This is a genomic window from Achromobacter sp. EG18, assembly GCF_059759395.1.
Genome location: NZ_CM186213.1, coordinates 948,743 through 1,004,241, shown reverse-complemented (window position 1 = coordinate 1,004,241; position 55,499 = coordinate 948,743). Strand labels below are relative to the sequence as shown.

Below are 55,499 nucleotides of genomic sequence, written 5' to 3'. Positions count from 1 at the left end.
GACCATTTCGCGCACATTGGCCTCGTCCTCAACCACCATGACCACCGCCTGCCGCGCTCCGCCGGCCAGGGGGCCGGCCGTGGGCGCCGACGCGGCCGGCGCGATCGTGACGCCTTCGAAGCGCGGCAGGAAAATGCTGACCGAGGTGCCGGCGCCCACCTCGCTTTCCAGCGTCACGATGCCCCCCGCCTGCTTGGCGAAGCCGTAGATCATCGACAGGCCCAGGCCCGTGCCCTGCCCCAGCGGCTTGGTGGTGAAGAAGGGATCGAAGGCATGCGCCAGCACGTCTGGCGTCATGCCGCAGCCGACGTCGGTCACCCGCAGCTCGACGAACGCCCCGGGCGGTATGCCCGGATAGGGCAGCAGGAAGCTTTCGTCCAGCTGTGTGTTCGAGCCCGACACCGTCAGCGTGCCGCCGTCAGGCATCGCGTCGCAGGCGTTGATCACCAGGTTCAGCACCGCGCTCTCGAACTGGTTGCGATCGCAGCGTACCGGCCACAGGCCGGGTTCCAGATCGAAGACCAGTGACACGGCCTCGCCGGTATAGCGATGGAACAGGTCCACCATCGATTGCAGCGTGGCGGCCACCGCGAATGGCTGGGGATCGATCGGCTGGCGCCGCGAAAACGCCAGCAGGCGCTGGGTCAGATGGGCCGCGCGGTTGGCCGAGTCCATCGCCACGCCGACAAACCGCGTCGCCTGCTCCGGCGTGCCCGCCGCCAGCTTGCGCTGGATCAGATAGAGCGCGCCGGTGATTCCCTGCAGCATGTTATTGAAATCATGCGCAATGCCGCCGGTGAGCCGGCCCACCGCCTCCATCTTCTGCGCCTGGCGCAACGCATTCTCGGTTTCCAACAGCGTCTTGGCCTGCAATTTCAGGTCCGTGTCGTCACGGCCCGCCATGTACAGACTGTCCTGCGCCCATGACATGCTCCAGGTGATCCAGGCGTAGCTGCCGTCGCGCTTGAGGATGCGATTCTCCAGGTGCCGCACTCCCTGCGATGCCGGCGCGTGCCGGGCCTGCGCCAGCGCCGCGCGCGTGGCTTCGTAGTCGTCCGGATGGATCTGCTGGCGCAATCCCATCGCCAGGAATTGCTCCGGGGTCCACCCCAGGATCGATCGCACCGCGGGATTCACGCTGGCATAGCGTCCCTGGCTGTCGATCACCGCGAGCAATTCCGGCGACAGGCGCCAGATGCGATCGCGTTCGGCGATGGCATGCTCGACCCGCTGCTCCAGCATGCGAGCGTACTGCGACCGCTCGACCGCGCCGCAGAGCCGCTCGGCCACCTCCTCGATGCAGGTGATATCGCCGCGCCGCAGATGGGCGCCGGGCGCCGGCCGGGCCACCAGCGCGCCGCCCTGGCGCCCCCAGCGGCCCATCGGTACCACGATGGCGGACGGCACGATATCTCCATCGGCCTGCGCCAGCAACGGCTCCATGAAAGCGGTGCGCCCGCCGCGCAGCGCCTCGCACAAGCGCTCGTCCAGGAGCGTGGGGTCCGCGCCCGCCTGCATCGCGTCACCGGCCGCCCCCGGCCGCCATTGGGTCGAGAGCACCGGTTCGGCCCCCTCCCCCGGCCAGTCCACCACCGCCACCAGGCCAAGCGCAAGGTGCTGGCCCAGACTTTCGCAGGCAAGCTGCTCGATCGCGGACTGCTGCTGCAGTTCGCGCATGCGGTCGCCCAGCCCCAGCATGAAATTCTTGCGGTGCTGGCCTTCCCACAACTCCGCCTCGGCTGCCTTGCGCGCGGTGACATCCAGGAACAGCGCCATCATCTGGTTATCGCCCTGGCGCCGCGCGCGCGCCTCGTACCAGGCCTGGCGCGGCGCCGGCACGGCGAACTCGAACTGCGCGGGCACGCCACTTTCGACCACCTGCGCAAACGTGTCCAGGATCTGGTCCGGCACGCCGGGTATCATCTCGCGCAACGTATGGCCGAGCGTATCGCCTTCCTTCATGCCGCTTTGGCGCTCGAATGCCGGGTTGACCTCGATAAAACGGAAATCGACGATACGCCCTTGCGCATCGCGCAGCGCCTCGCTCAGGAAGAACGCCTCCTGCATGCCTTCGAACATGGCGCGCCAGCGCTCGCCGCTGCGGCGCAGCGCGGTCTCGGTCACGTGTCGTTCGATCGCCAGCGCGGCGCTGCGCGTGATCACGGCGATGGCGTCGATATCGTCGGCCGTGGGAGAGCGCGGCGCCATGTAGTAGTTCGAAAACACGCCGAGCAGATGCCCATCCGCCGCCTTGATGGGCGTGGACCAGCACGCCCTCAGCCCGTGCGCCAGCGCCAGCGAGCGCCACCGCGCCCAGGCAGGGTCGGTGGCAATGTCCTCGACGTACACCGGACAGCCGCAATGCGCGGCCGCGCCCCACGAGGCCATCTGCGGCCCGATCGGCGCCGGATCGATCGCGGCATTGAACGCCGCTGGCAGGCTGGGCGCGGCGCCATGGCGCAGGAACGCGCCGGTTTCGTCGACCAGCGCGATCGAGGCGCGCAGTTCGACACTGGATTGGGCCTCGATGGCGTGCAGCATATGTCCCAGCACCTCGGCCAGCGGCACGCCGGCGGCAATGCGTTGCAGCATGACGCGCTCGTCCTCGAGCCGCGCGAGCGTGTCGGTCCAGGGATGGGGTACGCGGTCTCGCTGGGTCAGCATGGAATCTCCTGCAGGGTTTCCAGACTGTATTGCGAGCGCGCCGCAACAGCCGCAACCCAAGGTAACGCGGCATTACGGCGATATGGCACGACCCAGGAGGCTCAGCGCGGCGATTCGGCGCTTTCGCGCGCCAGCCCCAGCGCCGTCAGCGCCTCGGGCTTGTCGACCAGCACGCATTGCTTGCCGGTGCGGGTGCAGTGGTCCTTCACGCGCCAATAGGCGCCGTGGCTGACGCAACCTGTCTGGCAGATGACCAGGTCCGCCGCCACCAGGCTGGCTTCGAGGGTGTCGCCATTGGTGCTTTCACCGCCGCAATGGCCCAGGTAGCGCCCGCCAGCCATTTCCACCACCTTTCGCGTCAGCATCAGGGCCATGGCATCCTCGCCCACGCACAGCACGGATTTTTCGCGCAGCGTGGCCGCGGCGATGACCGCGGCAGGCACCGTCGGCTTCGCCGCGGAATCGAGCGGATGGGCGCGCGCCTGGGCGGCACGGTCCTGCCAGGCCAGGCGCTCGCGCATCAGGTTCTGCACCCGCTCCATCAATTGCGCCACGCGCCGCGCCAGCGCCACGCGCCGGGGCAGCCCGGGGATCGCGCCCTCGAGCGCGGCGCGATCTTCCCGCGCCCAGGCGAGCGCCGTATCGCGCTGGATCACCGCCGCGCGCAGCTTGAAGACCTCGGCCTCCAGGCATTGGATGCGCTGCGCCTGGGCGCTCAGCAGGCGGCTGCAGCGCGCCTGGGCCTGGCCATAGGCGACGAGCAAGGCCGCGTGTTCGCGGTGCAGCGAATTGGGCGCCTGGAAAGCTAGGGTCATCGGAGGCCTCTCGGAATGGCGGGCAACATGGCATCCGCGTGGGCGGCGCCGTCGACATGCGAGGCATTATAAATGAGAATGCGTCCGTTTACCGATATAGCGATATCCCCCGCCCTGCTGCGGGAAATCCATTACTGACGGCCCCGGACCGCTTAAATATGATCAACGGACCATACCGGCACACAAGCCCGCGACACGCAAGTCCGCCGGCTTGATCAGACGCCCCTCCAGGACGCTCGCGCCTTGTCTGTTCCCGGCTGCGGCCGCTGGCCGCGGATTCAATGAAGTGAGGGGCACCCGATGCCGAGATCCACCGAACTTCTGCGCGACATCCACGAAACCAATCTCATGTATCTGCTGCTGTTGCAGCGGATGGCGCGCAGCGGCAACCTGCCGGCGCTGGCGGGCATGCAGATATCGGCCCAGGCCTGCCAGTGGCTGGCCGCCCTGGCGCCGCAAGACCTGGCCCGCCTGTCCCGATGCAGCATGGTGCTCGCCCAGTTGAGCCTCGAACCGCACCTGCTACTGGCGGCCCTCAGCCAGGGCATGGACGCGACGCTGGCGGCCGAGGCGCCCCCTCTGCGGACGCCGGCCTGACAGCCGTTGCGGCCGCGGCATCCCCGGACGGAATCCGGACGTCGCGCCTGCCGTACCGAAACTGCGAAGACCGGCCGCGTCAGGCCGTATGGCACACCACGCACAGCTTGTTACCGTCGGGGTCGCGGAAATAGGCGCCGTAGTAATTCGCATGGTACTCAGGCCGCAGGCCCGGTGGCCCTTCGCAGCGCCCGCCGTGCGCCAGCGCCAGTGCGTGGCAACGATCCACGGTGGCGCGGTCTTCAGCCAGGAACGCTGTCATCTGCCCATTGCCCGGCGCGGCCGGCGCGCCATCGTAGGCCGTGCCGATCACCAGTAACGGGCGGCCGCCGCCGGCCGGCTGCCAGCCTGCCCACGGCCGCTCGCGCTCGAGAAAGCGCGGCGAGAGCCCGAGCGCCTGCGTGAGGACGGAATAGAAAGCATGGGCACGATCGAAATCGTTGACGCCAAGGCAAACATGCGAAAACATGCGCGGTCTCCAGGATGGGGGCATGCGATTATGACGCGCTCCCCCCGACCGCGGGCGCTTGCGGCAGACGCGCCGTGCGCCAGTACAGCGCCGCGCTGATGAGCAATGCCAACGCCAGCAGGCCGCCGGCCATCGCGGCCACGCCCGGCCAACGGCCATCGGTCCAGAAATGTCCGCCCAGCGAACCCAGCACACTGGAGCCGACGTAATACACCAGCAGGTACAGCGAAGCCGCCAAGGCCTTGTAGCCGCGCGACATCTGGCCGACCCAACCGCTGGCCACCGCATGCGCGGCGAAGAATCCGAAGGTGAACACCACGATGCCCGCGATCAGCAGCGGCAGGGCATCCGACAGGGTCAGCAGCAGGCCCGCCAGCGCCAGGCCGGTCGCGGCCGCCAGCATGGCGCCGCGTCCATGGCGATCGGCCAGGCGGCCGAAATAGGTGGAAGCGAAAATGCCGACCAGGTACACCACGAAAATGAAGCCGATGAACGTCTGGCTCAGCGAAAACGGCGGCGCCAGCAGGCGGAAGCCGACATAGTTGTAAACCGTGACGAACGCGCCCATCAACAGGCCGCCCATGGCGAACAGGCCGCACAGCGGGCCGTTGCGCAGATGCGCGCCGATGCCGGCTCGCACGTCGCCGGCCACGCCGGCCCAGCCGCGCGGGCGCCGCGGCGTGAAGCGCCGCGAGGCCGGCAGCAGCCAGATGAACAGCACGGCCGCCACCACGCCCAGCAGCCCCAGCGTGCCCAGGGCCGCGCGCCATCCGAAATGATCCGACACCAGGCCGGTGATGACGCGGCCGGAGAGCCCGCCGAAGGCGCTGCCGCTGATGTACAGCCCCATCGCGAAGCCCAGCGTGTCGGGTTCGACTTCCTCGGCCAGGTAGGCCATGGCCACCGCCGGCACCCCGCCCATCGCCACGCCTTGCAGGGCGCGCAACGCCAGCAGGCTGTGCCAGTCGGGCGCGATCGCCGCCGCCGTGCCCAGGATGGCCGAGGCCAGCAGCGACAGCGCCATGATCCGCTTGCGCGGCAACGCCTGGGAAAACAGGCCGACCAGGAAGATGGCGATGGCCAGCAGGCCGGTACAGAGCGACAGCACCAGGCTGCTCTCGGCCGGGGACACGCCAAAGGCCTGCGTGAACAGCGGCATCAGCGGCTGCACGCAATACAGCAGCGAAAAGGTCGAAAAACCGGCCGCGAACAGCGCCCATTGGGCGCGCCGCAGGGCCGGCGTGCCGCGCGCCAGGTAATCGGGCTGCGGCGCGGGGGACGCGGCGCCAGGGGTGGAGGCGGAAGCGGCGGAAGCAGTGGACATCGGGATTCTCGAAAAACACCGGGCAACGGCCCGTGTGACCAAAGTAGACTTTTCCCCTGCATATGTCCAATATATGAAACCGGCACTCGCTATATTTAATAACGATGGAACTGAGACACCTGCGCTATTTCACCGTGGTCGCCGACGAGCTGCACTTCACCCGCGCCGCCGCGCGGCTGGGTATCGGCCAGCCGCCGCTGAGCCAGCAGATCCAGCAGCTGGAGCGCGAGATCGGCACGCCGCTGTTCCTGCGCCTGCCGCGCGGCGTCGAACTGACCGAGGCCGGCGCCCAATTCCTGGAAGACGCGCGCGCCATCCTGGCCAGCGCCGACCGCGCCATCGACACGGCGCGCCGCCTCGGACGGGGCGAGCATGGCGCCATCACCGTCGGATTCACGGCCTCGGCCGTGTTCCATCCCTATCTGCCGCGCGCCATCCGGGCGTTCCGCGACCGCTATCCCGACGTGCGCATCAGCCTCACGGAAAGCAACACCATCAGCCTGCTGCGCGGCCTGCGCGAGAACGCCGTGGACGTGGCATTCGTGCGGCCGCCCTACGTGCTTGACCCGGAGTTCGAATCCGAGCGCGTGCTGGACGAACCGATGTTGATCGCCCTGCCTCCCGGCCATCCGCTCAGCCGCAAGCGCAGCGTGCCCATCGCCGCCCTCGCGGACCAGGATTTCGTGCTCTATCCGCGCCCTATCGGCGCCGGCCTGTACGATGCCATCCAGGGCGCCTGCCTGCGCGCCGGCTTCACGCCCCGCGTGATCCAGGAGGCGCCGCAGATGGCGTCCATCGTCAGCCTGGTGGCGGCGGGCGTGGGCATCTCGATCGTGCCGGCGGCCATGCGCCACATGGGCGCGCAAGGCATCGAGTACCGGCCGATCAAGGGCGATGCGCCGCATGCCTTGCTGGACATGGCCTACCGCCGCCACGACCGCTCCATCGCCGCGCGCAACGCGGTCCAGATGCTGCGGGGGCTGGCCCACCCGGAACACGCGGCGCCAGCGTGAAACCCGCCTGGTATCGCCTTGTCGCCTTTGTCACCTCCTGTAAACCCCGGCGGCGCGGCGCCCTGTAAATTGTCGCGCTATCGCCGCAGCGGCCCCCTGGCGGGGCCCGGCCGGCGCAACCCGCCCATAGGTGCACACGTGCAACGTACTCTCCTGGCTGTGGCCCTTGCCACGCTTCCCGGTCTGGCCGCGGCGGCCGGATTGGCCTCCTCCATCGGCGCCGTCACGGTCTACCAGGACCGCGCCGTGGTCACCCGCGCCGCCAGCAGCGACCTGCCGGCCGGCGAGCACGAGCTGGTGCTGGAAAAGCTGCCGGCCAGCCTGCAGGAAAACTCGCTGCAGGTGTCCGCCAAGAGCACCGGCCAGGCCACCCTGCTGGACGTGCGGGTGCGCGACGCCTTCCAGGCCGATACGCCCAACGACCGCGTCAAGCAGCTGGAAGATCAGATCCGCAAGATCGAGGGCCAGCAGGGCGCGCTCGACGACGAGGCGGCGGTGCTGGAGAACCAGCGCGAACTGGTGGCGATGATGCAACGGGGCGCCACCGAACCGGCCAAGGACGGTCCGCGCCCGACCCTGGATGAACTGAAGGCGATCCAGTCGCTCAGCGCCGACACGCTCAACCGCGTGCTGGCCGGCCTGCGTCGTGTCGCCGAGCAACGCGAAGACCTGGAACGCCAGTTGTCCGCCGCGCAAGGCGAATTGGGCCAGCTGCAGGGCCAGCTCAACCGCCGCACCAAGACCGTCACGCTGCGCGTCAACCTGGCGCGCGCCGGCAAACTGGACCTGAACGTCTCCTACGCAGTCGCCGGGGCCCGTTGGACACCCGCCTACGACGCGCGCCTGCGCCCCGCCGACCGCAGCGTCGACCTGGGTTATTTCGGCGTCATCCGGCAGAACACCGGCGAGGACTGGAACAACGTCAAGCTGACGCTGTCGACCGCGCAGCCAGCCCTGGGCGGCGGCGCGCCCAAGCTCAATCCGTGGATCATCGACGTGGCGGCGCCGCCGCAACCTGTCAGGCCGATGCCGGCGACGGCCCCCGCGCCGGTCGTGCGCAACGAATCTCGCGCGCGCATGAGCCCCAAGGCCAGTGCCGAGATGGCGGCCGACGAGGCAGCGTATGCGCTGGAAGACGTCAAGGATTCGACCGCCGCGGTACAGTCGGAGGCCACCAGCGCGTCGTTCCAGATCCGCGCCCCGGCCACGCTGCCGTCGGACAACAGCGTGCAGCGCGTCGCCATCACCACCGCCAAGCTGCCCGCCACGCTGCAATACCAATCCACGCCGGCGCTGCGCGAGGCGGCCTTCCTGACCGCCCTGGCCAGCAACGGCACCGACTACCCGTTCCTGGCGGGCACGCTCAATACCTTCCTGGATGACGCCTTCGTCGCCGCCTCTTCCATGAAGACGGTGATGCCGGGCGAGAAACTCGAACTGGCGCTGGGCGCCGACGACGGCATCTCGATCAAGCGCCAGTTGGTCAATCGCTTCACCGAAAGCACCGGTTTTTCCGGCAACGGCAAGCGCGTGACCTACGAGTACAAGATCACCGTCAAGAACAACAAGGCCACCAAGGAACAGGTCACCTTCAAGGATCGCCTGCCGATCTCGCGCAACGAGAAGATCGAAGTCAAGCTGCTGTCGCCCGCCGAACGCGACATCAAGCGCGAAGACGACGGCGTGCTGGTCTGGAACTGGGAAATGGAACCGGGCAAGTCGCGCGACGTGGTGTTCAAGTTCTCGGTCGATCACCCGGGCGACATCGACGTGGCCGGCCTCTGACGACGACTGTCTTCGCGGCTGCCGCCGGGGCGCTCATCGCCGGCGGCAGAACGCGATGAAATCGTCCGGCGGCAGCGGCACCGAAATCCCATAGCCCTGCGCCACCTTGCAACCGAGTTCGCGCAGCAACTGGATGTCGCGCTCCTGCTCGACCCCTTCGGCCACCACCCGGCGTCCCAGGACGCGCCCCATTTCGATGGCGGCCGCCACCACCGCGCGCGACGCCGGCTCGCGGTGCATGTGGACGATGAAATCGCGGTCGATCTTCAGTTCCGTGAACGGCATGGCCGAAAACAGCCGCATCGACGCAATGCCGGCGCCAAAGTCGTCCATCGCCAGCTCGAAGCCGCGCACCCGCAGCAGGTTCAGCGCCGACGACAGCGTCAACCAGTCGGTGACCGGCTCGTCCTCGGTAAGCTCCACCTTGACCAGGCGGGTCGGCAGGCCGGCCTGCGTCACGCGCGTTTCCAGCGCGTCCGGCAGGCCGGGCGCGCACAGCGTCGAGGCCGATGCGTTGATCGCGATCGGCACCGCGATTCCCTCCGCGTGCATCGCCACCTGCACCTCGACCACGCAATCGGCAACGCGGTTGAACAGGGTCTGGTCCAGCCCCAGCCGGTGCGCGGCCGGCACGAAGTCAACGGCGGGAATGGCGCCCAACGATGGATGGGTCCAGCGCGACAGCGCTTCGGCCGCGACGGCGCGACCGCTGTCCAGGTCGACCTGCGGCTGCAGCACCACGCTCATGCCCTCGCCCGAACTCAGCGCATGGCCCAGTTCGGCCTCGATTTCATCGCGCCGCACGGCCGTCTGGCGCGGCGAAGCCGTCGTGCCGTGTTCGATGCTGTGCAGGGCCATTTTGACGGCATGCTGCATGGCGTTGCGCGAGACCGGCTTGGACAGCGCCAGCGACGACGGGCAGCCGCCCTGCAGCGCCAGCCGCACGTGCGACTGCAGCAGTTCGTCCGACAGGCTGCTGATCCAGATGATGGGCGGCATGCTCTTGAGCCGGCCTCCGTCGACCAGCTGGCGCAACTCGGTCGGCAGGCGCGTGCCGTCACCTTCGCCCATGACGATGTCGCTGATCACCACGTCGTAGGCCTGGCGCGCCAGCGCGCTGACGGCTTCGGTGCTGCTGCCCACGCCCGCGACCCGGCGATAGCCCAGCGCCAGCAGCATATTCTGCAGATAGGCCCGCTCCACGGGGTGGTCTTCCACCAGAAGGATCCGTCGGTTGGCACCGGCGTCGGTCTTGGGCATCGCGCACGTCCTCGGGATGTCGGCATGTCCCTCCATGCTACGGCATCTTCCGCGACTGTAGCGCCGGCGACGACGGGCTAGGTCCTATTGCGCCCCCGCGGCCGCCGATCGGCCTAGACCGTGGGGGACATAGCCCGGACGGACGAAGCCCGCCGGTGCGATAATGACGCTCTTTTCCGCATCTATGGCACGGAGCTTCCCTTGACCCGCATTGACGATCCCCTGCACGACCGCGAGGTCGGCACGGCCGACGCCACCCAGGACAACACCCGCACGGACGACACCCGCATCAGCGCCGTGCGGCCGTTGATTTCGCCCGCCCTGCTGCAGGACGAACTGCCGGTTTCGGCCGAGATCCAGACGCTGGTCGAAGACAGCCGCGCCCGCATCGCCGACGTGCTTCACGGCCGCGACGACCGCCTGGTGCTGGTGGTCGGCCCCTGCTCCATCCACGACCACGCCCAGGCCATGGAATACGCGCGCCAGCTGCGCGCCGCCGCCGACCAGTATCGCGATGACCTGCTGGTCGTCATGCGCGTGTACTTCGAAAAGCCGCGCACCACCGTCGGCTGGAAGGGCTACATCAACGACCCGCGCCTGGATGGCAGCTTCCGCATCAACGAAGGCCTGCGCCGTGCCCGCGAGTTGCTGCTGGACATCAGCGGCCTGGGCCTGCCGATCGCCACCGAATTCCTCGACCTGCTCAGCCCGCAATACATCGCCGACCTGATCGCCTGGGGCGCCATCGGCGCGCGCACCACCGAAAGTCCCAGCCATCGCCAGCTCAGCTCCGGCCTGAGCTGCCCGCTGGGGTTCAAGAACGGCACCGACGGCGGCGTGCAGATCGCGGCCGACGCCATCGTCGCCGCCAGCGCCAAGCATGCCTTCATGGGCATGACCAAGATGGGCATGGCCGCCATCTTCGAAACCCGCGGCAACGTGGACACCCACGTGATCCTGCGCGGCGGCAAGCAAGGCCCGAACTACGATGCGGCCAGCGTCGACGCCTGTTGCGCCGTGCTGCGCGCCGCCGGCCAACGCGAACAGGTCATGATCGATTGCTCGCACGCCAATTCCAACAAGTCGCACCTGCGCCAGGTCGACGTGGCGCGCGACATCGCCGCCCAGCTCAGCCGCGGCGATCGCCGCATCACCGGCGTGATGATCGAAAGCCACCTCGAGGAAGGCCGCCAGGATCTCAAGCCGGGCCAGCCGTTGCGCCATGGCGTGTCGATCACCGACGCCTGCCTGGGCTGGGCCCAGACGCTGCCGGTGCTGGACCTGCTGGCGCAAGCGGTGCGCGAGCGCCGCGCCCACGCCTGAACCGGCGCCGCCTCAGCGGTTCAAGGCGTAAGGCGCCGGGTCCATGTCCGGCGCCTGCCCCGTCACCAGGCAGGCCAGCAGCTTGCCGGTCACCGGCCCCAGCGTGAAGCCGTGGTGCGCATGGCCGAACGCCAGCCACAATCCCGGATGGCGCGGCGCCGGGCCGATCACCGGCCGCATGTCCGGCATGCACGGCCGGCATCCCATCCAGGGCGTCTTCTCCACCGCGGCGCCCAGCGGCAGCAGTTGCGCCGCCAGCGCCCGGGTACGCGCCACCTGTACCGGCGTCGGCGCCGCGTCGCGCGGCGCGAACTCGGCCCCGGTGGTCAGGCGCAGGCCCAGCGTCATGGGCGATACCACGAAACCACTGTCGATATCGGCCACCGGCCGCGACAGCGCGGCGCCGCCCTCCAGGGCGAAATGCTGGTGATAGCCGCGCTTGACCGCCATCGGTATGCGATATCCCAGCGGCCGCAATACATCGGGCGACCAGGGGCCCAGCGCAACCACCACGTCGCGCGCCTCCAGCGGCCCCGTCGCCCCACGCACCCGCCAACCGCCGGACACCGACTCCAGCGTGCGCGCATCCCCCCGCGCCAGTATGCCGCCGCGTTGCTGGAACAAGGCCGCGTAGCCGCGCGCCACCGCTCCCGGGTCCGATACATTGACCGGATCGCGCCAATGGATCGCGCCCACCAGGCGCGACGACAATGACGGTTCCAGCGCCGCCAGGCCCTGGCGGTCCAGCACCGCGTAATCCAATCCGTAGGCCGCCAGCGCGGCGGCCTCGGCGACCGCGGCATCGAGGCTGGCCTGGGTCCGCATGCCGTCGATCCAGCCATTGCGGCGGAACAGCCGGCCGATGCCGGCCGCGTCCTTGAGCGCGTCGTGCTCGGCCACGCTGCGCTCGATCAGCGGCAGCATGGCGGCGGCCGCCCGCGCCAGCCGGGACGGCGCGGAATGCCACCAGTAGCGCAGCAGCCAGGGCGCGATGCGCGGCAGGAAGCGCGCATGGTAGCGGACGTCGGGCCGACGGTTGCCGGCATAGCGCAACAGGCTGCGCCAGTCGCGCGGAAAGGCATAGGGAATGACGCTGGCGCGTTCGATCAACCCGGCATTGCCGTAGCTGGTTTCCTCGCCCGGACCGCGCCGGTCCAGCAGGGTCACCGCGCGGCCGCGCGCCTGCAGATGCAGCGCCGCGCTCACGCCGACGATACCCGCGCCCAGGACTACCACGTCTGTTTTCATGCGCGGCATTCTGCGCCGCCGCGAGGGGTTCGGCAAGCCACGACCGCGGGCGTAGAATCATCCGTCGCCCCGGGGAGGCCTGCCACGACGGTCCGCGCCCGACCCCGACGCGCTCACGGAGCCACGCCATGCCCGCCCCCGCTTCCCTTCAACCGGTCACGCTCGATGGCCAGATCGTGCGTCTGGAACCCCTAACGCTGGACCACGCGGGTCCGCTCGCGCAAGTCGGCCTCGATCAGGAACTGTGGCGGCTGCAGCCCGAACCGGTGGCGTCGGCCGCGGACATGCGCCGCTATGTCGAACGCGCCCTGGCGGGCCAGGCGGCGGGCGCCTGCCTGCCGTTCGCCATCGTCCGCCGCGCCGACGGCCAGGTCATCGGCACGACCCGGTACATGGATATCGCGCTGCCGCACAGGCGCCTGGAGATCGGCGCCACCTGGCTGACACCCGCCAGCCAGCGCAGCGGCGCCAACACCGAAGCGAAATATCTTTTATTGCAGCACGCCTTTGAAACAATTGGTATCATACGCGTCGTATTCAAGACGGAGGCGGCCAATGTGCAATCGCGGCAAGCCATCCTGCGCATCGGCGGCGTCGAGGAAGGCGTGTTTCGCAAGCACCTGATCGCGCAGTCCGGACGCACCCGCGACATGGTCTATTTCGCCATCCTCGACGACGACTGGCCCGCCGCCAAAGCGCGCCTGCTGGCGCGCCTGCGGCGCGCGCCCTGAACGTCGCGGCGCTCGCTCTTTGTGGTTTCATCATGGCCGGCACTCAAGTTCCCGCGACTCGAGGCCGTTAACGCAGTACCGCGGGACGGGTTCTGCCCCTCCCCGCCCTTCTCAAGTCAGGTATGGATCGTTCTCCCCTCGCCCCGCCCGCGTCGCTCGGGCACAATCGCCGCAGCATCTTCATCTACACCGAAGAGCAACGGGGCAACCAGCTGGTCGAGTCGCCGGTCATCGGCATGCTGTCGGACGTCTCGGGTTCGGACAAGCTCGTCGTCGTGCGCGACCCGTTCAGCGGCATCAAATTCATCTACCGCGTCGACCACGAAAGCAACAACCTCGACGCGGCGGCCATTACTGAGCAGGACGAGTCTGCTTTCGATGGCAAGAACGCGGTGCAGATCAACTCCATGTCCTACAAACTGGGAACCGCCGAGAATGCGATGAAGCTGCTGCGCGGCAAGACCCAATGGATCCAGGACAAGGGCGCGGTGCTGTCGGTCCTGCTGCAGAATGCGGCCGCGCGCAAGACGCGATTCGCTCCGCCCCGCATCGAACGCGACCGCGTGCGCCGCGTGCCGCAGGGCGTGCCGGTCGAATACCTGGCGGACCCGCGAACGGGCGCCGAGTGATGGCGCCCTGGCGGTGAACAACTTCCAGCCGCTGTTTTTTATCCACAGTTTCTGTGGATAAAAAAGTCGCCCGCGCACGGCTGCTGGCCGTTCCCGCCACACGGCAGGGGCTGCGCATTTTTTGATCAGCCCCATTTCCTCGGCCGGGCCGGCCGCGTCGGGCGCGTTGCATCGCAATATGCGGCGCCGCCGCAACGGCGATAATGATATTCTCCGCGAAGCGCCTCGAGGGGACCACACCGGTTGGCGTGCCTTCCGGTCCTGCGCCCGCGCCCGGCGGACTCACCCACACCAATAAGAAGCCGTAGCATGAAAGGAGCGGAAAGCGTGTTTGCCCTTGGAGCGCCTCGAGCACAACCGCTAGCTTGTCCGGCGCCGTGACCATCATCATCGTCGACGATCACGGGGACTGGCGCGACACCATCGCCGAATTCATCCACGACCTCGGCCTGGGCGAAGCCATCCTCACCGCCGGATCGCTGGCCGAGCTGGACCAGTTGCTGCTGAGCGTCACGCCGGGCATCCTGGTGCTGGACGCCATGCTGCCGGACGGCGATGGCCTGGCGCGGGTGTCGCACTTGCGCACCACCTATCCGTCAATGGGCATCATCATGCTGACCGGCCGCCTGCTGAGCGAAGACAAGGTGTCGGGATTGAGCCTGGGCGCCGACCATTACCTCACCAAGCCCGTCAACCTGGCCGAACTGGGCGCGACGCTGGTGTCGCTGTCGCGACGCCTGCGGGTGGTGCCGGCCGTCGACCCCGAAGCCCCCTCCGCCGAGATCTGGCGCTTCGACCCGGCGCGCCGCATGCTGGTGTCGCCCAAGCGCGTCCACGTCGACATCACCGATACCGAAAGCCGCCTCATCGGCGCCTTGATCCAGGCCGCCCCGCTGCCGCTTTCGCGCGGCCGGCTGGTCGAGGCCCTGGGCGCCAGCGCCGAAGCCTACGACACGCATCGGCTCGATGCCCACATGCACCGCCTGCGCCGCAAACTGCGGGCGCAGGCGGGCGCCGACATGGGCATCCGCACGGTCTATGGCGTCGGCTACGTCTGCACCATGCCCGTGCAGATCGTTGGCAACCTCCAGTCCTGAACAACCGCCGCCATGCCACTGACCGCACGCCCTCGCCGTTCCGTCCTCTACATGCCTGGCGCCAATGCGCGCGCCCTGGACAAGGCCCGCGACCTCGACGCCGATGCGCTGATCCTCGACCTCGAGGACGCGGTCGCGCCGGACGCCAAGGCGCTTGCGCGGCAACAGGTGGTGGCCGCCCTGCGCGCCGGCGGCTACGGGCGGCGCGAATGCGTGGTCCGCATCAACGCCCTCGATACGCCGTGGGGCCTGGACGATGCGCGCGCCATCGCGCGCGCCGGCGCCGACGCGGTGTTGCTGCCCAAGGTGCAATCGGCGGCCGAACTCGATGCGCTGGCGCGCGCCCTGGATGCTGCTGGCGCGCCCGCCACCTTGCCGCTGTGGGCCATGGCGGAAACGCCGCTGGGATTCCTGCGGCTCGACGCCATCGCCGGCGGCCATCCCCGCCTCGCCGCGATCGTGGTCGGCACCTCCGACCTGGTCAAGGACCTGCATGCGCGTCATACCCCGGAACGCCACGAAACCCTGCTGGCGCGCTCGCTGGCGGTGCTGGCGGCGCGGGCCCATGGCCTGGCGGTCCTCGATGGCGTGCACCTGGACCTGGACGACGACGCCGGCCTGGCCGCCGCCTGCAAGCAGGGGCGCGACCAGGGGTTCGATGGCAAGACACTGATCCACCCCAGGCAGATCGCAGCGGCCAATGCCGCCTTCGCGCCCACCGACGCCGAGCTGGCCAGCGCGCGCAGGCGATTGGAAGCCTGGCACGCGGCGCGGGCGGCGGGCCGGGGCGTGGCGGTGGTCGACGGCGCCCTGGTCGAGAACCTGCATGCGCGCGAAGCCGAACGCCTGCTGGCCCTGGCCGCCGCGATCGCCGGCCAACCGGATCCGGACTGAACACCACGCGGGGCGACGGTCCGCGCGGCCAGCTACAATAGCGGCCGCGATCGGATGGGCGCCCTGCCCCATCCGCCTGTCGCGCCTGGCGCGGCCCACCCTGCCACGCCGCCGGCGCGATTCCTCCACGGTTCCCCTTTTTGCGCCGCAGCTTGTGGCGGGAGCCTTGCCGCGCGCCCTGCGCGCCCTCCAGCCACACGATTCATGATCCGCTTACAACAAGTTTCACTGATGCGCGGCGTCAAGCCCTTGTTCGACAAGGTCGACCTGCTGCTCAACCCCGGCGACAAGATCGGCCTGATCGGCGCCAACGGCGCCGGCAAGTCGAGCCTGTTCGGCCTGTTGCGCGGCACGCTGCACGCCGACCAGGGCGACCTCGATTATCCCGCCAGTTGGCGCATGGCCTACGTGGCGCAGGAAACGCCCGCGCTGGACCGCCCCGCCATCGAATACGCCATCGACGGCGACGTCACGCTGCGCAGGCTCGAAGCCGAGCTGGCCGCGCTGGAAGCGGAGCCCGAGAGCGCCGAGAACGGCCTGCGCATGGCCGATATCTACGCCGCGCTGGCCGACGCCGATGCCTACACGGTGCACTCGCGCGCCGAGCAATTGCTGACCGGCCTGGGCTTCACGCAGGCGCAGATGCAGCTGCCGCTCACCAGCTTCTCCGGCGGCTGGCGCATGCGGCTGAACCTGGCGCAGGCGTTGATGTGCCCGTCCGACCTGCTGCTGCTGGACGAGCCCACCAACCACCTGGACCTGGACGCCATCATCTGGCTGGAGGATTGGCTCAAGCGCTATCCGGGCACGCTCATCGTCATCTCGCACGACCGCGACTTCCTGGACGGCGTGGTCAACGTCATCGTCCACATCGACGAACGCAAGCTCAAGCGCTACTCGGGCAACTACTCGTCGTTCGAGCGCCAGCGCGCGGCTCAACTGGAACTGGCGCAGGGCATGATCGAAAAGCAGATGCGCCAGCGCGCGCACCTGCAATCCTTCATCGACCGCTTCAAGGCCCAGGCCAGCAAGGCGCGCCAGGCGCAGAGCCGCATCAAGGCGCTGGCCCGCATGGAAGAAGTGGCGCCGCTGCGCGCCGCGGCCGAGTTCTCGTTCGAGTTCCGCGAGCCGCTGCGCGCGCCCAATCCGCTCTTGACGATGGACAAGGTCAGCGCCGGCTACCGCAACACCGACGAGGACAGCGGCGTCACCTCCGACAGCATCATCGTGTCGGGCATCGACTTTTCATTGCAGGCGGGCCAGCGCCTGGGCCTGCTGGGCATCAACGGCGCCGGCAAGTCGACCTTCATCAAGACCATCGCCGGCGAGTTGCAGTCGCTGGCCGGCGAGACGCAGTTCAACAAGGGCCTGTCGATCGGCTACTTCGCCCAGCACCAGGTCGAGATGCTGCGCCACGACGAATCGCCGCTGTGGCACATGACCAAGATCGCGCCCACGGTGCGCGAACAGGAACTGCGCAACTTCCTGGGCAGCTTCAATTTCAACGGCGCCATGGCCACCAGCTCGATCGCGCCCTTCTCCGGCGGCGAGAAGGCGCGCCTGGCGCTGGCGCTGATCGTCTGGCAGCGCCCCAATCTGCTGCTGCTCGATGAACCCACCAACCACCTGGACCTGGAAACCCGCGAAGCGCTGACCACCGCGCTGGCGCAGTTCGAAGGCACGCTGGTGCTGGTCTCTCACGACCGCCACCTGCTGCGCGCCACCACCGACCAGTTCATCATCGTCGCCGACGGCCGCTTCAGCCCGTTCGACGGCGACCTGGACGACTACAAGGACTGGCTCTACAAGACCAAGCTGTCGGCCAAGGCCGCCGCCTGATCGGGCGGCGCCGCAAACACCTTCCGACAGGAGGTCCACTGGCGGGACGAACGCGTTACAATCGCGTCGTTTGCACGCCGGGCGCAGGCCTATCCGCGTCAACCCCAACCACGTCCCGCTGTCCGCGGGACGCGTTTTTTAGCGCCCTAGATGCCGATCAAAGACCAACTCTTCCTCGCCAGCCAATACCTCGCGCCGCATCACCTGGTGTCGCGCCTCTTCGGCTACGCCTCGGACTGCCGGGAACCCGCGATCAAGAACTGGATGATCTCGCGCTTCGTACGCAAGTACGGCGTGGACATGCGCGAAGCCGAGCAGGAAGACGCGCTGGCCTTCGATTGCTTCAACGATTTCTTCACCCGCGCCCTCAAGCCGGACGCCCGTCCGCTCGATGACGAGCCCGGCGGCGTGCTGTGCCCCGCCGATGGCGCCATCAGCCAGATGGGCGCCATCGAACATGGCCGCATCTTCCAGGCCAAGGGCCACAGCTACGGCCTGACCGAACTGCTCGGCGGCGACGCCGAACGCGCCGCGCCCTTCCAGGGCGGGGAATTCGCCACCATCTACCTGTCGCCCAAGGACTACCACCGCGTCCACATGCCGGTGGCCGGCACGCTGCGCGAGATGATCCATGTGCCGGGCCGGCTGTTCTCGGTCAACCCGCTGACCGCGCGCAACGTGCCGCGCCTGTTCGCGCGCAACGAGCGCGTGGTCTGCCTGTTCGACACCGAACACGGGCCGATGGCCGTGGTGCTGGTCGGCGCCATGATCGTGGCGTCGATCGAAACCGTGTGGGCCGGGCTGGTCACGCCGTACAAGCGCCGCGTCAAGGCGGTGCGCTACGACGACGCCGCGCGCGCGCCGATCCATCTGGCCAAGGGCGCCGAGATGGGCCGCTTCAAGCTGGGTTCGACCGCGATCGTGCTGTTCGGGCCGGGCAGGATCCGCTGGGCCGACACGCCCTCGGTGCGTGGCCCGGTGCGCATGGGCGAATTGCTGGCGCTGCCGCGGGACTGAAACCGACGGCATGGGGCGGTTCGCGCGACTGCGCAAACCGACGAACGCGGCGGTTCGCGCGAACGCGCAAACCGATGAGCGCGGCGGTTCGCACAGCGGCGCCGTGTTGTCCGGAAAAAGCGAACAGGCAATAGCGGTTTTATTCGCTTTATACGATCAGGCGGGCTGGGTAGATTGGAGGTTTTTCGCGTCCTCCAATGACTACGAGCGTCCTGCCCGCCCCCGCGTCCGCGACCCGCGCCACGCCCCGTCCCGCCCGCGCCCTGGCGCGCATGCTGTCCCTGGACGATTTCGAGGCCGCCGCGCGCCGGCGCCTGCCACGCCCGATATTCGGCTACGTCGCCGGCGCCGCCGAGGACAACCAGTCGCTGCAAGCCAATCGCGACGCCTTCGGCCGCTACGCGTTCCAGCCGCGGGTGCTGGTCGACGTGTCGGGCCGCAGCCAGCACACGGAACTGTTCGGCCAGCGCTACGAATCGCCATTCGGCATCGCGCCCATGGGCATCAGCGCACTGTCGGCCTATCGCGGCGATATCGTGCTGGCGCGCGCCGCCCGCGAACAGGGCATTCCCGCCATTCTCAGCGGCACCGCGCTGATCCCCCTGGAAGAAGTCATCGAGCAGGCGCCCGGCACCTGGTTCCAGGCCTACCTGCCCGGCGATCCCGCGCGCATCGACGCGCTGGTGGCGCGCGCGGCCCGCGCCGGCTATGAAACGCTGGTGCTGACGGTGGACATCCCCGTCGCCGCCAACCGCGAGAACAACGTGCGCACCGGATTCTCGACGCCCCTCAAGCCCAGCCTGCGACTGGCCTGGGACGGCCTGACCCGGCCGCGCTGGCTGGCCGGCACCTTCCTGCGCACGCTGCTGGCTCACGGCATGCCGCATTTCGAGAATTCGTTCGCCACTCGCGGCGCGCCCATCGTATCGGCGTCGGTGCTGCGCGACTTCAGCGCGCGCGACCATCTCAGCTGGGAACACGTGGCGCGCATCCGCCGCCAATGGCCAGGCACCCTCATCATCAAGGGCATCCTGCATCCCCAGGACGCGCGGCTGGCGCGCGAACACGGCGCGGACGGCATCATCGTCTCGAACCACGGCGGCCGCCAGCTCGACGGCGCGATCTCGCCGCTGCGCGCCCTGCCCGGCGTGGTGGCCGAGGCAGGCGCCATGCCGGTGATGATGGACAGCGGCGTGCGCCGCGGCGGCGACGTGCTCAAGGCGCTGGCCCTGGGCGCGCGCTTCGTGTTCGTCGGCCGCCCCTTCAACTATGCCGCCGCGGTCGGCGGCCAGGCCGGCGTGGCCCACGCCATCGGCCTGCTGCGCGCCGAAGTGGACCGCAACATGGCCATGCTCGGCATCAATCGCCTGGAAGAGATGAACGCCGGCCTGCTGGCGCCGGCATGAACCGGGAGGCCGGGCGCGGCCGCGGCGCGCCGGCCCGCGGGCGCACGGCATAGAATGGCGGTTCCCCCGCTATCGCCGGGCGGGCCTGCGCGCCCGCCCTCGCCCCGCCGCCCGTGTCCCTACGCCAATCCTCGTTTTTCCTGCGCTTCCTGACCCTGGGCGCGCTGGCCCACGTCTATGTGGGCGCCCGCCTCATCCCCGATGCCGGTTTCGACGGCCCCGGCGCCGCCGCCGCCATCCTGCTGCTGATCCTGTCGTGCGTGCTGATTCCGTTGGGGATGCTGGGCCGTTCCTCGGTGCATCCGCCCTGGGGCGACCGCATCGCCTGGGTGGGCCTGATCGCCATGGGCCTGTTTTCGTCGCTGTTCGTGCTGACGGTGCTGCGCGACGCCGCATTGCTGGTGACATGGCTGGCCGGCCTGGCCATTAGCGCGGACCTGCCCTGGCCCGCGCTGCGGCGCGCCAGCGCGCTGGCGGTGGCGGCGCTGGCGCTGGCCGCCACGCTGCTGGGCTTCTACAACGCCCGCCGGCGGGCGCGCGTGGTGACGGTGGATGTGCCCGTCCGCGGCCTGCCGGCCGACCTGGACGGATTCACCATTGCCCAGATCAGCGATATCCACGTCGGCCCGACCATCAAGCGACGCTATGTGCAGGCCATCGTCGACGCCGTCAACGAACTGGCGCCGGACATGATCGCGATCACCGGCGACGTGGTGGATGGCAGTGTCGAGCAACTGGCGGCCCAGGCCAGCCCGCTGGGCCAGCTGCGCGCGCCCTTCGGCGCCTACCTGGTGACCGGCAACCATGAATATTATTCAGGCGCCGCGCCCTGGGTGGCGGAGTTCCGCCGCCTGGGCCTGCGGGTGCTGATGAACGAGCATGCCGTGATCCACCCGGCCGGCCTGCCGGTGGTGGTGGCCGGGGTCACCGACTACAGCGCGGGCGCATTCGACCCGCAGCAGCGCAGCAATCCGGCCGCCGCCCTGGCCGGCGCGCCGCCCGACGCCCAGGCCAGGATCCTGCTGGCGCACCAGCCGCGCAGCGCGGCCGCCGCCGCGCCGCTGGGCTACACCTTGCAGCTGTCGGGCCACACGCACGGCGGCCAGTTCTTTCCGTGGGGCTTTTTCGTGCGGTTCCAGCAGCCCTACACGGCCGGCCTGCACCGGCTCGGCGGGATGTGGATCTACATCAGCCGCGGCACCGGCTACTGGGGCCCGCCCAAGCGCCTGGGCGCGCCTTCCGAGATCACCCGCCTGCGGCTGCGGCCGGCCACGCCTTGACGGCACGTCTGCGGCGCTCCCGCGCCCGGCCGGCGCCGACGCTCAGGCATCCTCCGGCAACGGTCCGCGCTCCAGGTAGCTGGTGAGCGCGATATCGCTGGTGGTGTTGGTGATGCCCTCGATCTGGTGGATGCGCGCCAGCAGTGCCTCGAGCGCCTGGGTGTCGCGCACCCGCACCTTGAGCAGCATGGCGCTCTTGCCGGTAATGGTGTGGATCTCCTCGACTTCGGTCAGCTCCGCCAGGCCCAGCACCTGCTGGGTGATGCTCCAGTTGTTGGTGTCGACGTGGATGAATGCCAACAGCGGACGGCCGATGCGGGCGCCATCCAGCTTGGCGGCGATGCCCTTGATCAGGCCGTCACGCTTGAGGCGCTTGACCCGTTCGTGCACGGCGGGCGCCGACAGGTTCAGCAATTTGCCCAATTCGGCGTAGCTCGGCGAGGCGTCATCCGCCAGCAGTGTTAATAGTTTTCGGTCGCGGTCGTCGAGATCTGGCATTGGAATCTGGTTCTGCCTAACGGCATTCGAACTTTTACGGGATAAGGGAATATCGGTGTTAACCCTTATTTTATTCCAATAAAATCCTCGCAATGCAGAACCGCAACACCGCTCGCGAGCCCTCGCGCCGCCAGCCGCTTCCCCCCGCCATTCCCGCCTTGATGTTCGCCGTCAGCGTAGTCGGCTCCAATGGCCTGGCCCTCAGTCCGATCCTTGCCGATGTGGCGCGCTCGTTCGCCAGCACGCCGCTCACCGTCAGCACGGCGATTTCGGCCTATGGCGCGGCCACCGCCGCCAGCGCCTTTCTGCTGGCGGCCCGGATCGACCGCTGGGGCATCCGCCGCTCGCTGCTGATCGCGATGGCCGTGCTGATCGGCGCCCTGCTGCTGTCGGCCGGCGCGCCGCACTGGATCGTCCTGACCCTGGCCCAGGCAGTGGCCGGCGCCGCCGCCGGCGTGATCCTGCCCGCCGCCTATGGTTCGGCGTCGCTGGTGGCCGCCGCCGGACAGGAAACGCGGGCGTTGGGCCGCGTGATCTCGGGCTGGTCGGTGTCGCTGGTGGCCGGCGTGCCGCTGTCGGCGCTGATCTCCGACGCCATCGGCTGGCGCGCCACCTACGGCTTGCTGGCCCTTTGCGCGGCGGTGGCCCTGGCCGGCCTGCGCAAGCTGCCCGAACGCCGCGGCGCCCATGCCGCGCCGCCGCGCCTGTCGCGCCTGCTGGCGCCGCTGTCCTACCGCGACGTGCCAGTGCTGCTGCTGGGCTGCCTGGCATTCTCGTCCGCATTCTATGGCGTCTATGCCTTCCTGGCCGACCACGTGCGGACCCTGTTGGCCTTGTCCGCGGGCCAGGTCGGCTTCATTGCGTTCGCCTATGGCGCCGGCTTCCTGCTGGCCGGCCTGGCCGGCGCGCCCCTGATCGAACGGCTTGGCCCGCGCCGCGCCGCGCATTGCCATTGGCGCTGGCCGCCCTCAGCGCGGTCTATCTGGCGTTGTTGCCCGCGGCGCATGCGCTGGCCGCGGTATTGGCCCTGGCCGTGCTGTGGGGCGCCGCTTCGCAACTGAGCCTGAACCTGCTGGTGCTGCTGTTGTCGCGCGCCCGCCCGGAGGAACGCGGCGCGGTGCTGGGTCTCAATACCTGCACGACTTATCTGGGCGCCAGCGTCGGCACGGCCGTGGCCGGCACGCTCTATACCCACGCGGGTTTCGAAAGCCTGGGGCTGGTCGCCGCGGCCGCCTTGGCCCTGGCCGCGATCGGCCTGCACTGGCGCCTGAACGGCCGCCGCACGCGTGAAGGCCGCGTCACCGCCTGACGCCCGGCCTCAGGAAGGCAGCACCACCGCGCAATCACGTCCGGCGCGCTTGGCCTGGTAGAGCGCCAGATCGGCGCGCCGCAACACATCCGACATGCTGGCGTCGGTTTCCAGGAAACCGGTCACGCCGCCGCTGGCCGACAGCACCAGCGCCTGGCCATCGATATTGGCGGGATGCTGGCGCAGGCTGAGGCGCAATCGATCGCAGACCGCCAGCGCCACGTCCTTGTCGGCGTCGGCCAGCAACACCACGAATTCCTCGCCGCCCAGGCGGCCCACCGAATCGCCTTCGCGCAGGCAGGCCCGCAACTGGTCGCAGAAATGGCGCAGGGCCGCGTCGCCGCCCAGATGGCCATAGCGATCATTGACCTGCTTGAAATAATCCAGGTCCAGCATCAGCGCCGTATGGCGGGCGCCGCGCTTGGCGGCCTCCAGCATCGCTTTCATGCGCTGCAGGATTTCCGCGCGGCTCCAGCAACCGGTCAGGCCATCGACCTTGGCCAGGCGTGCCAGGGCGGCCTCGTTGCGACGGCTCTCGGTCATGTCCATGCCGATGTTGATCACGCTGCCGTCCGGCAGCCGCACATTGGACCACAGCACCGACAGGCGCTCGCCATCGCGCGCCAGCGGGTGCCATTCACGGAACGAACGATGCGCCGCGAATCCGACGCTGTCGAGCACGCGCGCGCGGATGTCCGGGTCGGGATAGAACAGCGCCAGCGGTTCGGCGTGGCGGTTGATTTCCTCACGGGTCCAACCGAAGCGGCGTTCGCAGGCCTCGTTCCACAAGCTGCATTTGCCATGTTCGTCGAAGGCGTTGATCAACACCGGGGCCTCGTGGAACAGGGCCTCGTATTGCGCCACCACCTGGCGCAGGCGCGCCAGTTCCTGGTCGCGCGGGTCCCCGGCGTTGCCGCTGTCGGTCTCGGCGACGCGCGGCTGCGGCACAGTCAGGGCGTCATTCGAGGAAACGAGTCGCATGGGTTCGCTGGCAGGAAGAATCGTCGCGGCCCGGCGGCATTCGCCTGGGGCGTGAGAAGGCGCGGCCAGTATACGTGCTGGCCGCCGCCGTGACTGCCAAGAAACGTCAATTCGCCGTCATGCCCGGCGGCGTCTACCAGGGAAAGGCGATCAGGTCGCCATACAGGCTGCGCAGCCTGGCCTTGACCGCCTCCGAGTTCTGGTAGATGGCAATGAATTTCAGCAGCCGCGGGTCCTGCGCGTGATCGGGCCGGACGACCCAGCGGATCGCGTAGCGGCGCACATTGGCCGGATCGGTGTTGTCGAAGGCCAGGCCATCCTTCTCGTCCAGCCCGGCCTGCTTGGCGAAGGTGGTGTAGGTGACCGACGCGGTCACGTCGTCGAAGACGCGCGCCGATTGCGAACCTTCGATCTGCACGAATTTCAGGCGCTTGGGGTTGTCGGTCACGTCTTCGATCGTGGCCCGATGCGCCACGCCCGGCTTGAGCTTGATCAGCCCGATCGACTCCAGCAACAGCAAGGCGCGGCCGGTGTTGACCGGATCGTTGGGGACCGCGACCGTGGCGCCGTCCGGCAGGGGCTGCCCCTTCTTGAGCTTCTTCGAAAACAGGCCGATGGTGGTGGAATAGCCATAGGCGATGGGAACGAGGCCGGCGCCGCGCCGCGCGTTGAACAGTTGCAGGAACGGTTCATGCTGGAAGAAGTTGGCGTCGATCGAACCGTCGGCCACGGCGATATTGGGCAGCACCCAGTCGCTGAACTCCACCAGTTCGACTTCCAGCCCCGCCTTGCGCGCCTCGGCGACCGCCAGTTCGGTGGCGCCGTTGGCCACGGACGGAATCAGGCCGATGCGCAGCGGCTTGTCGGCGGCCAGCGCCGGGGCGGCGCAGGCCAGCCCCAGGGCGGCCGCGGCGGCGCCACGCGCCAGAATGAGGAACAGGGAGTGCAATGACATGGAATCGTCCGGAAAGAAATCGCTCGACCCGGGTATTGTGCCGCAGCGCCGCCGCCGCGCGGCCAAAGGCCTTGGTCGCGCAATGGCGATGGCGTCGCGCCACGGCGCTACACTCGATGCCAGCATTGAAACCCCGCATGACGGAGCCTGATCTTGCAAAACACCGCCACCCTGCCCAACCAAGTCACCCTGATCGGTGCCCCGACCGACATCGGCGCGGGCGCGCGCGGCGCCTCGATGGGCCCCGAAGCGCTGCGCGTGGCCGGCATCGGCCCCGTCATCGAGGCGCAGGGCTTCCAGGTCACCGATCGCGGCAATCTCTACGGCCCGGCCAATCCGTGGCAACCGCCCGTCGACGGCTATCGTCACCTGGACGAAGTGACCGCCTGGAACCAGGCCGTGCACGATGCCATGTACCAGGCCCTGACGCAGGGCGCGTTGCCCATTCTGCTGGGCGGCGACCATTGCCTGGGCATCGGCTCGATCAGCGCGGTGGCGCGCCATTGCCGCGCCGTGGGCAAGAAATTGCGCGTGCTGTGGCTGGACGCGCACACCGACTTCAACACCAACGCCCTGACGCCGACCGGCAACATCCACGGCATGCCGGTGGCCTGCCTGTGCGGCCATGGCCCGGCCCAGATCACCGGCATGTCGGGCCAGACGCCCGACATCGATCCGTCGTGGGTGCGCCAGATCGGCATCCGCAGTGTCGACGAGGGCGAAAAACGCCTGGTGCACCAGGCCGGCCTGGAGGTGTTCGACATGCGCTACCTGGACGAAATGGGCATGCGCGCAACGATGGAAGCGGCGCTGGCCGGGCTGGACGAAGACACCCACCTGCACGTGAGCTTCGACGTCGACTTCCTCGACCCCGAGATCGCGCCCGGTGTCGGCACCACCGTGATGGGCGGACCAACCTACCGCGAAGCGCAACTGTGCATGGAAATGATCGCCGACACCGGGCTGATGCGCTCGCTGGATGTGGTCGAACTGAACCCCGCCTTCGACGTGCGCAACAAGACCGCCGACCTGGCGGTGGACCTGATCGAAAGCCTGTTCGGCAAGTCGACGCTGGTGCGCCGCGGCGCCTGACGCTTCAGGTCTCGCCGTCGCGGCGCACCGCCTCGGCCGCCGCCGCCAGGCTTTGCACGTGGGCCTCGCGGCGCGCCCGTACCCGCGGCGTGGGCCCCGCCAGGCACAGCGCGTACCATTCCCCGGCCCGCTCCAGCGCCACCGCCAGGCCGGTCAGGTCCGCCACGCTTTCGCCGGCATTCTCGGCCCAGCCCTGGGCCTCGGCCCGGGCCACGTCCGCCAGCAGCGCGGCCCGCGTGGTGCGGGTGTGATCCGTGTAGCGGCGGAAATCCGCCGCCGCCAGCACCGCCTCCCGCTCGCCCGGCGCCAGGCGCGCCAGGATCGCCTTGGCCACCGCGCTCGTGTGCAGCGGCCGCCGTTCGCCGGGCCGGGTGGCGTAATGCACCGGCTGCGCCGATTCGGCCACCTCCAGGAACAGCACCCCGCCGTCCTGGATCTTGCCCAGCATCACCGTCTCGTCGGTCCGGTCGCGCAGCGCCGCCAATTGCGGCCGCACCCGCTCCAGCCAGGGGTCGCCCGCCTGGATCAGGCCGCACAGCGCCTGTAGCCGCGGCGTCGGGTAGTAACCGCCGCGCCGCCGCACCTCGTAAAGATAGCCGCGCCCCACCAGCGTGCGCACCAGGGCCAGGCAGCTGGACATCGGCGCGCCCAGCCCTTGCGCCAGTTCGGTCAGCGACAGCGGGCGGCGCGCCTGCGCATACAGCTCGATCAGTTCCAGCGTCCGGACGACCAGTTTGACTTCCATGGCGATGGCCCCGCGATGATGTGTTGACTTTTCATATATGGGAACATAAATTCTTGCACAGGAATTTTTATTCACCAATAAGAATAAATTTTCAGCCGGATGGAGAACCGGCGCCCCGGCCCAGCATTCGCGTCACCCAAGAAAACCGATATTCGGCTCGCCCGACGGGCCGTGGAGACAAACCGATGCGTATCAATCCCTTGTGCGCGGCCGTGGCCGCCACGCTGGCCGCCTGTGCCATGCATGTTCCGGCCGTCCAGGCCCAAGCCGCCGCCGGCGCCGACGTCGTGCGCCTGGGCGTTTCCAACGACCGCTCCGGCATCTATTCGGACCTGGGCGGGCTGGGCTCCGAAGTGGCCGTGCGCATGGCCGTGGAGGACTTCGGCGGCAAGGTCGCCGGCAAGACGGTCGAGGTGGTCGGCGCCGACAACCAGAACAAGGCCGACGTGGCCTCGGCCCTGGTGCGGCGCTGGTTCGATACCCAGGGGCTGGTGGCGGTTGTCGATGGCGGCGCCAGCTCCGCCGGCCTGGCGGCCCAGGGCGTGGCGCGCGAGAAAGGCGGCACCGCGCTCATCAGCGGCGGCTTCGCCGGCGATTTCAGCGGCAAGCAATGCAGCCCGCTCAGCACCCAGTGGGCGCCCGACACCTACGCGCTGGCCAATGCGGTGGTCAAGAGCGTGGTCGAAAGCGGCGGCAAGTCCTGGTATTTCATCACCACCGATTACGTCTTCGGCAAGTCGCTGGAGGCCAACGCCAGCCGCTTCGTGCAAGGGGCCGGCGGCAAGGTGCTGGGCAGCACGCGGCACCCGCTGGGCGCCATGGATTTCGCCTCGTTCCTGGTGCAGGCGCAGGCCTCCAAGGCCGACGTGGTCGGCCTGGCCAGCGCCGGCGGCGATCTGGTCAATCTGATCAAGCAGGCCCAGGAGTTCGGCCTGACGGGAGGCAAGCAGCGTTTGCTGACCTTCCTGACCTTCATCAACGACGTGCAGGCCATGGGCCTGCCGGTGGCGCAGGGCCTGACCTTTCCCACCGGCTTCTACTGGGACGCCGACGACGACACGCGCGCCTGGACCCGCCGCTGGCAGCAGAAGATGGGCGTGACGCGTCCGCCTTCGATCGTGCAGGCCCTGAGCTACGTCGCCACCACGCATTACCTGCAGGCCGCGCAGGCCGCGGGCAGCTTCGAAGGCGCCGTTGTCAACCGGAAGATGCGCGAGTTGCCCATCACCACCAAACTGATCAAGAATGCCCGCATACGCCCCGAAGACGGGCGAGTCATCATGGACCTGTATCTGGTGGAAGTGAAAAAACCCGCGGAATCCAAGTACCCCGGCGACTTCTACCGCATCCTGTCCACGGTGCCCGGCGAGAAGGTATTCGTCTCGCTGGCCGACAGCGAGTGCCCCTTGATCAAGAAATAAAGCCAATTCCCCGAGGAGACATCCCATGAAGTGCTATTGCGTCGTCAACTTCCGCGAACCGCTGCAGCAGATGGACCAGGCCACGCCCGCGCCGCAAGGATCGCAGGTGCTGCTGAAGGTGCGCGCCGCGGGCGTCTGCCACAGCGATATCCACTTGTGGGAAGGCGGCTATGACCTCGGCCAGGGCCGCACGCTGTCGCTCAAGGACCGCGGCGTATCGCTGCCGCTGACGATGGGCCACGAGACCGTGGGCAGCGTGGTGGCGGCCGGTCCCGACGCGCGGGGCGTGGAATCCGGCCGCAACTACCTGGTCTATCCGTGGATCGGCTGCGGCGCCTGCCCGACCTGCCTGTCGGGCCAGGAGAACCACTGCACCGCGCCGGCCTGCCTGGGCGTGCATCGCGCCGGCGGCTATGCCGACCACATCCTGGTGCCGCACCCGCGCTACCTGATCGACATCGGCGACCTGGACCCGGCCCGCATCGCGCCCTACGCCTGCTCCGGCCTGACCACCTATTCGGCGCTCCGGAAGATCGGCGAGGCCGTCTACCGCGAGCATCCGGTGGTCATCTTCGGCGCCGGCGGCCTGGGCCTGATGAGCCTGACGCTGATCAAGGCGCTCGGCGGCAAGGGCGGCATCGTGGTCGATATCGACCCGGCCAAGCGCCAGGCCGCGCTGGAGGCCGGCGCGCTGGCCGCCATCGACGGCGCCGCGCCGGACGCCGCGCAGCAGATCATCAAGGCGGCGGGCGGCAAGCCGCTGCAGGCCGCCATCGACCTGGTCGGCGCGCCGTCCACCACCGCCCTCGCCTTCGACTTCCTGACCAAGGGCGGCAAGCTCATCATCGTCGGCCTCTTTGGCGGCGCCTCGTCCTGGCCGATCGCGCTGATTCCCATGAAGGCCATGTCCATCATCGGCAGCTACGTCGGCAACCTGGCCGAACTGCGCGAGCTGATGGACCTGGTGCGCGCCGGCAAGGTGCCGCCGATGCCGGTGCACCGCTATCCGCTGGACGAGGCCGACAGCGTGCTGGCGTCGCTGCGCGCCGGCAAGGTGCTGGGCCGCGCGGTATTGACGGTGGATTGAAGTTGGCTTGAAGTTGGATTGAAGGCGGCGCCCCTCGCCAGGGCCCGCCCGGACGGTCGCGGCGAATGGGCCTATCATGTCATCTGCACACCCGCCCATCTTCCAGCAAAGGACCTCGCATGACCGACCGCCAGCTCACCATCCTCGCGGCCATCAATCTGCTGATCGCCGTCGGCGCCGGTGCCTTCGGCGCGCACGGCCTCAAGCGCCTGGTGACGCCCGAGCTGCTGTCGGTCTGGCAGACCGGCGTCATGTACCATCTGGTGCATGGCCTGGGCCTGTTCATCATCGCGCTGCTGGGCGCGCGCTACGGTTCGCCGTTGCTGTCGGCCGCCGGCCTGGTGATGTTCATCGGCATCGTGCTGTTTTCAGGTAGCCTGTACGTCCTGACCCTGACCGGCACCCCTTGGCTGGGCGCCATCACGCCCGTGGGCGGCGCCGCGTTCCTGGCCGCCTGGGCCATGGTGGCGCTGGCCGCCTACCGCGCCCAGGGCTGAATCCACGCCGGGCCGGCGCCCGGCAACCCCGCATTACCCCTTCTGGCGGCCTCGGCCGCCTTTTCCGCTGAACCCCGATGTCGTCCCCTACCGTTTTTCCCGCCGCGCGTGACCACTCCGCCTTCGCAGGCATCGCCTGTGTCGCCGGCGGCATTTTGTTCCTGACGCTCAGCGATGCCAACGCCAAATGGCTGGGCACCACCTACAACCCGCTGCAGATCCTGTTCCTGCGCGCGCTGATCGCGCTGCCGTTCGTGACCGCGCTGGCCATCTGGCTGGGCGGGCGCCGGGTGCTGCGCACCGACCATCCCGGACTGCACCTGACGCGCGGCGCCATCAACGTCGTGTCGGCCTGTTGCTTCTACCTGGGGCTGCGCGCGCTGCCGCTGGCAGAAGCCACCGCCATCGCCTTTGCCGCGCCGCTGTTCGTGACGGCGCTGTCGGTACTGATCCTGAAAGAACGGGTCGATGGCCGGCGCTGGCTGGCGGTGCTGGCCGGCTTCGCGGGCGTGCTGATCATTGTGCGGCCGGGCACCGATGCCTTCCAGGCGGCCACGCTGCTGCCGCTGACCACCGCGTTCCTGTATGCCGTCATGATGATCACCGCGCGCGGCATCAGCCGCGGCGAAGGGATGCTGACCACCACCTTCTACATCGTCGCCGGCCAGCTGGTGTGCAGCGCCGTGGCGCTGCCCTGGGTCTGGCATACGCCGGCCATGGCGGACCTGCCCTATTTCGCCGCGGTGGCGCTGTTCAGCACGCTGGGCCTGGCGCTGATCACGCAGGGTTTTCGCATCGCGCCGGCCTCGGTGGTGGCGCCGTTCGACTACACCGGCCTGATCTGGGCCACGCTGCTGGGCTGGATCTTCTGGCGCGAGGCGCCCGACGCCTACGCCTACCTGGGCGCCCTGTTCATCGCCGGCAGCGGCGTCTACATCGCGCTGCGCGAGGCGCGCGGTTCGCACAAGCGACGCGCCAAGGCGTAGGCGTCCGGGACGCATTGGCCGCGGCGGCGTCGCCGTGGCCAGGCGTGCCGGCTACTCGGTCGGCGGCGGAAAATTGCGCTTGAGCACGCGCGCCACGTTCGGTTCCTGCGCCGCCTGGCGCGCCACCGCCGTCAAGGCCGGACAGTTGGCCTCGAACCAGGCCGGGCCGGGCCGCCAGTGCGTCATCACCGTCACGTACAGGTCCAGCGCCGAAAAGCGGCGGCCCAGCATGTGCGGGGTGCCGGCCTGGCGCTCCAGTTCCAGCCACACTTCGGCGCGGCGGCCGTGTATGCGTTCACGCAGCAGCTCGGCCGGCGCGCCCGGCGTGGTCCATTGCGGCGGGTCGTCGCCATAGGTGAAGGTCGGATAGACCGCCGCCACCAGCCGCACCAGCAGGTTCAGGAAGCGCGCGCGCTCGGGCCGCGAGGCTTCCGGCGCCAGGCCCGCCTGGGGCGCCACGTCATGCAGATGCAACACCATGGCCGCGCTTTCGGTCATGACCTCGCCGTCCGGCGTGATCAGCGTCGGCACCTGCCCCAGCGGGTTCAGGCGCAACAGCCGCTCGCGCTCGGGTCCGGGCTTCAGGTACGGCACGTCGGTCAGCGTGTGCGGCACGTCGGCCAGAGCCAGCGCCATCTCGACGATGGCCGAACCGCAGCCCTGCGAGCCGATCAATTCGTAGGTTTTCATCATCGTGGTCATCCTCCGGTTTGCGCCGGCGCGAGCCGCAGCAGTTCGCCGGGCGACGCGTCGGTCAACACATAGACATAGCCATCCGGGCCTTGCCGCACGTCGCGGATGCGCGCCTTGCGTTCACCCAGCAGGCGCTCCTCGGCCACCACCCTGTCGCCATCCAGCGTCAGCCGGATCAGGTCCTGGTCGGCCAGCGCGCCGATGAACAGGGAACGGCGCCACGCCGGGAAACGGTCGGCGTCGTAGAACGCCATGCCGCTGATGGCCGGCGACCTGGCCCACCAGTACAGCGGCGGCTCCATGCCGGCCAGCGTCTCGCCCTTGGCTTCCGGTATCGGCTGGCCCGAATAGTTGATGCCATAGGTCGCCAGCGGCCAGCCATAGTTCCTGCCGGCCTGTACCAGGTTGATTTCGTCGCCGCCGCGCGGACCATGCTCGTGCTCCCACAGCGCGCCTGTCCACGGATTGAGCGCCATGCCCTGCGGATTGCGATGGCCGTACGACCAGATCTCGGGACGCGCGCCGGCCTTGCCGACGAAGGGATTGTCGGGCGGCACCGAACCATCGGGCGCGAGGCGCACCACTTTGCCCTGAAGCTTGTCCAGATCCTGCGCGGTGGGCCGCTGGTTGTTCTCGCCGAGCGAAATGAAGAGGTGGCCCTTGCCGTCGAACACCAGGCGCGACCCGAAGTGCTGTCCTTGCGACAACTTGGGCGCCTGGCGGAACAGCACCTGGAAGTCCTCCAGCGCGCCGGCATCGGCCGACAGGCGGCCGCGGCCCACGGCGGTGCCGCTGCGCGAGCCGTCCGATTCGGCATACGAAAGATAGACGTAGCGATCCCGCGCGAAGTCCGGCGACAGCGCCACGTCCAGCAAACCGCCCTGCCCCTGCGCCGCCACCTTCGGCACGCCCGCCAGCGGCTTGGACAAGCCGCCGGGCGTGCGCAGCAGGCGCAGGTGGCCGGGCCTTTCGGTGATCAGCACGCCGCCCCCGGGCAGGAACGCCATCGACCACGGGTGGTCCAGGCCGCCCACGACCACCGTCACCTGCGCGCGCGCGGCGGGCGGCTGGCCGGGGCTTTTCTGTGGCGTGGCCCAGGCCGCGGCCGTCCACAGCGCGGCGCCGGCGAAAGCGATCAGGGACGAGACGCGACGGATCGCGGGCGGGCGTGACGGCATGGACATCTCCGGCGGCTGGGTGAGGCGCGGCGGTGCTCGGCGGCGCCTTGCGGGTGGCGTACCATAGGAGCCTGTGACGGGTGGCCTCCCCGTCCTTTCCTTTCAGGAGACTCCCTTACATGAAACTGTACTACATGCCCGGCGCGTGCTCGCTCGCTTCCCACATCGTGCTGGAATGGATCGGCAAGCCGTACGAAACCCGCAAGCTCAGCCGTGACGAACTCAAGGGCCCCGAGTTCCTCAAGGTCAATCCGCTCGGCGCCGTGCCCGCGCTGGACGACGACGGTTTCACGCTGACCCAGAACGTCGCGATCCTCGAATACCTGGCCGAACAGGCGCCGCAGGCCAACCTGCTGGGCGACGGCTCGGCCCGTTCGCGCGCCGACGTGCGCCGCTGGCTCGGTTTCATCAATTCCGACATCCACAAGACGTTCTCGATGATCTTCGGCGCGGGCCGTTTCCTCAGCGAGGAAGCGCCGCAGCAGGAACTGGCGGCGTCCGCCTCCAAGCTGCTGACGCGCCTGTTCGCGCTGCTCGACGCCCAACTGATCAACCAGCCCTACCTGGGCGGCGAGGCGCCGTCGGTCGCCGACGCCTATCTGTACGTGGTGCTGCGCTGGGCCCACGCCAAGCAGGTCGACCTGTCGGGCCAGGACCACCTGGCCGCGTTCTTCAAGCGCATGCAGGACAACGCCGGCGTCAAGGCCGCGCTCAAGGCCGAAGGCCTGGAATAAGCCCGCCAGGCCGGTATGACCGGCCGGCCCGAACGCCCCGCCGCCCTTGCGCGCCGGGGCGTTTTCTCTTGCGCGCCGGCCTGATTTCCTTCAGCCGCCCGCCAGGGCCGGGGCCGCGCTGTCCAGCGTCTTCCTGACCGCCGCCAGGAAGCGCCGCGCCAGCAACGGCGGCGCGCTCAGGTTCGAATGCGTGGCCCAGATCTCCACGCTGGCGCCCGGCGCGATGGGCCGCAGCACCATGCTTTCGGTCTGGTCGGGCGACACGCACCAGGCATCCACCAGTGCCGGACCGAGCCCCTGCTGCACGAACGAACAGGCAGTCACCGGCGAATGCACTTCCACCGCCGCAGGACAGGCCGGCGCGCCGCCAAAGAACGATTGCAGCGCGCGTCCCAGTGGGGTATCGCGCGGGTAGCCGATCCAGGCCGCCGAGGCGAAATCCTCCGGATGCACCACCTCGTGCGCCGCCAGCGGATGCCCCTTGGGCAGGACGCAGATCACCGGCACCGTCGCCAGCTTGACCGAGGTCAGGTTGGGATGGTCGGGCGGTCGCATCGAGATGCCGATATCGGCCTGGCCCGACAGGAAATACGCCGCCAGTTCGTCGAACGTGACGCTGCGATAGTCGACCCGCGCGGCGCCATTGCGGTCGCGCAAACGCCCCAGCGCCATCGGCACCAGTCGTTGGCCGTAGCTGGCGCTGGCCACCACCTTGAGCATGCCCGCGCCCGACTGTCCCAAGGCGGCCGCCAGGTCGTTGACGCGCTGGATCCCGCCGTAGACCTGTTCGACTTCGGCATACAGCCGACGCGCCTCGGCGGTGGGCGACAGGCGGCTCTTGACGCGTTCGAACAGCCGGTAGCCCAGGCGGCTTTCGGTCAGCGCCAGCACCCGGCTCACCGCCGGTTGCGAGACGTGCAGCATGCGGCCCGCGCCGCTGATCGAGCCGGCCATCATAATGGCGCGGAACACCTCGATCTGGCGCAGGTTCAGCGCGCGGCCGGCGCTGGGCGCGAGCGCGTCGGCATCGTCGTGCGCATCCATTTCGTTCCCCTTGGTCAATAACGGCGGATTATAGGTTTTCGACATTTTTCGATGACGCGGTGCCGCAACCCCGGTGCTAATCTGCCCGCCTCCACACAACAAAACAAGGGGAATCCAGCATGCAACGCACCATTTTCCGCGGTCTCGCCGCCCTGGCCCTGGCCGCCGCCTTCAGCGCCGGCGCACAGGCCGCCGGCGCCTATCCCGACAAGCCCATCACCTTCATCGTGCCCTCCGCGGCAGGCGGTTCGCCCGACGTGCTGTCGCGCCTGATCACCACGCAACTGGCCAAGGACACCGGCGCCACGCTGGTGGTGGAAAACCGCCCCGGCGCCGCCGGCAACATCGGCATCGCGCTGGTCAAGCGCGCCGCGCCCGACGGCTACACCGTGGGCTACGGCAACATCAACACGCTGGCGGTGAACCGCTCGCTGTTCAAGCGCCTGCCCTATGACGTCGACCAGGACCTGACGCCCGTGGCCCACATGTTCGACCTGTACAACGCGCTGATCGTGCCGGCCGATTCGCCCGTCAAGAGCGTGCAGGACCTGATCGACCGCGCTCGCAAGGAACCCGGCCGCCTGTCGTACGGGGCTTCCGGCGTCGGCACCACCGGCCACATGGGCGGCGAACTGTTCAAGAGCATGGCCAAGGTCGATGTCATGTTCATCCCGTACAACGGCGGCCCCGCCGCCATCCAGGACCTGCTCGGCGGACGCCTGGACTACCTATTCGTCAACACCTCCGAAGCCACCCCGCTGGTCAAGAGCGGCAAGGTGCGCGCCATCGGCGTCAGCAGCTTGAAGCGCCTGGCGCTGATGCCCGACGTGCCGACGCTGGACGAAGCCGGCCTGAAGGGCTACGAGACCGTGGCCTGGGGCGGCGTGGTGGCGCCCAAGGGCACCCCGCCCGAGGTCGTGGCGCAGCTCAACGCCGCCATCCAGAAAGCCTTGCAGGCGCCCGAGGTCCGCACCGGCCTGGAAACGCTTGGCGCCGAACCCGCCAGCGGCGGCCCGGCCGAATTCAAGCAGCTGATCGATCGCGAAACCGCCAAGTGGAAGCACATCATCGAAACCGCCGGCATCGAGAAACTGGACTGAACCTGGCCATGACGGACCGCAGCACCTCGGACGACGCTCCCGCGCAAGCCGACTTCATCATCGCCGGCGCCACCCTCATTGACGGCGGCGACGGCCCCGCCCGCCAGGGCGACCTGGCGGTGCGCGGCGGGCGTATCGTGGCGCTGGGCGACTTCGCCCATGCGCCCGGCGTGCCGGTGATCGATGCCCGCGGCCTGGCGCTGGCGCCCGGCTTCATCGACTCGCACACGCACGACGACGGCTACCTGCTGGCACATCCCGAGATGCTGCCCAAGGTTTCGCAAGGCATCACCACGGTCGTCACCGGCAACTGCGGCATCAGCCTGGCGCCACTGTCGCGCCGGCAGATCCCGCAGCCGCTCGACCTGCTGGGCCCGCCCGAGCTGTTCCGTTTCGCCACCTTCCGCGACTGGCTGCGGGCCCTTGCCGAAACGCCCGCCGCCGTCAACGTGATCCCGCTGGTCGGCCACACCACGCTGCGCGTGGCCGTCATGGACGACACCGGCCGCGCCGCCACCGACGCCGAACGCGCGGCCATGCGCGCCCTGCTGGACGAAGCGCTGCAGGCCGGCGCCTTCGGCGTCTCCACCGGCACCTTCTACCCGCCCGCCAGCGCCGCGCCCACCGACGAGATCGTCGACGTCTGCCAGCCGCTGCGCGGCCGCGCCGGCGCGATCTACGCCACCCACCTGCGCGACGAGGCCGACCACATCGTCCAGGCCATGGAAGAGGCCCTGCTGATCGGCCGCGAACTGGACTGCCGCGTGGTGTTCTCGCACCACAAGCTGGCCGGCGAACGCAACCACGGCCGCAGCCGCGAAACGCTGGACATGATCAGCCGCGCCGCCGCCACGCAGCGCGTCTGCCTCGACTGCCATCCGTATCCCGCCACCTCGACCATGCTGCGGCTGGATCGCGCCCGCCTGGCCAGCCGCACCCTGATCACCTGGTCCAAGGGCTACCCCGAGGCCACCGGCCGCGACTTCGCCGCGGTCATGGCCGAACTGGGCCTGGACGACGAAGCCGCCATCGCCCGCCTGGCGCCCGCCGGCGCCATCTACTTCCTGATGGATCCGGCCGACGTCAACCGCATCTTCAGCCATCCGCTGACCATGGTCGGCTCGGACGGCCTGCCGTTCGACCCGCACCCGCACCCGCGCCAGTGGGGCACCTTCACCAACGTGCTGCGCACCATGGTGCGCGAACAACGGCTGCTGTCGCTGGAAACCGCCATCCACAAGATGACCGGCCTGGCGGCGGCCCAATACGGCCTGACCGAGCGCGGCCTGCTGCGGCAGGGGTATCATGCTGATCTGGTGCTGTTCGATCCCGCCAACGTCACAGACACGGCCACTTTTTCAGCTCCCATTCAGGTCAGCCAGGGCATCCACGCCGTGTGGGTCAATGGCAGGCAGGTCTGGGATGGGGAACGGACCGGCGCCGAACGCCCGGGCCAGGTACTGGCACCCGGTGATGCAATACCTTGGAGTCAACAAAGTGAATAGCTATTCCCAGGGCTGTTACCTGGGTGTTCTGGGCGGCATGGGCCCCATGGCCGGCGCCGCCTTCGCGCTCCGCCTGGCGGCGCTCACGCCCGCCGACGCGGACCAGCAACACATCCCCACCCTGCTGCGCAACGACCCGCGCATCCCCGATCGTTCCAGCGCCTACATGGCCGGCGGCGAGAATCCCCTGCCCTACATGGTCGAAGGCGTGCGCTTCCTGGAACGCGCCGGCGCCCAGCTCATCGCCATCCCCTGCAACACCGCGCACCTCTGGTACGACGACATCGCCGCCGCCACCCAGCGCCCCGTGCTGCACATCATCCAGGCCGTTATCGACGACCTGCGCCGCCTCGGCCTGCAGCAGGGCCGCATCGGCCTCATGGGCACCGCCGCCACGCTCAAGCTCGGCCTCTACCAGCGCCACCTCGAAGCCCAGGGCTACGAATGCATCGTTCCCGACGACGATGAAGTCGAACGCTACTGCATGGCCTCGATCCGCGCCGTCAAGGGCAACCAGCTCGAAGCCGCCTTCGCCCCCGCCGCCGACTGCATCGCCCGCCTCAAGGCCCGCGGCGCCGACGCTGTCGTCCTCGGCTGCACCGAACTGCCGCTGGCCGTGCCCCACGCCCTGCGTCCCAGCCTCGGCATCACCCTGACCGACTCCATCGACGCCCTGGCCCGCGCCGCCATCGCCCACTACCTGGCCGACCAGCCCGAGCAACGCATCGCGGCGTAGGCAAGGCCTGCGAGTTGCACAACCGCGCGACAACCGGGAGAATCGATCCGTGGGCCACCCTGTCGGTGGCCCCGGACCATTCAGGAGTCAAGGACGTGCGCAACCCCGTTCTCGCGGCAATACCGGCCAGCGCCATGAAAGGCCGGCGCCGGCAACACGCCCAAGGCAGACACGCGATTGTGCACGCCGTGGTCTGCGCGGTCCTCGCCAGCGCTCCTTTCCTGCCGATCCAGGCCGCCCATGCCGCCGGCTTCGACTGCAAGGCCGCCAAAACCCATGTCGAACATCTGATCTGCGCCGACCCATCGCTGTCCAGGCTGGACGATCAGATGAAGGAGCTTTACGACAGGATTCAGGCCGAAACCGCCGGCCGCGACGGTGAGACCGGTGAACGGCGCGATCCGGTGGCGAAAGAGCAGACGCAATGGCGCACCACCGTGCGCGACCGTTGCCCCGACGCCGCCTGCCTGAAATCCGCCTACGAGGCCCGCATCGCCGCCATGAAAAAGAACTGGGCAGAAGCGCTGGGCCCCGCGGGCAAGTAATACGCGACGCGCTCCGGGGTGGTCGAATCCCGACGCAAAAAAAAGGGCGCCCCTTTCAGCAGCGCCCAAATTTCCCTTCGCGGGGAATAAACCGTAATTCGAATCACCCGCCCAGATACGCCTTCCGAACCTGGTCATTGACCAGCAGATTCGCCCCCGTATCCTGCAGCACGACCCGCCCGTTCTCCAGCACGTAGCCGCGATCCGCCACCTGCAGTGCCTTGTTGGCATTCTGCTCGACCAGGAACACCGTCACGCCCTGTTCCCGGATCTCGCGGATGATGTCGAAGATCTGCGCGATCACCAATGGCGCCAGCCCCAGCGTCGGCTCGTCCAGCAGCAGCAGGCGCGGCCGCGTCATCAACGCCCGCCCGATCGCCAGCATCTGCTGCTCGCCGCCCGACATCAACCCGGCGCGCTGGCTGGCCCGTTCCTTCAGGCGCGGGAACAATCCATAGACGTGGTCAATCCCCGCCTGGATCTCCTCGCGCTTGGAGAAAAAGCCCCCCATCTTCAGGTTCTCGGCCACCGTCAGGTCCTTGAACACGCGCCGCCCTTCCGGCGAAATGGCGATGCCATTGCGCATGATGTGGTGGGTGTCCTTGTTGGTGATGTCCTCGCCCTCGAAGGTGATTTTGCCTTCCTTGGCTCGCGGATTGCCGCAGACCGTCATCAGCAGCGTGGTCTTGCCGGCGCCGTTGGCGCCGATCAGGGTCACGATCTCGCCCTTGTTGACGTCCACCGACACGCCGTTCAGCGCCTGGATGGCGCCGTAGTAGGTGTGGATGTTTTCCAGCTTCAGCATTTATTCCTCCCCCAGGTACGCCTTGATGACGCGCTCGTCGTTGCGCACCTGCTCGGGGGTGCCGGTAGTGATGGGCTTGCCGTGTTCCATGACCAGGATGCGGTCCGAAATGCCCATGATCAGGCTCATGTCGTGCTCGATCAGCAGCACCGCCACCCCGAACTCGCGGCGCAGCTGGTCGATCAGCGATTGCAGATCGCGCTTTTCCTGCGGGTTCAGGCCGGCGGCCGGCTCGTCCAGCATCAACAGGCGCGGCTTGGTGATCATGCAGCGCGCGATCTCCAGGCGGCGCTGGTGGCCGTAAGCCAGGTTGCCGGCCTCGCGGTTGGCGTACTCGCGCAGTCCCATGAAATCCAGCCACTGGGCCGCGCGCGACAACGCATCGGCCTCCGCCTGGCGGTAGGCCTTGGTCTTGAGCAGGCCGGGCAGCAGGCGCGCCTCCACCTGCGTATGCTGCGCCACCAGCAGGTTCTCCAGCACCGTCAGCTGCTTGAACAGCCGCACGTTCTGGAACGTGCGCACCAGGCCATGGCGCGCCACCTTGTGGCTGGGCAGGCCGGTGATGGACTTGCCGTCCATCACGATATCGCCGGCCGTCGGCGCGTAAAAGCCGCCCACGCAGTTGAACACGGTGGTCTTGCCGGCCCCGTTGGGGCCGATGATGGCGAACACCTCGTCGGATTTGACTTCGAACGCCACGCTGTCGACGGCCAGCAGGCCGCCGAAGCGCATGGTCAGTCCGGATACTTTCAGCAATGCCTCGCTCATTTAGCCAGCTCCACGTGGGGACGCTTCATGGGCAACAACCCCTGCGGACGCCACATCATCATCAATACCATCACCAGGCCGAACATCAGCATCCGGTACTCGGCGAACTCGCGCGCCAGCTCGGGCAGCACCGTCAGCAGGATCGCCGCCAGGATCACCCCGACCTGCGAACCCATGCCGCCCAGCACCACGATGGCCAGGATCAGCGCCGACTCGATGAAGGTGAAGGATTCCGGATTGACCATGCCCTGGCGCGCCGCGAAGAACGCGCCGCCGAAACCGGCGAAGGTCGCGCCCAGTGTGAAGGCCGACAGCTTGATGCGGGTCGGGTTCAGGCCCAGCGAACGGCAGGCGATCTCGTCCTCGCGCAGCGCCTCCCAGGCGCGGCCCACCGGCATGCGGATCAGGCGCGTGGAGACGAACAGCGTGACCAGCGCCAGCAGCAGCGCCATCATGTACAGGTAGATCACCATGTGCTGGTTCTGGAACGTCAGGCCGAAGAAGTCGTGGAACGTGGTCGCGCCCTCCTCGCTTGCCCGGCGCGTCATTTCCAGGCCAAACACCGACGGCTTGGGAATGCCCGAGATACCGTCCGGACCGCCCGTGAGCGTGTTCAGGTTGATCAGCAGGAGGCGGATCATTTCCCCGAAGCCCAGCGTCACGATGGCCAGGTAGTCGCCGCGCAGGCGCAGCACCGGAAAGCCCAGCACGAAGCCGAACAACGCCGCCATGGCGCCCGAGAACGGCAGCGCTTCCCAGAAGCTCCAGCCGCCCCAGTGGTACAGCAAGGCATAGGTGTAGGCCCCCACGGCATAGAACCCGACGAAGCCCAGGTCCAGCAGCCCGGCGAAACCGACCACGATGTTCAGGCCCAGGCCCAGCATCACGTAGATCAGCACCAGCGTGGCGATGTCGACCGAACTGCGGCCGGCGAAGAATGGCCAGGTGACGGCCACCGCCAGGATCAGCAGCATGAGCAGCTTGTTGTTCTTGGCCGGCGCCGACGGCAGCGTCGGCAGGCCCACCTTGAGCTTCTGGAACGGCTTGGCGATCCAGGGCCGCAGCAACTGGAACACGAACACGACCGCGGCGGCGATGGCCACCAGCGACCAGTGCGACTCCATCGAGGTGCGCGCGCCCTGGCGGATCAGTTGCAGGCCGAAGACGGGGGTGACGATGACGGCGGTCAGCACCGCCGCCATGGTGGCGTTTTTCAGGTTGTTGTTCGACATCAGACTTTTTCCACCTCAGGTTTGCCCAACAGCCCGGTGGGACGGAACAGCAGGATCAGGACCAGCAGCGAGAACGCCACGATGTCCTTGTACTGCGACGAGATATAGGCTGCCGCGAACGTTTCGGCCAGGCCCAGCAGCACGCCGCCCAGCATGGCGCCGGGAATGCTGCCGATGCCGCCCAGCACCGCCGCCGTGAAGGCCTTGATGCCGGCCAGGAAGCCGATGAAGGGATTGAGCTTGCCGATGGTGATGGCAATCAGCACGCCGCCCACCGCCGCCAGGATCGCGCCCATCACGAAGGTGAACGAGATCACGCGGTTGGTGTCGATGCCCAGCAGGTTGGCCATGTGCATGTCCTGCGAGCAGGCGCGCGAGGCGCGGCCCATGCGGGAATACTTGATGAACAGCGTCAGGCCGACCATCAGGGCGACGGTCACCAGGATGATCATGATGCGCGAATACGGCACCGTCACATCGAAGTCGGAACCCATGTGGAACTGCACCGCGCCGGACACCAGCGAAGGCACCGCCATGTCGCGCGCGCCCTGGCCCAGGGCGACCCAGTTCTGCAGGAAGATCGACATGCCGATGGCCGAGATCAGCGCCACCAGGCGGGGGCTGCCCCGCACCGGGCGGTACGCGACCCGCTCGACGCTGAAACCGTAGATGCCGGTGACGACGATGGCCACCAGCAGCATCGCGGCGATGATGAACGGTACCGGCAGGCCGCTATTGGTGCCGATGGCCGTCAGGGTGACCAGGCCGACATAGGCGCCGATCATGTAGATTTCGCCGTGAGCGAAGTTGATCATACCGATGATGCCGTAGACCATTGTGTAGCCGATGGCAATCAACGCGTAGATCGCGCCCAGAGACAATCCGTTGAAGAATTGCTGGGTAAGTTGGGGTATGAGGTCGGACATTATTTCTCTTGCTCCAAATAGTTCCGGCTCCGGTAGAGAGACCCGGAGCCGGAAACCTGGGCGTATTTTAAGGGCCTGTGATCACCGCCTGCCGGCCGCACAGCGCTTTTGGCGCATCGCTACGCGGATTACGGCACAACGACGACGACAGGCCCTCGCGCCGGCACCACGCCGGCGGAATCGCGGGAGTTTACAGCTGGGTCTTCTTGCCGTTCTTGTCCCACTTGTAGACGGCGAACTCGAAGTTCTTCAGGTCGCCCTTGGCGTCGTACTCGACCTTGCCGATACCGGTGTTGAAGGTGGTCTTGTGCATGTAGTCGGCCACCTTGGCGGGGTCCTCGCCCACCGCGGTGATGCTGTCGGCCAGGATCTGGACCGCGGCGTAGGCCGGCATCTGGAAGGCGCCGTCCGGATCGCGCTTGGCATCCTTGAAAGCCTTGACGATGCTTTCGTTGGCCGGCAGCTTGGTGAAGTCGGCGGGCAGCGTGACCAGCAGGCCGTCGATGGCCGGGCCGGCGATCGCCACCAGGTCCTGGTTGGCGGTGCCTTCCGGACCCATGAACTGGACCTTCAGGCCCTGTTCACGCGACTGGCGCAGCAGCAGGCCCAGTTCGGGGTGGTAGCCGCCGAAATAGACCAGGTCGACGCCGGCCGACTTGAGCTTGGTGATGATGGCCGAGTAATCGCTGTCGCCGACGTTAATGCCTTCGAACAGCGCCACGTTCACGCCTTCCTTGGCCAGGGTGTCCTTGACCTGGGTGGCCACGCCCGAGCCGTAGGTCTGCTTGTCGTGCAGCACGGCGACCTTCTTGGGCTTGAGGGTGTTGGCGATGTAGCGCGCGGCGTACGGACCCTGCTGGTCGTCGCGGCCGATGGTGCGGAAGAAGAAGTGCGGCTTGATGGTGTCGGTGACCAGGGGCGAGGTGGCGCCCGGGGTGATGCCGACGATGCCTTCCTGTTCGTAGACGTTGACGGCGGCCACGGTCACGCCCGAGCACGCATGGGCCACGGCGAACTTGGCGCCGGAATTGACCACGCGGTTGGCGGCCGGCACGGCCTGCTTCGGTTCGCAACCGTCGTCGATGAGGATCGGTTCGAGCTTCTTGCCCTTCACGCCGCCCTTGGCGTTGATGGTCTCGATGGCAGTCAGCGCGCCAGCCTGGATCTGGTCGCCGTACTGGGTGTTGGGGCCCGTCATGGGCTGCGGGATGCCGATCTTGATCGTATCGGCGGCGTGCACGGAACCTGCCAGGGCAAGCGCCCCGAATGCCATAGCTACCGGGGTAAGGCGATGCAGAAACTTCATGCGGAGTTCTCCAGCGAGGTTTTGAGCGGCTCTGTTCGATCCGGTTTATCGGGTGGATACCCCTAAACCCGCATCGCCCGTCGCCGGCTTCTTGGGCAAAAACACGGTGTGGGCGGTATTCTGGAAGCAAGCAGACATACTGTCACTGCGTGTAATCCCCAATATTTCAGGAGAAACCTTTAATCGTGACGGATTAGTACGACAAGTGCGTGAAATCGCAGGGGAAATCCGCGCCGCGCCTTGGATTGCCCATGGCGCGGCGCGCGAATCGATGGCAGGTGATTTATATGAATAATCATTAATACGCCGTTTGACCGCGCATTTTCATACAGTACTTACGCGAGTCTTACGGATAATGATTATCCCGTTAATTAATACCGACTGATTTTCGACAATCACACGCTGGCCGGCTTGGCCAGGTTCCACATCAGCGCGCGGAACGGCGCCAGCATGCTGATATTGACCGCCAGCTTGATCGCCAGGTCGCCCATCATCCAGGTGACCCACGGCGCGCCGCTGGCGGCGAAGGCCACGCTGAAAAACACCGCGGTGTCGAGGATCGCGCCCAGCACGCCGGAAACCAGCGGCGCGCGCCACCAGCGCTGATCGCGCAGGCGATCGAACACCTGGATGTCGACCAGCTGCGCGCAGATGTAGGCCAGCCCCGAGGCCAGCGCGATGCGCGGCGACGCCACCCACACCGACACCACCAGCGCCGCTGCGAAACCGAACCACACCACGCGGCGCGCGGCCGCGGGGCCGAAACGGCGATTGAGCACGTCGGTCACCAGGAACGCCACCGGATACGACAGGCCGCCCCAGGTCAGCCAGTCGTTCAGCGGCACCTGCACCAGGATGTTCGAGCCCACCACCACCACCAGCATGCACAGCACGGCGATGCCGAACTGCGCCCGGCTCATGGGGGCAAAGCGCGCAACGGCGTGACTCACTTGCCGAACTCCTCGGCCAGCTCGCGCGAACGCCGCGCGGCCGCGGCCATGGCGTCCTCGACGATGCCGGCAAAGCCGGCGGCGTTGAACGCGGCCAGCGCCGCGGCGGTGGTGCCGCCCTTGGAGGTGACGCGCTCGCGCAGCACCGAGGGGGGTTCGGACGATTCCGCCGCCAGCCTGGTGGCGCCAGCGAAGGTGCCCAGCGCCAGCTGGCGCGCCTGCTCGGCCGTCAGGCCGACCTTCTGGCCGCCGGCGATCAGGGCTTCCAGGAACAGGAAGACATAGGCCGGGCCGCTGCCTGACAGCGCCGTCACGGCGTCCAGCGCGGCATCGTCAGCCACCCAGACCACTTCGCCGACGCTGGCCAGCATGGTGGCGGCCAGGTCGCGGTCGGCCTGCCCCACGCCATCCAACGCCGCCAGGCCGGTGATGCCGGCGCCCACCAGCGCCGGCGTGTTGGGCATGCAGCGCACCAGGCGGCGCCACGGCGCCTCGGGCGTGCCCAGCCAGCCCGCCAGGGTGTCGGCGCGGATCCCGGCCGCCACGCTTATCACCAAAGTGTCGTCGCGCAACCACTGACGCGTGGAAGCCACAACGTCTTTCATGTTCTGTGGCTTGACCGCGAACACCCATACGCGGCAGCGCGCCAGGGCCTCGTCCGGGGCGGTCGCGGTGGTCATGCCGCGAGCCTGCCAGGCAGCGTGCGAATCCTGGTTAATGTCAATGACATGAATGCTGCCGGCGGGGCATACTTTGCCCGCAAGACCCGAGGCCAGCGCGGCGGCCATATTGCCGCCGCCGATGAACGCAATCGAAAGTTCGTTTTTCATAGGATGCGATTGTAAACCGGGCCGCCCCGGCGGAAAAAAAAAGAAAATGTTCGTTCGCGCCTGAAACGCGCAATTTGACAGGCGTTTTAACTGATGTGAAAGTCACGGTTTTGTCACAAACAATTCATAAGGTGACGTGTTTTCCGCGCCGGGACAACCCCGGTCGCGACACGACCAACTGGAGGAAACCTCTCATGCGATCCCACCGAATTGCCCTTACCTTCGCCGCCGTGATGGCGGCCTTTGCCGGCGCCTCCGCGCACGCGGCCACCGAAATCACGTTCTGGCACTCGATGGAAGGCGCGCTGGGCGACCGCGTCAACGGTCTGGTCGACGAGTTCAACAAGAAGAACCCCGACTACCAGGTCAAGGCCGTCTACAAGGGCAACTACGGCGAATCGATGAACGCCGGCATCGCCGCGTTCCGCGCCGGCAACGCCCCGGACATCCTCCAGGTGTTCGAAGTCGGCACCGCCACCATGATGTACGCCAAGGGCGCCATCAAGCCGGTGCAGCAGATGTCGGAAGAAGCCGGCAACCCGATCGACCCGAAGGAATTCATCGGCGCCGTGGCCGGCTACTACTCGTCGGCCGACGGCAAGCTGGTGTCGATGCCCTTCAACAGCTCGACCGTGGTGTTCTACTACAACAAGGACGCCTTCAAGAAGGCCGGCCTGGACGCCGACAAGCCGCCCAAGACCTGGGAAGAACTGGCCGCCGCCGGCCAGAAGCTGAAGGCCGCCGGCCAGGAATGCGGCTACACCACCTCGTGGCCGTCGTGGGTCCAGCTGGAAACGTTCTCTGCCTGGCACAACGTGCCGTACGCCACCAAGGATAACGGCTTCGGCGGCCTGGACGCCCGCATCGCCATCAACACCCCGCTGCACGTGCGCCACCTGGAAAACCTGGCCAAGCTGGGCAAGGAAGGCATCTTCATGTACGGCGGGCGCGGCGACGAGCCGAACTCGCTGTTCATCAGCGGCAAGTGCGCCATGATCACCGGTTCGTCGGGCCTGCGCGCCAACATCGCCAAGAACGCCAAGTTCGAATTCGGCACCTCGACCCTGCCCTACTACGCCGACGTGCAGGGCGCGCCGCAGAACACCATCATCGGCGGCGCCTCGCTGTGGGTCTTCGCCAACAAGAAGCCGGAAACCTACAAGGGCGTGACCGCGTTCTTCAAGTTCCTGGCCAGCCCGGAAATCGCCGCCCGCTGGCACCAGCAGACCGGCTACGTGCCCGTCACCAAGGCTGCCTACGAGCTGACCAAGAAGGAAGGCTTCTACGACAAGAACCCGGGCACCGAAGTCGGCGTCAAGCAGCTGAACGTCGAAACCACCGCGCAGTCGCGCGGCCTGCGCCTGGGCTTCCTGCCGCAGATCCGTGAAATCGAGGACGCTGAAATCGAACGCATCGTGTCGGGCAAGGTCTCGGCCAAGGATGGCGCCGAGAACATCGTCAAGCGCGGCAACGAACTGCTGGAAAAGTTCGAGAAGAGTGTAAAGTAACGCCCGTTCCGTGGCTTGCCGGCAAGTCCCGCGATGCACGATTCCCGTTGTGCAACAAGGACTTGCCCCTGGCGAACAAGGCTTAAAGCCCTGGTTTTTTTAGGGCTTTAAGCCTATCGTGTTTTATGAGTACCGGCGCATCCCCGCGCCGCAGGCCGGCCGGCCCACCCCGGCGGCTGTTTCACCAGGCGGCGGTTAATCCAACCGCCGCTTTTCGTACCTTGGGTTCCCCCTATGGAAAAACGTGTCGTCTTCGGGCATAAGACCCTGCCCTATCTGCTGCTCCTGCCGCAGATCGTCATTACCGTGGTCTTCTTCTTCCTTCCCGCCGGCCAGGCCATGTGGCAGTCGATGCGGCTGGAAGATGCGTTCGGCCTGTCCTCCGAATTTGTCGGCCTCGACAACTTCATGGAACTGTTCTCGCAGCAGGCCTACCTCGATTCCTTCCGTGTCACGGCGGTGTTCTCGATCCTGGTCGCGGTGGTCGGCCTGGGCGTGTCGCTGCTGCTGGCCGTCATGGCCGACCGCGTGATCCGCGGCGCCGGCCTCTACAAGACCCTGCTGATCTGGCCCTACGCCGTCGCGCCCGCCGTGGTCGGCGTGCTGTGGCTGTTCCTGTTCTCGCCCTCGGTCGGCATCCTGGCCGTGGCCCTGCGCCAGGCCGGCGTCGACTGGAACCCGCGCCTGGACGGCAACCAGGCCATGATCCTGGTGCTGATCGCCGCCGTCTGGAAGCAGGTCTCGTACAACTTCCTGTTCTTCCTGGCCGGCCTGCAATCGATCCCGCGCTCGCTCATCGAAGCCGCCGCCATCGACGGCGCCAGCCCGTCGCGCCGCTTCTGGAGCATCGTGTTCCCGCTGCTCTCGCCCACCACCTTCTTCCTGCTGGTGGTCAACATCATCTATGCCTTCTTCGACACCTTCGCGGTGGTGGACACCACCACGCAGGGCGGTCCGGGCACGTCGACCTCGATCCTGGTCTACAAGGTGTACAGCGATGGCTTCCGCGGCCTGGACCTCGGCTCGTCCGCGGCCCAGTCGGTGGTGCTGATGTTCATTGTGATTGCCCTGACGGTCGTGCAGTTCCGCTACGTCGACCGCAAAGTGCAGTATTGATTCTCGAGGCAGATAACAATGGTTGAACGCCGTCCCTGGCTGGATATTCTGGCCCACGTCATCCTGCTGTGCGGGGTGGCCATGGTGGCCTTTCCGCTCTACGTCACTTTCGTCGCGTCGACGCAGACCGCGCAGGAAGTGGCTTCCGCGCCGATGTCGCTGATCCCCGGTCCGCACTTCGTCGACAACTACATGCAGGCGCTCTTTGGCGGCTCGTCCGGCGGCTCGTCCGGCGCGCCGGTGGGCCGCATGATGTACGTCAGCCTGATCATGGCGCTGGCGATTTCCATCGGCAAGATCGCCATCTCGCTGCTGTCGGCCTTCGCGGTGGTGTATTTCCGCTTCCCCGGCCGCATGTTCTTTTTCTGGATGATCTTCGTCACCCTGATGCTGCCGGTCGAAGTGCGCATCGCGCCCACCTACAAGGTGGTGGCCGACCTGGGCCTGCTCAACAGCTACGCCGGCCTGACGCTGCCGCTGATCGCCTCGGCCACGGCCACGTTCCTGTTCCGCCAGTTCTTCCTGACGGTGCCGGACGAGCTGATCGAGGCCGCCCGCATCGACGGCGCCGGCCCGGTGCGCTTCTTCCGCGACGTGCTGCTGCCGCTGTCCAAGACCAGCATCGCCGCGCTGTTCGTGATCCAGTTCATCTACGGCTGGAACCAATACCTGTGGCCGCTGCTGGTGACCACGCAGGAAGACATGTACCCCGTCGTCATCGGCATCAAGCGCATGATCAGCGGCGGCGACAGCGTGACCGAATGGAACATCACCATGGCCACGGCCATGCTGGCGATGATCCCGCCGGCGCTGGTCGTCATCCTGATGCAGAAATGGTTCGTCAAGGGTCTGGTCGACACTGAGAAATGAGACCCCCACGCCGCGCCTTCGGCTTGCTGCCCCCCGAGGGGGCGCTCTCATCTTGAGGCGGCTCGGCGATGAAAAGTGAAGATTGCCCGCGATCGCCTACCCGACAACGACTCCGATACGAATAACTCATGGCTACTCTCAGCTTTCGCAACGTAAAGAAAACCTACGCCGGCAACGTGCCGGTCATCCATGGCATCGACATGGATGTGAAGGACGGTGAATTCATCGTCATCGTCGGCCCCTCGGGCTGCGGCAAGTCCACGCTGATGCGCATGGTCGCAGGCCTGGAAACCGTGACCAGCGGCGAGATCGTGATCGACGACAAGGTCGTCAACAACCTCGAGCCGGCCGAACGCGACATCGCGATGGTGTTCCAGAACTACGCGCTCTATCCGCACATGACCGTGTTCGAGAACATGGCGTACGGCCTGAAGATCCGCAAGTTCTCCAAGGACGAGATCAAGAAGCGCGTCGACGTCGCCGCCCAGATCCTGGAGCTGACCCACCTGCTGGACCGCCGCCCGCGCGCCCTGTCGGGCGGCCAGCGCCAGCGCGTGGCCATGGGCCGCGCCATCGTGCGCGAACCCAAGGTGTTCCTGTTCGACGAACCGCTGTCGAACCTGGATGCCAAGCTGCGCGTGGCGATGCGCCTGGAAATCATGAAGCTGCACCGCCGCCTGGGCACCACCAGCCTGTACGTGACGCACGACCAGGTCGAGGCCATGACGCTGGCGCACCGCATGATCGTCATGTACCAAGGCGTGCCCGAGCAGATCGGCACGCCGATGGAAGTGTTCGAAAAACCCGCCTCGACCTTCGTCGCCGGCTTCATCGGCTCGCCGCCGATGAACCTGATGGAAGTCAACGTGGCCGGCGACGGCACGGTGCAGACCGTCGACGGCCTGGCGCTGGAAATCTCGCCGCTGCAGGTGCCGTCGCAGGTGCGTGGCCGCAAGGTGATCATGGGCATGCGCCCCGAGCACATGCTGCTGAACACGCAGGGCGTGCCGGCCGAAGTCGAGATGGTCGAAACGCTGGGTTCCGAACAGCTGGTCCACTGCCGCTGCGGCAAGTCGACGCTGGTGGTGCGCTGCACGACGCGCCAGTTGTCCGAGTCCTCGGCCAAGGTCGGCGACCGCGTCAACGTCGGCCCCGACGGCCGCCATCCGCTGCACTGGTTCGAGGCCGACACCGGCCGCCGCGTGCAGGGCCTGTAAGTCTCCTCAATGCGCGGGGCCGGCGGCAATCCGCCCGGCCGGCCCCGCCGCCACCCTGCCCGTCCGGGAAGGGACAAGCTCAATACGTGTACGTCACCATGGTGCCGATGGAGTACTGGTTGCGCTCCTTGACGATGGGGCTGTCGGCCGCATCGCCATACAGGCGGCGCGCCTCGGCGGCCACGGTCCACGACCACTCCTTGCTCAGCGGCAGCACCCAGCTCGCGCCCAGGCCCACGCTTTCCAGTCCGCCCTTGGGGTTGTAGCGGCGATAGCCCGAATTGGCCGACTGCCTGTCGCTCACGCCGTACCAGGTGCGCATGTAGTTGCCGTCGCCGAAGGTGCCGTTCAGCGACAGCGAGATCGCGCCCGCGGAACCCTCGTACACGGTGGTGCTGGCGCCCAGGTCGAACAGGGTGTAGCCACTGCCCACGTCGCTGTGTTCACTGCTTTTCTTGAAGGCGTGCGCCACCGTGGCCGACAGGGTCACCGGACCCAGCGTGGTCTCGGCGTCCATGCCGATCTGCGCGCGGCTCTTGATCTCGCCCATGCCGCGCAGCTTGTTGGAGCCTTCGAAGCCCTTCTTGCGGTCCTTGCGCGAGGCGCTGGCGCCCAGGTAGAAGCGGAAGGTGCTGTCCAGCGCCTGGGTCTCCCAGCCCAGGCCGCGCTCGGTATTCAGGAAAAAGCCGCCCGGGCTGCGGATGCCCAGGCCGACGATGGGCAGCGCCGAGCTTTCGTCGCTGCCGCTGTAGCGCGGCGCGTAGCCGACGCCCAGCGTGCCGTAGAACTTCCATTCATCGGCCGGCTTTTCGGTTCCGGTCGACACCTCGATGCCGCGCGAGCTGGCGCCGCGCGAACCATAGACCGAGTTGTCGGCGACCTGCTGGCCGCCCGCGGCGAACGACAACGCTGGCAGGCTCGCCAGCAGACACGCCGCGCCGGCGCGGCGCTGCATCAGGGACATAGAGGGATATCGCTTCATAAGTACATCCGGGAAACGAGGTTGTGGGGAAATCGAACACGCGCCGCGGCCATCGCGGCGCGGACCTACTCTTGCGCCACGCCCTTGGCCTGGCGCATCAGGTTCATCGCCAGGCTGGAGACCGAGGTCACCAGCGGCTCGGCGCTATCGGCATTGCTCATCACCAGCACCGCCAGCTTTTCGCGCGGCGCCAGCACCCAGCGCGCATGGAAGGCCTCGGTCGCGCCGCTGTGTTGGCGCAGGGCATCGCCGGCGATGTAGTCGCGGTCGCACGGCGCCGCCAGCCACGACAGCGCCAGGCGGCATTCCAGCTCCATGCCGCTGGCCACGGTCTCCAGATTCAGCAGGGCCAGCGCGGATTCGTCCTTGAGGATGCGGCGGCCCTGGTAGGTGCCGCCGGCGAACAGCATGCTGGAGAACCGCGCCATCTCGGCCGAGCTGGCCCACAGGCCTTCGGCAGCCTCGTTGGACTGCGGTTGCTCGGTCCACGGCATGCCGCGGCGGTAGCCGGCGGCGCGCAATTCGCGCACCTCGTCGCCTTCGGCCGCAAGCCGGAAACCGGCGCGGGAGATGTTCAACGGCCGCAGCAGCGTGCGCCGCACGTAGGCGTCGAACGGCTCGTCGGCCACGTGCGCGACCATGTCGCCGAGCAAGGCGTAGCCCATGTCGGCGCGGGCCCGGCCCATGGTGTCTTCCAGCGTATCGGGCCGCAGCGCCAGCAGGCGGCGCGCGGTGAACGGATAGGTGCCCATCCAGTGCATGGCGACCCGCCGCGGCTCGGCTTCCCAGTGCGGCAGCGCCTGGGCCGCGGGCACGTCGAGCGACAGGCGGCCGTCGTCGGCGGCACGCAGCACGCCGGCGGCGGTGACGATCTTGGAAATGGCGCCTACGCGGTACAGCGTGTCGCCGGTGGCATTGCGGTGGCGCGCCGCATCGGCGTAGCCGAAGCCGCCGCTCCAGACCGTGCGCTGGTCATCGACGATCGCGATCGACAGGCCCGGCACCCGCTGCGCATCCATGTCGTAGGCGATGCGCTGCTTCAGGTACGCCACCACCGCCGGATAGTCGCCCTTGGCGATGGCGGGCGGCGCGGCCGGGGCGACGCCCTGGCAACCGCCCGCGACGATCAGGAGCATGGCAACGGCGGCCAGGCGGGTAAGCGTGAACATGACGAGCGGACGACCCTCTTTGGAGAACTGCCGTCATGCTAGTCAGGGATGCCGCGCCGATCTTTCCCGCTTTGTATGGAGTTTGTGAAGAATGCCGGGGCAGATTGTGAAGTTTGTTAAAGGCGTGCCGGATGCCCCGCGGGGCCGCTCAGGCCGCCTTCCAGCTCACGATGAAACGGGCCCCGCCGAGCGGGCTATCGGCCGCCTCGGCGCTGCCGTTGTGCCAGCGCGCCACCCGGCTGACGATGGCCAGCCCCAGGCCGGTGCCGCCGGTGCCGCGGTCGCGGCTTTCGTCCAGGCGGATGAACGGTTCGAAGATCCGCTTGCGATCCGCGGCCGGAATGCCGGGGCCGTCGTCGTCGACCATCAGCACATACTCGCGCGGGGCCGGCGACGCCAGGCTGACCTGCACCCGGCCGCTGGCATAGCGGATGGCGTTCTGCAGCAGGTTCAGCAACGCCCGTGTCATGTAGCGCTGATGCAGGTGCACCTCGCGCACCTGGCACAGCACCACTTCGCAACGCACGCCGGACTGCTCGGCCTGGAACGCGGCGTGCTGCACAACCGAATCGAGCCAGCTGCGGGCGTCCTGCGGCTGCAGGGTGACGCCGTCGCCCTTGTGCTCCAGGCGGGCGTACATCAGCAGTTCGGAAGCCATGCTGTCCAGTTCGGCGACGTCGCTTTTCATGTCGTCGATCAGGCGCTTGCGCTCGAGCGGCTCTTCCGCCCGGCCGATCATGTCCAGTTCGAACGACAGGCGCGCGATCGGCGTGCGCAGCTCGTGCGAGACCGCGTTGGTCAGTTCGCGCTGGTTGTTGATCAGCGCGCCGATGCGCTCGGACATCTGGTTGAAGGTGTCCCCCAGGTTGCCGATGCTGGAATGTCGCGACAGGCGGGCCCGGGCCTGCAGGTCGCCCTGCCCCATGCGCAACGCCGCCGTCTTGAGGGCTTCCAGGTCGCGCCAGATCGGCAGCGCCCACACCAGCATGAAGGCGCACAGCAGCAGGCCCAGCGCCGAATACACCGCAGCCACCACCCACGGGCCGAATGACGGCTCGGGCGGCAGCTTGACCTCCAGCCATTGGTTGCCCGGCCCCGGAATGGCGGCCACGAAGGTCTGCATCTTGTCGCGGATGAAGAAGTCGCCCTTGGCGGCGATGCGGCGTTCCTTGTCGCTGGCGTTGTAGTCCGCGGCGTTGAACACCCGCAGCCCCAGGCCGTAGTACGGCGCCAGCTGTTGCTCGATGTGGGCCGCGCGGGCGCCCGGCTCGACCTTCGACAGTTCCTGCACCAGGCTGTGGATCTGCCCGCGCACCGATTCGCGGGTGTAAGCGTCGCTGACAGGCTCGAACAGGTAGTTGGCGGAGCGGTCCACGACTTCGTTGGAAATCACGAAACCGATCGCCAGCACCACGAAGAGCCGCAGGACGAATTTAATCATCGCCGTCCTCGTGCGCCTTGGGCGAGAACAGATAGCCCTTGCCCCACACGGTCTTGATGCGCGCCGGATCGCGCGGGTCGTCGTCCAGCTTGCGGCGCAGCTTGCTGACGCAGACGTCGACGCTGCGGTCCAGGCCGTTGAACTCGATGCCGCGCACCGCATTGAGCAGGTCGTCGCGCGTGAGCACCTGGCCGGCCTGGCTGGCCAGGGCCCACAGCATTTCGAATTCCATGGTGGTCAGGTCGACCTCGACCCCGCCGTGCACCACCGCCCGGGTGCGCCGGTCGATGACCAGCGGCCCGAACTCCAGGCGCTCCGGCGGTTCCTCCAGCTGGCTGTGGCGCCGCAGCAGCGCGCGGATGCGGGCCAGCAGCACGCGCGGCTCGACCGGCTTGATGACGTAGTCGTCCGCGCCCGACTCCAGGCCCAGGATCTGGTCCAGGTCGTCCTCGCGGGCGGTCAGCATCAGGATCGGCGCCGACGAAAACGCGCGCAGGTCGCGGCAGACCTGCAGGCCGTCGCGGCCGGGCAGCATGAGGTCGAGGATGGTGATGGCCGGGTCATGGCGGCGGAAAGCCTCCACCGCGTGGTCGCCGCGGTAGGCCTGGGCGACATTGAACCCGTGTTGCTCCAGGAACTGCGCAATCAGGCGCGACAGCTTCGGATCGTCTTCGACTAGCAAGGCCTTGGTCATGGGGTGTCCGGACAGGAAAAGAGAGTTCGATTTGGCCGCATTCTACGCAAAACCGCGCAAGCGGCGTTCGACCGGGGGACCGGCCGATCGGTTCCCGAAGGCAGCCGCCCACGCAAAAGCCGGGCGGGAAGACGCTGCTTCCGGCCCGGCCGAAGGGTCTGGCGCCCGGCGCGCGTCCGGGGCGGCAAGGCCGCCCGGCGCATGCCAGGTGCTTACTTGTAGACGGACTTGGAGCCGTCCTTATGCCACACGAACACGTCGAACTGGAAGTTCGTCAGGTCGCCCTGCTTGTTCCAGCTGACCTTGCCGATCGGCGTGTCGAACGAATTGGCGTGCAGGTACTTGGCGACCTTGGTCGGATCTTCGCTGCCGGCGCCCTTGATGCCGTCGGCGATGACCTGGGTGGCGGTGTAGGCCGTCATCTGGAACGCGCCGGCCGCATTGCGCTTCTTGGCGGCGAAGGCCTTGACGATCTCCGCGTTGGCGGCGTTCTGGGTGAAGTCGGCCGGCAGCGTCAGCAGCATGCCTTCGACGGCGTCGCCGGCAATGGCGTTGATGTCCGGGTTGCCCGTGCCTTCCGGCCCCATCCACTTGGCCTTCACGCCCTGCTCGGCCGCCTGGCGCAGCAGCAGGCCCATTTCGGGGTGGTAGCCGCCGTAGTAGACGAAGTCCACGCCCTGGCTCTTGAGCTTGGTGATGACGGCCGAGTAGTCGCTGTCGCCGGCGTTGATGCCTTCGAAGATCGCGACCGGCACGCCGCCCTTTTCGAGGTCGTTCTTGACCGCGGTGGCGATGCCCTGGCCATACGACTGCTTGTCGTGCAGCACGGCGGCCTTCTTGGGCTTGAGCTTTTCCAGGATGAACTTGGCGGCGGCGGGGCCTTGCTGGTCGTCGCGGCCGATGGTGCGGAAGATGAACTCGTAGTTCTTGCCGTCGGTCAGGGCCGGCGACGTGGCCGAGGGCGTAACCATGACCACGCCTTCGTTGTTGTAGACGTCGGCGGCGGCGATGGTGGCGCCCGAGCAGACGTGGCCGACGACGAAGCCGATCTTGCTGTTGACCACGCGGTTGGCGGCGACCGGACCCTGCTTGGGTTCGCAGCCGTCGTCGATGACCACGGTTTCCAGCTTCTTGCCATTGATGCCGCCGGCGGCGTTGATACGCTCGACCGCCGTGTCGACGCCTTCA

55 protein-coding genes (2 of these 55 running past the window's edge) are annotated in these 55,499 nt (G+C 68.0%); 30 read left to right on the top strand and 25 right to left on the bottom strand.

What is annotated here, in order from left to right; all coding sequences use genetic code 11:
* Together AC6CR5_RS04795 and AC6CR5_RS04790 are read right to left on the bottom strand one after the other, a co-directional pair.
* Window positions 1–2,664, bottom strand: the 5' portion of a protein-coding gene (locus tag AC6CR5_RS04795; RefSeq protein ID WP_020927580.1) for a GAF domain-containing hybrid sensor histidine kinase/response regulator. It extends 351 nt beyond the left edge of the window; 2,664 of the gene's 3,015 nt are visible here — the first part of the coding sequence; the start codon lies at window positions 2,662–2,664; its stop codon lies off the left edge, out of view.
* A gap of 101 nt (window positions 2,665–2,765) precedes the next feature.
* The gene (locus AC6CR5_RS04790; RefSeq protein ID WP_498085288.1) at window positions 2,766–3,479 is read right to left on the bottom strand and encodes a DUF2325 domain-containing protein; all 714 of its coding nucleotides are present in this window, start codon (window positions 3,477–3,479) and stop codon (window positions 2,766–2,768) included.
* Between the two features lie 300 nt (window positions 3,480–3,779).
* Between AC6CR5_RS04790 and AC6CR5_RS04785 the strand changes: the two genes are divergently transcribed.
* Window positions 3,780–4,076: a flagellar transcriptional regulator FlhD gene (locus AC6CR5_RS04785; protein ID WP_054517377.1), complete on the top strand. Its 297-nt coding sequence runs from the start codon at window positions 3,780–3,782 to the stop codon at window positions 4,074–4,076.
* Between the two features lie 79 nt (window positions 4,077–4,155).
* Here the strand turns inward: AC6CR5_RS04785 and AC6CR5_RS04780 are convergent, their stop codons facing one another.
* Window positions 4,156–4,545, bottom strand: coding sequence for a VOC family protein (locus AC6CR5_RS04780; RefSeq protein WP_054447600.1), 390 nt, complete (start codon window positions 4,543–4,545; stop codon window positions 4,156–4,158).
* Window positions 4,546–4,573: 28 nt separating this feature from the next.
* Window positions 4,574–5,869: an MFS transporter gene (locus tag AC6CR5_RS04775; RefSeq protein WP_020927576.1), complete on the bottom strand. Its 1,296-nt coding sequence runs from the start codon at window positions 5,867–5,869 to the stop codon at window positions 4,574–4,576.
* A 104-nt stretch (window positions 5,870–5,973) separates the two neighbouring features.
* On the opposite strand from AC6CR5_RS04775, the gene AC6CR5_RS04770 reads away from it, so the two are divergent.
* On the top strand, window positions 5,974–6,882 hold the full coding sequence (locus tag AC6CR5_RS04770) for a LysR family transcriptional regulator (protein ID WP_006386065.1): 909 nt from the start codon (window positions 5,974–5,976) through the stop codon (window positions 6,880–6,882).
* 138 nt (window positions 6,883–7,020) lie between these two features.
* Entirely contained in the window at window positions 7,021–8,667 is a 1,647-nt protein-coding gene (locus AC6CR5_RS04765) for a mucoidy inhibitor MuiA family protein (protein ID WP_498085287.1), read from the top strand.
* 33 nt (window positions 8,668–8,700) lie between these two features.
* Here AC6CR5_RS04765 and AC6CR5_RS04760 read toward each other — a convergent pair whose 3' ends face one another.
* A complete protein-coding gene (locus AC6CR5_RS04760) occupies window positions 8,701–9,927 on the bottom strand; it encodes an EAL domain-containing response regulator (RefSeq protein WP_006386067.1) in 1,227 nt (408 codons plus the stop codon).
* Window positions 9,928–10,128: 201 nt separating this feature from the next.
* Here AC6CR5_RS04760 and AC6CR5_RS04755 point away from each other — a divergent pair, with 201 nt between their 5' ends.
* On the top strand, window positions 10,129–11,250 hold the full coding sequence (locus tag AC6CR5_RS04755) for a 3-deoxy-7-phosphoheptulonate synthase (RefSeq protein WP_006386068.1): 1,122 nt from the start codon (window positions 10,129–10,131) through the stop codon (window positions 11,248–11,250).
* Between the two features lie 12 nt (window positions 11,251–11,262).
* Here AC6CR5_RS04755 and AC6CR5_RS04750 read toward each other — a convergent pair whose 3' ends face one another.
* Window positions 11,263–12,498 (bottom strand): NAD(P)/FAD-dependent oxidoreductase, encoded by a 1,236-nt coding sequence (locus AC6CR5_RS04750; protein ID WP_150100392.1) that lies wholly within the window; start codon window positions 12,496–12,498, stop codon window positions 11,263–11,265.
* Between the two features lie 128 nt (window positions 12,499–12,626).
* Between AC6CR5_RS04750 and AC6CR5_RS04745 the strand changes: the two genes are divergently transcribed.
* From AC6CR5_RS04745 to AC6CR5_RS04710, 8 genes are all read left to right on the top strand, one after another.
* On the top strand, window positions 12,627–13,229 hold the full coding sequence (locus AC6CR5_RS04745; RefSeq protein ID WP_498085286.1) for a GNAT family N-acetyltransferase: 603 nt from the start codon (window positions 12,627–12,629) through the stop codon (window positions 13,227–13,229).
* Between the two features lie 122 nt (window positions 13,230–13,351).
* Window positions 13,352–13,858: a hypothetical protein gene (locus AC6CR5_RS04740; RefSeq protein ID WP_006386071.1), complete on the top strand. Its 507-nt coding sequence runs from the start codon at window positions 13,352–13,354 to the stop codon at window positions 13,856–13,858.
* A gap of 377 nt (window positions 13,859–14,235) precedes the next feature.
* The gene (locus AC6CR5_RS04735) at window positions 14,236–14,955 is read left to right on the top strand and encodes a response regulator transcription factor (RefSeq protein WP_035182282.1); all 720 of its coding nucleotides are present in this window, start codon (window positions 14,236–14,238) and stop codon (window positions 14,953–14,955) included.
* Window positions 14,956–14,967: 12 nt separating this feature from the next.
* On the top strand, window positions 14,968–15,849 hold the full coding sequence (locus AC6CR5_RS04730) for an HpcH/HpaI aldolase/citrate lyase family protein (RefSeq protein WP_006386073.1): 882 nt from the start codon (window positions 14,968–14,970) through the stop codon (window positions 15,847–15,849).
* Window positions 15,850–16,053: 204 nt separating this feature from the next.
* Window positions 16,054–17,688, top strand: coding sequence for an ATP-binding cassette domain-containing protein (locus AC6CR5_RS04725; protein WP_269877099.1), 1,635 nt, complete (start codon window positions 16,054–16,056; stop codon window positions 17,686–17,688).
* 150 nt (window positions 17,689–17,838) lie between these two features.
* Complete coding sequence (gene asd, locus AC6CR5_RS04720) at window positions 17,839–18,705, top strand: archaetidylserine decarboxylase (protein WP_006386075.1); 867 nt, start codon at window positions 17,839–17,841, stop codon at window positions 18,703–18,705.
* 197 nt (window positions 18,706–18,902) lie between these two features.
* Window positions 18,903–20,111, top strand: a complete 1,209-nt coding sequence (locus AC6CR5_RS04715; RefSeq protein ID WP_498085285.1) for an alpha-hydroxy acid oxidase — start codon at window positions 18,903–18,905, stop codon at window positions 20,109–20,111.
* 113 nt (window positions 20,112–20,224) lie between these two features.
* Window positions 20,225–21,391 carry a metallophosphoesterase gene (locus tag AC6CR5_RS04710; RefSeq protein ID WP_053497996.1) on the top strand — a complete coding sequence of 389 codons (1,167 nt, stop codon included), beginning with the start codon at window positions 20,225–20,227 and terminating at the stop codon, window positions 21,389–21,391.
* Between the two features lie 42 nt (window positions 21,392–21,433).
* Here AC6CR5_RS04710 and AC6CR5_RS04705 read toward each other — a convergent pair whose 3' ends face one another.
* Window positions 21,434–21,889: an Lrp/AsnC family transcriptional regulator gene (locus AC6CR5_RS04705; RefSeq protein WP_006386078.1), complete on the bottom strand. Its 456-nt coding sequence runs from the start codon at window positions 21,887–21,889 to the stop codon at window positions 21,434–21,436.
* A gap of 92 nt (window positions 21,890–21,981) precedes the next feature.
* On the opposite strand from AC6CR5_RS04705, the gene AC6CR5_RS04700 reads away from it, so the two are divergent.
* On the top strand, window positions 21,982–22,950 hold the full coding sequence (locus AC6CR5_RS04700; RefSeq protein WP_498085284.1) for an MFS transporter: 969 nt from the start codon (window positions 21,982–21,984) through the stop codon (window positions 22,948–22,950).
* On the top strand, window positions 22,836–23,198 hold the full coding sequence (locus AC6CR5_RS04695; RefSeq protein WP_498085283.1) for an MFS transporter: 363 nt from the start codon (window positions 22,836–22,838) through the stop codon (window positions 23,196–23,198). Before AC6CR5_RS04700 ends, AC6CR5_RS04695 begins: the two co-directional genes overlap by 115 nt.
* Before the next feature lie 9 nt (window positions 23,199–23,207).
* Here AC6CR5_RS04695 and AC6CR5_RS04690 read toward each other — a convergent pair whose 3' ends face one another.
* Together AC6CR5_RS04690 and AC6CR5_RS04685 are read right to left on the bottom strand one after the other, a co-directional pair.
* Window positions 23,208–24,179: a GGDEF domain-containing protein gene (locus AC6CR5_RS04690; RefSeq protein WP_006386470.1), complete on the bottom strand. Its 972-nt coding sequence runs from the start codon at window positions 24,177–24,179 to the stop codon at window positions 23,208–23,210.
* Between the two features lie 133 nt (window positions 24,180–24,312).
* Complete coding sequence (locus AC6CR5_RS04685) at window positions 24,313–25,134, bottom strand: MetQ/NlpA family ABC transporter substrate-binding protein (protein ID WP_006386469.1); 822 nt, start codon at window positions 25,132–25,134, stop codon at window positions 24,313–24,315.
* Here AC6CR5_RS04685 and AC6CR5_RS04680 point away from each other — a divergent pair.
* A complete protein-coding gene (locus tag AC6CR5_RS04680) occupies window positions 25,133–25,285 on the top strand; it encodes a hypothetical protein (RefSeq protein WP_155523066.1) in 153 nt (50 codons plus the stop codon). The two genes, AC6CR5_RS04685 and AC6CR5_RS04680, sit on opposite strands and share 2 nt — an antisense overlap.
* 2 nt (window positions 25,286–25,287) lie before the next feature.
* Window positions 25,288–26,226 (top strand): arginase, encoded by a 939-nt coding sequence (gene rocF, locus AC6CR5_RS04675; RefSeq protein ID WP_150100387.1) that lies wholly within the window; start codon window positions 25,288–25,290, stop codon window positions 26,224–26,226.
* 4 nt (window positions 26,227–26,230) lie between these two features.
* Here the strand turns inward: rocF and AC6CR5_RS04670 are convergent, their stop codons facing one another.
* A complete protein-coding gene (locus tag AC6CR5_RS04670) occupies window positions 26,231–26,971 on the bottom strand; it encodes an IclR family transcriptional regulator (protein ID WP_054438478.1) in 741 nt (246 codons plus the stop codon).
* A gap of 185 nt (window positions 26,972–27,156) precedes the next feature.
* Between AC6CR5_RS04670 and AC6CR5_RS04665 the strand changes: the two genes are divergently transcribed.
* From AC6CR5_RS04665 to AC6CR5_RS04650, 4 genes are all read left to right on the top strand, one after another.
* Window positions 27,157–28,392 carry an ABC transporter substrate-binding protein gene (locus AC6CR5_RS04665; protein WP_006386466.1) on the top strand — a complete coding sequence of 412 codons (1,236 nt, stop codon included), beginning with the start codon at window positions 27,157–27,159 and terminating at the stop codon, window positions 28,390–28,392.
* A gap of 25 nt (window positions 28,393–28,417) precedes the next feature.
* Window positions 28,418–29,479 (top strand): alcohol dehydrogenase, encoded by a 1,062-nt coding sequence (locus AC6CR5_RS04660; protein WP_006386465.1) that lies wholly within the window; start codon window positions 28,418–28,420, stop codon window positions 29,477–29,479.
* Between the two features lie 119 nt (window positions 29,480–29,598).
* Window positions 29,599–29,976 (top strand): DUF423 domain-containing protein, encoded by a 378-nt coding sequence (locus AC6CR5_RS04655; protein WP_047990728.1) that lies wholly within the window; start codon window positions 29,599–29,601, stop codon window positions 29,974–29,976.
* Window positions 29,977–30,053: 77 nt separating this feature from the next.
* Entirely contained in the window at window positions 30,054–30,962 is a 909-nt protein-coding gene (locus tag AC6CR5_RS04650) for a DMT family transporter (RefSeq protein WP_200221242.1), read from the top strand.
* Window positions 30,963–31,013: 51 nt separating this feature from the next.
* Here AC6CR5_RS04650 and AC6CR5_RS04645 read toward each other — a convergent pair whose 3' ends face one another.
* Both AC6CR5_RS04645 and AC6CR5_RS04640 read right to left on the bottom strand, forming a co-directional pair.
* Window positions 31,014–31,652 (bottom strand): glutathione S-transferase family protein, encoded by a 639-nt coding sequence (locus AC6CR5_RS04645; protein WP_047991591.1) that lies wholly within the window; start codon window positions 31,650–31,652, stop codon window positions 31,014–31,016.
* A gap of 8 nt (window positions 31,653–31,660) precedes the next feature.
* The gene (locus AC6CR5_RS04640; RefSeq protein ID WP_050807734.1) at window positions 31,661–32,833 is read right to left on the bottom strand and encodes a PQQ-dependent sugar dehydrogenase; all 1,173 of its coding nucleotides are present in this window, start codon (window positions 32,831–32,833) and stop codon (window positions 31,661–31,663) included.
* A 119-nt stretch (window positions 32,834–32,952) separates the two neighbouring features.
* On the opposite strand from AC6CR5_RS04640, the gene AC6CR5_RS04635 reads away from it, so the two are divergent.
* The gene (locus AC6CR5_RS04635) at window positions 32,953–33,567 is read left to right on the top strand and encodes a glutathione S-transferase family protein (RefSeq protein ID WP_020927553.1); all 615 of its coding nucleotides are present in this window, start codon (window positions 32,953–32,955) and stop codon (window positions 33,565–33,567) included.
* A gap of 90 nt (window positions 33,568–33,657) precedes the next feature.
* Here AC6CR5_RS04635 and AC6CR5_RS04630 read toward each other — a convergent pair whose 3' ends face one another.
* Window positions 33,658–34,611, bottom strand: a complete 954-nt coding sequence (locus tag AC6CR5_RS04630) for a LysR family transcriptional regulator (protein WP_047991590.1) — start codon at window positions 34,609–34,611, stop codon at window positions 33,658–33,660.
* A 119-nt stretch (window positions 34,612–34,730) separates the two neighbouring features.
* Between AC6CR5_RS04630 and AC6CR5_RS04625 the strand changes: the two genes are divergently transcribed.
* The 4 genes from AC6CR5_RS04625 to AC6CR5_RS04610 all read left to right on the top strand — a co-directional run bounded on the left by AC6CR5_RS04625 (window position 34,731) and on the right by AC6CR5_RS04610 (window position 38,497).
* Window positions 34,731–35,711, top strand: coding sequence for a Bug family tripartite tricarboxylate transporter substrate binding protein (locus AC6CR5_RS04625; RefSeq protein ID WP_020927551.1), 981 nt, complete (start codon window positions 34,731–34,733; stop codon window positions 35,709–35,711).
* A gap of 8 nt (window positions 35,712–35,719) precedes the next feature.
* Window positions 35,720–37,216, top strand: coding sequence for an N-acyl-D-amino-acid deacylase family protein (locus tag AC6CR5_RS04620; protein WP_498085282.1), 1,497 nt, complete (start codon window positions 35,720–35,722; stop codon window positions 37,214–37,216).
* Window positions 37,209–37,952, top strand: a complete 744-nt coding sequence (gene cuyB, locus AC6CR5_RS04615; protein WP_024068774.1) for a cysteate racemase — start codon at window positions 37,209–37,211, stop codon at window positions 37,950–37,952. Before AC6CR5_RS04620 ends, cuyB begins: the two co-directional genes overlap by 8 nt.
* 95 nt (window positions 37,953–38,047) lie before the next feature.
* On the top strand, window positions 38,048–38,497 hold the full coding sequence (locus tag AC6CR5_RS04610; protein ID WP_498085281.1) for a lysozyme inhibitor LprI family protein: 450 nt from the start codon (window positions 38,048–38,050) through the stop codon (window positions 38,495–38,497).
* A gap of 103 nt (window positions 38,498–38,600) precedes the next feature.
* On the opposite strand, the gene AC6CR5_RS04605 is transcribed toward AC6CR5_RS04610, so the two are convergent.
* The 5 genes from AC6CR5_RS04605 to AC6CR5_RS04585 form a co-directional block, all read right to left on the bottom strand.
* Window positions 38,601–39,302 carry an ABC transporter ATP-binding protein gene (locus AC6CR5_RS04605; RefSeq protein ID WP_006386454.1) on the bottom strand — a complete coding sequence of 234 codons (702 nt, stop codon included), beginning with the start codon at window positions 39,300–39,302 and terminating at the stop codon, window positions 38,601–38,603.
* Entirely contained in the window at window positions 39,303–40,070 is a 768-nt protein-coding gene (livG, locus tag AC6CR5_RS04600; RefSeq protein ID WP_006386453.1) for a high-affinity branched-chain amino acid ABC transporter ATP-binding protein LivG, read from the bottom strand.
* Entirely contained in the window at window positions 40,067–41,302 is a 1,236-nt protein-coding gene (locus tag AC6CR5_RS04595; RefSeq protein WP_006386452.1) for a high-affinity branched-chain amino acid ABC transporter permease LivM, read from the bottom strand. The genes livG and AC6CR5_RS04595 overlap by 4 nt, the downstream gene beginning before the upstream one ends.
* A complete protein-coding gene (gene livH, locus AC6CR5_RS04590; protein WP_020927547.1) occupies window positions 41,302–42,228 on the bottom strand; it encodes a high-affinity branched-chain amino acid ABC transporter permease LivH in 927 nt (308 codons plus the stop codon). Before livH ends, AC6CR5_RS04595 begins: the two co-directional genes overlap by 1 nt.
* Before the next feature lie 190 nt (window positions 42,229–42,418).
* Entirely contained in the window at window positions 42,419–43,534 is a 1,116-nt protein-coding gene (locus AC6CR5_RS04585) for a branched-chain amino acid ABC transporter substrate-binding protein (protein ID WP_006386450.1), read from the bottom strand.
* 52 nt (window positions 43,535–43,586) lie between these two features.
* On the opposite strand from AC6CR5_RS04585, the gene AC6CR5_RS04580 reads away from it, so the two are divergent.
* Complete coding sequence (locus AC6CR5_RS04580) at window positions 43,587–43,829, top strand: hypothetical protein (RefSeq protein WP_127481436.1); 243 nt, start codon at window positions 43,587–43,589, stop codon at window positions 43,827–43,829.
* Window positions 43,830–43,929: 100 nt separating this feature from the next.
* On the opposite strand, the gene AC6CR5_RS04575 is transcribed toward AC6CR5_RS04580, so the two are convergent.
* Window positions 43,930–44,454, bottom strand: a complete 525-nt coding sequence (locus tag AC6CR5_RS04575) for a queuosine precursor transporter (protein WP_047993491.1) — start codon at window positions 44,452–44,454, stop codon at window positions 43,930–43,932.
* Window positions 44,455–44,480: 26 nt separating this feature from the next.
* Window positions 44,481–45,314, bottom strand: a complete 834-nt coding sequence (proC, locus tag AC6CR5_RS04570) for a pyrroline-5-carboxylate reductase (protein ID WP_006386448.1) — start codon at window positions 45,312–45,314, stop codon at window positions 44,481–44,483.
* A gap of 194 nt (window positions 45,315–45,508) precedes the next feature.
* Between proC and ugpB the strand changes: the two genes are divergently transcribed.
* The 4 genes from ugpB to AC6CR5_RS04550 all read left to right on the top strand — a co-directional run bounded on the left by ugpB (window position 45,509) and on the right by AC6CR5_RS04550 (window position 50,025).
* Window positions 45,509–46,822 carry a sn-glycerol-3-phosphate ABC transporter substrate-binding protein UgpB gene (gene ugpB, locus AC6CR5_RS04565; RefSeq protein ID WP_049073546.1) on the top strand — a complete coding sequence of 438 codons (1,314 nt, stop codon included), beginning with the start codon at window positions 45,509–45,511 and terminating at the stop codon, window positions 46,820–46,822.
* A 234-nt stretch (window positions 46,823–47,056) separates the two neighbouring features.
* A complete protein-coding gene (gene ugpA, locus AC6CR5_RS04560) occupies window positions 47,057–47,938 on the top strand; it encodes a sn-glycerol-3-phosphate ABC transporter permease UgpA (RefSeq protein WP_006386446.1) in 882 nt (293 codons plus the stop codon).
* Between the two features lie 18 nt (window positions 47,939–47,956).
* Entirely contained in the window at window positions 47,957–48,808 is an 852-nt protein-coding gene (gene ugpE, locus AC6CR5_RS04555; RefSeq protein ID WP_006386445.1) for a sn-glycerol-3-phosphate ABC transporter permease UgpE, read from the top strand.
* 128 nt (window positions 48,809–48,936) lie between these two features.
* The gene (locus AC6CR5_RS04550) at window positions 48,937–50,025 is read left to right on the top strand and encodes a sn-glycerol-3-phosphate import ATP-binding protein UgpC (protein ID WP_020927546.1); all 1,089 of its coding nucleotides are present in this window, start codon (window positions 48,937–48,939) and stop codon (window positions 50,023–50,025) included.
* 79 nt (window positions 50,026–50,104) lie between these two features.
* Here the strand turns inward: AC6CR5_RS04550 and AC6CR5_RS04545 are convergent, their stop codons facing one another.
* The 5 genes from AC6CR5_RS04545 to AC6CR5_RS04525 form a co-directional block, all read right to left on the bottom strand.
* Window positions 50,105–50,989: a MipA/OmpV family protein gene (locus AC6CR5_RS04545; RefSeq protein WP_020927545.1), complete on the bottom strand. Its 885-nt coding sequence runs from the start codon at window positions 50,987–50,989 to the stop codon at window positions 50,105–50,107.
* Window positions 50,990–51,072: 83 nt separating this feature from the next.
* Window positions 51,073–52,176, bottom strand: a complete 1,104-nt coding sequence (locus AC6CR5_RS04540; protein WP_024068770.1) for a serine hydrolase domain-containing protein — start codon at window positions 52,174–52,176, stop codon at window positions 51,073–51,075.
* A gap of 148 nt (window positions 52,177–52,324) precedes the next feature.
* On the bottom strand, window positions 52,325–53,617 hold the full coding sequence (locus AC6CR5_RS04535; protein WP_054447607.1) for an ATP-binding protein: 1,293 nt from the start codon (window positions 53,615–53,617) through the stop codon (window positions 52,325–52,327).
* A complete protein-coding gene (locus AC6CR5_RS04530; protein ID WP_006386440.1) occupies window positions 53,610–54,311 on the bottom strand; it encodes a response regulator in 702 nt (233 codons plus the stop codon). Before AC6CR5_RS04530 ends, AC6CR5_RS04535 begins: the two co-directional genes overlap by 8 nt.
* Before the next feature lie 212 nt (window positions 54,312–54,523).
* Window positions 54,524–55,499: the 3' portion of a branched-chain amino acid ABC transporter substrate-binding protein gene (locus AC6CR5_RS04525; protein ID WP_006386439.1), read on the bottom strand. The gene runs 152 nt beyond the window's last position; 976 of the gene's 1,128 nt are visible here — the last part of the coding sequence; its start codon lies off the right edge, out of view; its stop codon occupies window positions 54,524–54,526.

Bases quoted from the DNA above. Each gene is read 5' to 3' on its own strand.
- AC6CR5_RS04745 (WP_498085286.1), top strand. From the start codon at position 12,627: ATGCCCGCCCCCGCTTCCCTTCAACCGGTCACGCTCGATGGCCAGATC.
- AC6CR5_RS04665 (WP_006386466.1), top strand. From the start codon at position 27,157: ATGCGTATCAATCCCTTGTGCGCGGCCGTGGCCGCCACGCTGGCCGCC.
- AC6CR5_RS04625 (WP_020927551.1), top strand. From the start codon at position 34,731: ATGCAACGCACCATTTTCCGCGGTCTCGCCGCCCTGGCCCTGGCCGCC.
- AC6CR5_RS04635 (WP_020927553.1), top strand. From the start codon at position 32,953: ATGAAACTGTACTACATGCCCGGCGCGTGCTCGCTCGCTTCCCACATC.
- AC6CR5_RS04760 (WP_006386067.1), bottom strand. From the start codon at position 9,927: ATGCCCAAGACCGACGCCGGTGCCAACCGACGGATCCTTCTGGTGGAA.
- AC6CR5_RS04540 (WP_024068770.1), bottom strand. From the start codon at position 52,176: ATGTTCACGCTTACCCGCCTGGCCGCCGTTGCCATGCTCCTGATCGTC.
- AC6CR5_RS04595 (WP_006386452.1), bottom strand. From the start codon at position 41,302: ATGTCGAACAACAACCTGAAAAACGCCACCATGGCGGCGGTGCTGACC.
- AC6CR5_RS04790 (WP_498085288.1), bottom strand. From the start codon at position 3,479: ATGACCCTAGCTTTCCAGGCGCCCAATTCGCTGCACCGCGAACACGCG.
- AC6CR5_RS04535 (WP_054447607.1), bottom strand. From the start codon at position 53,617: ATGATTAAATTCGTCCTGCGGCTCTTCGTGGTGCTGGCGATCGGTTTC.
- AC6CR5_RS04700 (WP_498085284.1), top strand. From the start codon at position 21,982: ATGCAGAACCGCAACACCGCTCGCGAGCCCTCGCGCCGCCAGCCGCTT.
- livG (WP_006386453.1), bottom strand. From the start codon at position 40,070: ATGAGCGAGGCATTGCTGAAAGTATCCGGACTGACCATGCGCTTCGGC.
- AC6CR5_RS04750 (WP_150100392.1), bottom strand. From the start codon at position 12,498: ATGAAAACAGACGTGGTAGTCCTGGGCGCGGGTATCGTCGGCGTGAGC.
- AC6CR5_RS04685 (WP_006386469.1), bottom strand. From the start codon at position 25,134: ATGTCATTGCACTCCCTGTTCCTCATTCTGGCGCGTGGCGCCGCCGCG.
- AC6CR5_RS04730 (WP_006386073.1), top strand. From the start codon at position 14,968: ATGCCACTGACCGCACGCCCTCGCCGTTCCGTCCTCTACATGCCTGGC.
- AC6CR5_RS04715 (WP_498085285.1), top strand. From the start codon at position 18,903: ATGACTACGAGCGTCCTGCCCGCCCCCGCGTCCGCGACCCGCGCCACG.
- AC6CR5_RS04775 (WP_020927576.1), bottom strand. From the start codon at position 5,869: ATGTCCACTGCTTCCGCCGCTTCCGCCTCCACCCCTGGCGCCGCGTCC.
- AC6CR5_RS04785 (WP_054517377.1), top strand. From the start codon at position 3,780: ATGCCGAGATCCACCGAACTTCTGCGCGACATCCACGAAACCAATCTC.
- AC6CR5_RS04575 (WP_047993491.1), bottom strand. From the start codon at position 44,454: ATGAGCCGGGCGCAGTTCGGCATCGCCGTGCTGTGCATGCTGGTGGTG.
- AC6CR5_RS04645 (WP_047991591.1), bottom strand. From the start codon at position 31,652: ATGAAAACCTACGAATTGATCGGCTCGCAGGGCTGCGGTTCGGCCATC.
- AC6CR5_RS04770 (WP_006386065.1), top strand. From the start codon at position 5,974: ATGGAACTGAGACACCTGCGCTATTTCACCGTGGTCGCCGACGAGCTG.
- AC6CR5_RS04690 (WP_006386470.1), bottom strand. From the start codon at position 24,179: ATGCGACTCGTTTCCTCGAATGACGCCCTGACTGTGCCGCAGCCGCGC.
- AC6CR5_RS04630 (WP_047991590.1), bottom strand. From the start codon at position 34,611: ATGGATGCGCACGACGATGCCGACGCGCTCGCGCCCAGCGCCGGCCGC.
- AC6CR5_RS04705 (WP_006386078.1), bottom strand. From the start codon at position 21,889: ATGCCAGATCTCGACGACCGCGACCGAAAACTATTAACACTGCTGGCG.
- AC6CR5_RS04725 (WP_269877099.1), top strand. From the start codon at position 16,054: ATGATCCGCTTACAACAAGTTTCACTGATGCGCGGCGTCAAGCCCTTG.
- AC6CR5_RS04680 (WP_155523066.1), top strand. From the start codon at position 25,133: ATGGAATCGTCCGGAAAGAAATCGCTCGACCCGGGTATTGTGCCGCAG.
- asd (WP_006386075.1), top strand. From the start codon at position 17,839: ATGCCGATCAAAGACCAACTCTTCCTCGCCAGCCAATACCTCGCGCCG.
- AC6CR5_RS04655 (WP_047990728.1), top strand. From the start codon at position 29,599: ATGACCGACCGCCAGCTCACCATCCTCGCGGCCATCAATCTGCTGATC.
- AC6CR5_RS04670 (WP_054438478.1), bottom strand. From the start codon at position 26,971: ATGGAAGTCAAACTGGTCGTCCGGACGCTGGAACTGATCGAGCTGTAT.
- AC6CR5_RS04550 (WP_020927546.1), top strand. From the start codon at position 48,937: ATGGCTACTCTCAGCTTTCGCAACGTAAAGAAAACCTACGCCGGCAAC.
- AC6CR5_RS04780 (WP_054447600.1), bottom strand. From the start codon at position 4,545: ATGTTTTCGCATGTTTGCCTTGGCGTCAACGATTTCGATCGTGCCCAT.
- AC6CR5_RS04640 (WP_050807734.1), bottom strand. From the start codon at position 32,833: ATGCCGTCACGCCCGCCCGCGATCCGTCGCGTCTCGTCCCTGATCGCT.
- AC6CR5_RS04650 (WP_200221242.1), top strand. From the start codon at position 30,054: ATGTCGTCCCCTACCGTTTTTCCCGCCGCGCGTGACCACTCCGCCTTC.
- AC6CR5_RS04585 (WP_006386450.1), bottom strand. From the start codon at position 43,534: ATGAAGTTTCTGCATCGCCTTACCCCGGTAGCTATGGCATTCGGGGCG.
- ugpA (WP_006386446.1), top strand. From the start codon at position 47,057: ATGGAAAAACGTGTCGTCTTCGGGCATAAGACCCTGCCCTATCTGCTG.
- AC6CR5_RS04530 (WP_006386440.1), bottom strand. From the start codon at position 54,311: ATGACCAAGGCCTTGCTAGTCGAAGACGATCCGAAGCTGTCGCGCCTG.
- AC6CR5_RS04605 (WP_006386454.1), bottom strand. From the start codon at position 39,302: ATGCTGAAGCTGGAAAACATCCACACCTACTACGGCGCCATCCAGGCG.
- AC6CR5_RS04660 (WP_006386465.1), top strand. From the start codon at position 28,418: ATGAAGTGCTATTGCGTCGTCAACTTCCGCGAACCGCTGCAGCAGATG.
- ugpB (WP_049073546.1), top strand. From the start codon at position 45,509: ATGCGATCCCACCGAATTGCCCTTACCTTCGCCGCCGTGATGGCGGCC.
- AC6CR5_RS04620 (WP_498085282.1), top strand. From the start codon at position 35,720: ATGACGGACCGCAGCACCTCGGACGACGCTCCCGCGCAAGCCGACTTC.
- AC6CR5_RS04740 (WP_006386071.1), top strand. From the start codon at position 13,352: ATGGATCGTTCTCCCCTCGCCCCGCCCGCGTCGCTCGGGCACAATCGC.
- ugpE (WP_006386445.1), top strand. From the start codon at position 47,957: ATGGTTGAACGCCGTCCCTGGCTGGATATTCTGGCCCACGTCATCCTG.
- proC (WP_006386448.1), bottom strand. From the start codon at position 45,314: ATGAAAAACGAACTTTCGATTGCGTTCATCGGCGGCGGCAATATGGCC.
- AC6CR5_RS04545 (WP_020927545.1), bottom strand. From the start codon at position 50,989: ATGTCCCTGATGCAGCGCCGCGCCGGCGCGGCGTGTCTGCTGGCGAGC.
- livH (WP_020927547.1), bottom strand. From the start codon at position 42,228: ATGTCCGACCTCATACCCCAACTTACCCAGCAATTCTTCAACGGATTG.